This window comes from Rhizobium sp. Root1212 (assembly GCF_001424985.1).
Lineage (GTDB): Bacteria > Pseudomonadota > Alphaproteobacteria > Rhizobiales > Rhizobiaceae > Pararhizobium.
Genome location: NZ_LMDA01000001.1, coordinates 56615 through 112547, shown reverse-complemented (window position 1 = coordinate 112547; position 55933 = coordinate 56615). Strand labels below are relative to the sequence as shown.

General features: G+C 62.0%; 54 protein-coding genes and 1 tRNA gene (1 of these 55 only partly in view). 29 read left to right on the top strand and 26 right to left on the bottom strand.

Annotation, left to right across the window (positions count from 1 at the left end; translation table 11 throughout):
- Window positions 1-286: 286 nt before the first annotated feature.
- Entirely contained in the window at window positions 287-2074 is a 1788-nt protein-coding gene (gene aspS / locus ASC86_RS00560; RefSeq protein ID WP_056314831.1) for an aspartate--tRNA ligase, read from the top strand.
- 410 nt (window positions 2075-2484) lie between these two features.
- Here aspS and ASC86_RS00555 read toward each other — a convergent pair whose 3' ends face one another.
- Window positions 2485-3678: a hypothetical protein gene (locus ASC86_RS00555; protein ID WP_056314829.1), complete on the bottom strand. Its 1194-nt coding sequence runs from the start codon at window positions 3676-3678 to the stop codon at window positions 2485-2487.
- Between the two features lie 216 nt (window positions 3679-3894).
- On the opposite strand from ASC86_RS00555, the gene parC reads away from it, so the two are divergent.
- Window positions 3895-6147, top strand: coding sequence for a DNA topoisomerase IV subunit A (gene parC, locus ASC86_RS00550; protein ID WP_056314827.1), 2253 nt, complete (start codon window positions 3895-3897; stop codon window positions 6145-6147).
- A gap of 126 nt (window positions 6148-6273) precedes the next feature.
- Here parC and ASC86_RS00545 read toward each other — a convergent pair whose 3' ends face one another.
- The 5 genes from ASC86_RS00545 to hemB all read right to left on the bottom strand — a co-directional run bounded on the left by ASC86_RS00545 (window position 6274) and on the right by hemB (window position 10657).
- Window positions 6274-7170, bottom strand: coding sequence for a DMT family transporter (locus tag ASC86_RS00545; RefSeq protein WP_056314825.1), 897 nt, complete (start codon window positions 7168-7170; stop codon window positions 6274-6276).
- A 4-nt stretch (window positions 7171-7174) separates the two neighbouring features.
- On the bottom strand, window positions 7175-7954 hold the full coding sequence (locus ASC86_RS00540) for an arginyltransferase (RefSeq protein ID WP_056314822.1): 780 nt from the start codon (window positions 7952-7954) through the stop codon (window positions 7175-7177).
- 145 nt (window positions 7955-8099) lie between these two features.
- Window positions 8100-8579 (bottom strand): RDD family protein, encoded by a 480-nt coding sequence (locus tag ASC86_RS00535; RefSeq protein ID WP_056314820.1) that lies wholly within the window; start codon window positions 8577-8579, stop codon window positions 8100-8102.
- A 70-nt stretch (window positions 8580-8649) separates the two neighbouring features.
- Window positions 8650-9246 carry a class I SAM-dependent methyltransferase gene (locus ASC86_RS00530; RefSeq protein ID WP_056314817.1) on the bottom strand — a complete coding sequence of 199 codons (597 nt, stop codon included), beginning with the start codon at window positions 9244-9246 and terminating at the stop codon, window positions 8650-8652.
- A 397-nt stretch (window positions 9247-9643) separates the two neighbouring features.
- Window positions 9644-10657, bottom strand: a complete 1014-nt coding sequence (gene hemB / locus ASC86_RS00525) for a porphobilinogen synthase (protein ID WP_056314815.1) — start codon at window positions 10655-10657, stop codon at window positions 9644-9646.
- 223 nt (window positions 10658-10880) lie between these two features.
- Here hemB and ASC86_RS00520 point away from each other — a divergent pair, with 223 nt between their 5' ends.
- The 7 genes from ASC86_RS00520 to ASC86_RS00490 all read left to right on the top strand — a co-directional run bounded on the left by ASC86_RS00520 (window position 10881) and on the right by ASC86_RS00490 (window position 17576).
- Entirely contained in the window at window positions 10881-11318 is a 438-nt protein-coding gene (locus ASC86_RS00520; protein WP_056318044.1) for a DUF6163 family protein, read from the top strand.
- 130 nt (window positions 11319-11448) lie between these two features.
- Entirely contained in the window at window positions 11449-11961 is a 513-nt protein-coding gene (locus ASC86_RS00515; RefSeq protein WP_056314814.1) for a MarR family winged helix-turn-helix transcriptional regulator, read from the top strand.
- A gap of 318 nt (window positions 11962-12279) precedes the next feature.
- Window positions 12280-13590, top strand: a complete 1311-nt coding sequence (locus tag ASC86_RS00510; RefSeq protein WP_056314812.1) for a L,D-transpeptidase family protein — start codon at window positions 12280-12282, stop codon at window positions 13588-13590.
- Window positions 13591-13802: 212 nt separating this feature from the next.
- Window positions 13803-15101, top strand: coding sequence for a serine hydroxymethyltransferase (glyA, locus tag ASC86_RS00505; protein ID WP_056314810.1), 1299 nt, complete (start codon window positions 13803-13805; stop codon window positions 15099-15101).
- A gap of 15 nt (window positions 15102-15116) precedes the next feature.
- On the top strand, window positions 15117-15590 hold the full coding sequence (gene nrdR, locus ASC86_RS00500) for a transcriptional regulator NrdR (protein ID WP_056314808.1): 474 nt from the start codon (window positions 15117-15119) through the stop codon (window positions 15588-15590).
- A 244-nt stretch (window positions 15591-15834) separates the two neighbouring features.
- Window positions 15835-16950, top strand: a complete 1116-nt coding sequence (gene ribD, locus ASC86_RS00495; RefSeq protein ID WP_056314806.1) for a bifunctional diaminohydroxyphosphoribosylaminopyrimidine deaminase/5-amino-6-(5-phosphoribosylamino)uracil reductase RibD — start codon at window positions 15835-15837, stop codon at window positions 16948-16950.
- A complete protein-coding gene (locus tag ASC86_RS00490; RefSeq protein ID WP_056314804.1) occupies window positions 16950-17576 on the top strand; it encodes a riboflavin synthase in 627 nt (208 codons plus the stop codon). The genes ribD and ASC86_RS00490 overlap by 1 nt, the downstream gene beginning before the upstream one ends.
- Before the next feature lie 40 nt (window positions 17577-17616).
- Here ASC86_RS00490 and ASC86_RS00485 read toward each other — a convergent pair whose 3' ends face one another.
- Together ASC86_RS00485 and ASC86_RS00480 are read right to left on the bottom strand one after the other, a co-directional pair.
- Window positions 17617-18135: a GNAT family N-acetyltransferase gene (locus tag ASC86_RS00485; protein ID WP_056314802.1), complete on the bottom strand. Its 519-nt coding sequence runs from the start codon at window positions 18133-18135 to the stop codon at window positions 17617-17619.
- 2 nt (window positions 18136-18137) lie between these two features.
- A complete protein-coding gene (locus ASC86_RS00480) occupies window positions 18138-18659 on the bottom strand; it encodes a cupin domain-containing protein (protein ID WP_056314800.1) in 522 nt (173 codons plus the stop codon).
- Between the two features lie 177 nt (window positions 18660-18836).
- On the opposite strand from ASC86_RS00480, the gene ribH reads away from it, so the two are divergent.
- The 4 genes from ribH (at window position 18837) to ASC86_RS00460 (ending at window position 23423) form a co-directional block, all read left to right on the top strand.
- Window positions 18837-19301: a 6,7-dimethyl-8-ribityllumazine synthase gene (gene ribH, locus ASC86_RS00475; protein WP_056314798.1), complete on the top strand. Its 465-nt coding sequence runs from the start codon at window positions 18837-18839 to the stop codon at window positions 19299-19301.
- The gene (gene nusB / locus ASC86_RS00470; protein ID WP_056314794.1) at window positions 19294-19779 is read left to right on the top strand and encodes a transcription antitermination factor NusB; all 486 of its coding nucleotides are present in this window, start codon (window positions 19294-19296) and stop codon (window positions 19777-19779) included. Before ribH ends, nusB begins: the two co-directional genes overlap by 8 nt.
- Window position 19780: 1 nt before the next feature.
- A complete protein-coding gene (locus tag ASC86_RS00465; protein ID WP_056314792.1) occupies window positions 19781-21016 on the top strand; it encodes an MFS transporter in 1236 nt (411 codons plus the stop codon).
- 271 nt (window positions 21017-21287) lie between these two features.
- Window positions 21288-23423 carry a sodium-translocating pyrophosphatase gene (locus ASC86_RS00460; protein WP_056314791.1) on the top strand — a complete coding sequence of 712 codons (2136 nt, stop codon included), beginning with the start codon at window positions 21288-21290 and terminating at the stop codon, window positions 23421-23423.
- Window positions 23424-23624: 201 nt separating this feature from the next.
- On the opposite strand, the gene ASC86_RS00455 is transcribed toward ASC86_RS00460, so the two are convergent.
- Window positions 23625-24155, bottom strand: a complete 531-nt coding sequence (locus tag ASC86_RS00455) for an outer membrane protein assembly factor BamE (protein ID WP_056314789.1) — start codon at window positions 24153-24155, stop codon at window positions 23625-23627.
- Window positions 24156-24286: 131 nt separating this feature from the next.
- Between ASC86_RS00455 and ASC86_RS00450 the strand changes: the two genes are divergently transcribed.
- The 8 genes from ASC86_RS00450 to ASC86_RS25465 all read left to right on the top strand — a co-directional run bounded on the left by ASC86_RS00450 (window position 24287) and on the right by ASC86_RS25465 (window position 29816).
- Window positions 24287-24826 (top strand): ubiquinol-cytochrome C chaperone family protein, encoded by a 540-nt coding sequence (locus ASC86_RS00450; RefSeq protein ID WP_056318041.1) that lies wholly within the window; start codon window positions 24287-24289, stop codon window positions 24824-24826.
- 45 nt (window positions 24827-24871) lie between these two features.
- Window positions 24872-25423: a DUF177 domain-containing protein gene (locus tag ASC86_RS00445; RefSeq protein WP_056314786.1), complete on the top strand. Its 552-nt coding sequence runs from the start codon at window positions 24872-24874 to the stop codon at window positions 25421-25423.
- 197 nt (window positions 25424-25620) lie between these two features.
- The gene (plsX, locus tag ASC86_RS00440; RefSeq protein ID WP_056314784.1) at window positions 25621-26682 is read left to right on the top strand and encodes a phosphate acyltransferase PlsX; all 1062 of its coding nucleotides are present in this window, start codon (window positions 25621-25623) and stop codon (window positions 26680-26682) included.
- Window positions 26683-26686: 4 nt separating this feature from the next.
- The gene (locus ASC86_RS00435; protein ID WP_056314781.1) at window positions 26687-27658 is read left to right on the top strand and encodes a beta-ketoacyl-ACP synthase III; all 972 of its coding nucleotides are present in this window, start codon (window positions 26687-26689) and stop codon (window positions 27656-27658) included.
- A 95-nt stretch (window positions 27659-27753) separates the two neighbouring features.
- A complete protein-coding gene (locus ASC86_RS00430; protein ID WP_056318038.1) occupies window positions 27754-28092 on the top strand; it encodes an integration host factor subunit alpha in 339 nt (112 codons plus the stop codon).
- Window positions 28093-28275: 183 nt separating this feature from the next.
- Complete coding sequence (locus ASC86_RS00425) at window positions 28276-28809, top strand: MerR family transcriptional regulator (protein ID WP_056314779.1); 534 nt, start codon at window positions 28276-28278, stop codon at window positions 28807-28809.
- 93 nt (window positions 28810-28902) lie between these two features.
- Window positions 28903-28979 (top strand) — tRNA-Pro (locus ASC86_RS00420).
- Window positions 28980-29123: 144 nt separating this feature from the next.
- Window positions 29124-29816 (top strand): hypothetical protein, encoded by a 693-nt coding sequence (locus tag ASC86_RS25465; RefSeq protein ID WP_156386851.1) that lies wholly within the window; start codon window positions 29124-29126, stop codon window positions 29814-29816.
- A gap of 4 nt (window positions 29817-29820) precedes the next feature.
- On the opposite strand, the gene ASC86_RS00415 is transcribed toward ASC86_RS25465, so the two are convergent.
- Genes ASC86_RS00415 through ASC86_RS00395 form a run of 5 tightly spaced genes read right to left on the bottom strand, consistent with a single transcriptional unit; the run spans window position 29821 to window position 35663 of the window.
- Window positions 29821-31056 (bottom strand): glycosyltransferase, encoded by a 1236-nt coding sequence (locus ASC86_RS00415; protein ID WP_156386850.1) that lies wholly within the window; start codon window positions 31054-31056, stop codon window positions 29821-29823.
- Complete coding sequence (locus ASC86_RS00410; protein WP_056318033.1) at window positions 31053-32255, bottom strand: O-antigen ligase family protein; 1203 nt, start codon at window positions 32253-32255, stop codon at window positions 31053-31055. Before ASC86_RS00410 ends, ASC86_RS00415 begins: the two co-directional genes overlap by 4 nt.
- A gap of 53 nt (window positions 32256-32308) precedes the next feature.
- Window positions 32309-33871 (bottom strand): undecaprenyl-phosphate glucose phosphotransferase, encoded by a 1563-nt coding sequence (locus ASC86_RS00405; protein WP_056314777.1) that lies wholly within the window; start codon window positions 33869-33871, stop codon window positions 32309-32311.
- 48 nt (window positions 33872-33919) lie between these two features.
- Window positions 33920-35110, bottom strand: a complete 1191-nt coding sequence (locus ASC86_RS00400) for a glycosyltransferase family 4 protein (RefSeq protein WP_056314775.1) — start codon at window positions 35108-35110, stop codon at window positions 33920-33922.
- 7 nt (window positions 35111-35117) lie between these two features.
- Window positions 35118-35663, bottom strand: a complete 546-nt coding sequence (locus ASC86_RS00395; protein WP_244477496.1) for a polysaccharide biosynthesis/export family protein — start codon at window positions 35661-35663, stop codon at window positions 35118-35120.
- Between the two features lie 227 nt (window positions 35664-35890).
- Here ASC86_RS00395 and ASC86_RS00390 point away from each other — a divergent pair, with 227 nt between their 5' ends.
- Window positions 35891-38017 carry an exopolysaccharide transport family protein gene (locus tag ASC86_RS00390; RefSeq protein ID WP_056314770.1) on the top strand — a complete coding sequence of 709 codons (2127 nt, stop codon included), beginning with the start codon at window positions 35891-35893 and terminating at the stop codon, window positions 38015-38017.
- Here the strand turns inward: ASC86_RS00390 and ASC86_RS00385 are convergent.
- Window positions 38014-39291: a GNAT family N-acetyltransferase gene (locus ASC86_RS00385; RefSeq protein ID WP_156386849.1), complete on the bottom strand. Its 1278-nt coding sequence runs from the start codon at window positions 39289-39291 to the stop codon at window positions 38014-38016. The genes ASC86_RS00390 and ASC86_RS00385 overlap by 4 nt on opposite strands.
- A 129-nt stretch (window positions 39292-39420) precedes the next feature.
- A complete protein-coding gene (locus tag ASC86_RS00380) occupies window positions 39421-39633 on the bottom strand; it encodes a DUF2842 domain-containing protein (RefSeq protein WP_056314768.1) in 213 nt (70 codons plus the stop codon).
- Window positions 39634-39935: 302 nt separating this feature from the next.
- Between ASC86_RS00380 and ASC86_RS00375 the strand changes: the two genes are divergently transcribed.
- Complete coding sequence (locus tag ASC86_RS00375) at window positions 39936-41042, top strand: COX15/CtaA family protein (protein ID WP_056314765.1); 1107 nt, start codon at window positions 39936-39938, stop codon at window positions 41040-41042.
- On the opposite strand, the gene ASC86_RS00370 is transcribed toward ASC86_RS00375, so the two are convergent.
- The 4 genes from ASC86_RS00370 to ASC86_RS00355 form a co-directional block, all read right to left on the bottom strand.
- Window positions 41043-41918: an aminoglycoside phosphotransferase family protein gene (locus tag ASC86_RS00370; protein ID WP_056314763.1), complete on the bottom strand. Its 876-nt coding sequence runs from the start codon at window positions 41916-41918 to the stop codon at window positions 41043-41045.
- Window positions 41915-42847, bottom strand: coding sequence for an N-acetyl-gamma-glutamyl-phosphate reductase (argC, locus tag ASC86_RS00365; protein ID WP_056314761.1), 933 nt, complete (start codon window positions 42845-42847; stop codon window positions 41915-41917). The genes ASC86_RS00370 and argC overlap by 4 nt, the downstream gene beginning before the upstream one ends.
- 158 nt (window positions 42848-43005) lie before the next feature.
- A complete protein-coding gene (gene speB, locus ASC86_RS00360) occupies window positions 43006-43968 on the bottom strand; it encodes an agmatinase (RefSeq protein ID WP_056314759.1) in 963 nt (320 codons plus the stop codon).
- A gap of 92 nt (window positions 43969-44060) precedes the next feature.
- A complete protein-coding gene (locus ASC86_RS00355; protein ID WP_056314757.1) occupies window positions 44061-44852 on the bottom strand; it encodes a phenylalanine 4-monooxygenase in 792 nt (263 codons plus the stop codon).
- 125 nt (window positions 44853-44977) lie between these two features.
- On the opposite strand from ASC86_RS00355, the gene ASC86_RS00350 reads away from it, so the two are divergent.
- Both ASC86_RS00350 and ASC86_RS24885 read left to right on the top strand, forming a co-directional pair.
- A complete protein-coding gene (locus ASC86_RS00350; RefSeq protein ID WP_056314755.1) occupies window positions 44978-45439 on the top strand; it encodes an Lrp/AsnC family transcriptional regulator in 462 nt (153 codons plus the stop codon).
- Between the two features lie 183 nt (window positions 45440-45622).
- Window positions 45623-47605: an acyltransferase family protein gene (locus ASC86_RS24885; protein ID WP_082509821.1), complete on the top strand. Its 1983-nt coding sequence runs from the start codon at window positions 45623-45625 to the stop codon at window positions 47603-47605.
- Window positions 47606-47821: 216 nt separating this feature from the next.
- Here the strand turns inward: ASC86_RS24885 and rpsI are convergent, their stop codons facing one another.
- The 3 genes from rpsI to ASC86_RS00330 form a co-directional block, all read right to left on the bottom strand.
- Window positions 47822-48289, bottom strand: coding sequence for a 30S ribosomal protein S9 (rpsI, locus tag ASC86_RS00340; protein ID WP_056314754.1), 468 nt, complete (start codon window positions 48287-48289; stop codon window positions 47822-47824).
- A 2-nt stretch (window positions 48290-48291) separates the two neighbouring features.
- Window positions 48292-48756 carry a 50S ribosomal protein L13 gene (gene rplM, locus ASC86_RS00335; RefSeq protein WP_056314751.1) on the bottom strand — a complete coding sequence of 155 codons (465 nt, stop codon included), beginning with the start codon at window positions 48754-48756 and terminating at the stop codon, window positions 48292-48294.
- A 227-nt stretch (window positions 48757-48983) separates the two neighbouring features.
- Window positions 48984-49409, bottom strand: coding sequence for a PaaI family thioesterase (locus ASC86_RS00330; protein ID WP_056314748.1), 426 nt, complete (start codon window positions 49407-49409; stop codon window positions 48984-48986).
- 152 nt (window positions 49410-49561) lie between these two features.
- Here ASC86_RS00330 and ASC86_RS00325 point away from each other — a divergent pair, with 152 nt between their 5' ends.
- Window positions 49562-50377, top strand: a complete 816-nt coding sequence (locus ASC86_RS00325; RefSeq protein WP_056318027.1) for an enoyl-CoA hydratase — start codon at window positions 49562-49564, stop codon at window positions 50375-50377.
- 10 nt (window positions 50378-50387) lie between these two features.
- Here the strand turns inward: ASC86_RS00325 and ASC86_RS00320 are convergent, their stop codons facing one another.
- Window positions 50388-51224 carry an EamA family transporter gene (locus tag ASC86_RS00320; RefSeq protein WP_056318024.1) on the bottom strand — a complete coding sequence of 279 codons (837 nt, stop codon included), beginning with the start codon at window positions 51222-51224 and terminating at the stop codon, window positions 50388-50390.
- 202 nt (window positions 51225-51426) lie between these two features.
- Here ASC86_RS00320 and ASC86_RS00315 point away from each other — a divergent pair, with 202 nt between their 5' ends.
- From ASC86_RS00315 to ASC86_RS00305, 3 genes are all read left to right on the top strand, one after another.
- Window positions 51427-51855 (top strand): CoA-binding protein, encoded by a 429-nt coding sequence (locus tag ASC86_RS00315; protein WP_056314745.1) that lies wholly within the window; start codon window positions 51427-51429, stop codon window positions 51853-51855.
- 108 nt (window positions 51856-51963) lie between these two features.
- Window positions 51964-53244 carry an O-acetylhomoserine aminocarboxypropyltransferase gene (locus ASC86_RS00310; RefSeq protein WP_056314743.1) on the top strand — a complete coding sequence of 427 codons (1281 nt, stop codon included), beginning with the start codon at window positions 51964-51966 and terminating at the stop codon, window positions 53242-53244.
- A gap of 56 nt (window positions 53245-53300) precedes the next feature.
- Window positions 53301-53645: a cupin domain-containing protein gene (locus tag ASC86_RS00305; protein WP_056318021.1), complete on the top strand. Its 345-nt coding sequence runs from the start codon at window positions 53301-53303 to the stop codon at window positions 53643-53645.
- A gap of 632 nt (window positions 53646-54277) precedes the next feature.
- Here the strand turns inward: ASC86_RS00305 and ASC86_RS24880 are convergent.
- Both ASC86_RS24880 and ASC86_RS00295 read right to left on the bottom strand, forming a co-directional pair.
- On the bottom strand, window positions 54278-55351 hold the full coding sequence (locus tag ASC86_RS24880; protein WP_082509897.1) for a DMT family transporter: 1074 nt from the start codon (window positions 55349-55351) through the stop codon (window positions 54278-54280).
- A gap of 69 nt (window positions 55352-55420) precedes the next feature.
- A protein-coding gene (locus ASC86_RS00295) for a cytochrome P450 (RefSeq protein ID WP_056314740.1) crosses the window boundary here: on the bottom strand, window positions 55421-55933 show its final stretch. Its footprint extends 726 nt past the window's final position; only the last 513 of its 1239 coding nucleotides appear in the window; its start codon lies off the right edge, out of view — the gene reads right to left on this strand; it ends in the stop codon at window positions 55421-55423.

Below are 55933 nucleotides of genomic sequence, written 5' to 3'. Positions count from 1 at the left end.
CCTGTCCCTTCTCCTCGCCTGCGGGGAGAAGGTGCCCGACAGGGCGGATGAGGGGCCAAGCCACGCCATCTCGGGGGATGAAAGATCGCCCCTCACCCTAACCCTCTCCCCGCAGGCGGGGAGAGGGGACAACCGAGAGCGTGGCCTCCACCCCACCCGCAAAAGACCCCAAGCCTTGACAAATCGGGCCGGTCATGCGCTTGTCCGCCCGATTTTCGATATTGCCGCCCGGCCCAAGTCTCAGGCTTAACTCCGGCGCGGCCCATCAGCGTTTCAGGATATCACGATGCACCGTTACCGCAGCCACACCTGCGCCGCCCTCCGCAAGTCCGATGTCGGCTCGACCGTTCGCCTGTCCGGCTGGGTCCACCGCGTCCGCGACCATGGCGGCGTGCTCTTCATCGACCTGCGCGACCATTACGGCCTCACCCAGGTCGTGGCCGATCCCGATAGCCCGGCCTTCAAGACGGCGGAAGCCGTGCGCGGCGAATGGGTGATCCGCATCGACGGCCTCGTCAAGGCCCGCACCGAAGACACCGTCAACAAGGGCATGCCGACCGGCGAGATCGAGCTGTACGCGCAGGAAATCGAAGTCCTGTCATCCGCCAAGGAACTGCCGCTGCCGGTCTTCGGCGAGCCGGAATATCCGGAAGACGTGCGCCTGAAATACCGCTTCATCGACCTGCGCCGCGAGACGCTGCACAAGAACATCGTCAAGCGCACCCAGATCATTTCCTCGATGCGCAAGGGCATGGGTGAAGCCGGCTTTGCCGAATACACCACCCCGATCCTGACCGCGTCGTCGCCGGAAGGCGCCCGCGACTTCCTCGTCCCGAGCCGCATCCACGAAGGCAAGTTCTTCGCCCTGCCGCAGGCCCCGCAGCAGTACAAGCAGCTCTTGATGGTCGCCGGCTTCGACCGCTACTTCCAGATCGCTCCCTGCTTCCGCGACGAAGACCCGCGCGCCGACCGCCTGCCGGGCGAGTTCTACCAGCTCGACGTCGAAATGAGCTTCGTCACCCAGGAAGACGTCTGGGAAACGATGGAGCCGATGATGACGGCCGTCTTCGAGGAATTCGCCGAAGGCAAGCCGGTCACCAAGCAGTGGCCGCGCATTCCCTATGACGAAGCGATCCGCAAATATGGTTCCGATAAGCCGGACCTGCGCAACCCGATCGTCATGCAGGACGTGACCGAGCACTTCGCCGGCTCCGGCTTCAAGGTCTTCGCCAACATGATCGCGTCGAACCCGAAGGTTCAGGTCTGGGCGATCCCGGCCAGGACCGGCGGCTCCAGAGCCTTCTGCGACCGCATGAACGCCTGGGCGCAGTCCACCGGCCAGCCCGGCCTCGGCTATATTTTCTGGCGCAAGGAAGCCGACAAGCTCGAAGGCGCAGGCCCGCTTGCCAAGAACATCGGCGAAGAGCGCACGGAAGCCGTCCGCAATCAGCTCGGCCTCGACGACGGCGACGCCTGCTTCTTCGTCGCCGGCGACCCGGCCAAGTTCTACAAGTTTGCCGGCGAAGCCCGCACCCGCGCCGGCGAGGAACTGAACCTCGTCGATCGCGACCGCTTCGAAATGTGCTGGATCGTCGACTTCCCGTTCTACGAATACAACGAGGAAGAAAAGAAGATCGACTTCGCCCACAACCCGTTCTCGATGCCGCAGGGCGGCCTCGAAGCCTTCGACAGCAAGGACCCGCTGGAGCTGAAGGCCTACCAGTACGACGCGGTCTGCAACGGTTTCGAAATCGCCTCGGGCTCGATCCGTAACCAGTCGCCGGAACTGATGGTCAAGGCCTTCGAGAAGGTTGGTCTGAGCCAGGCGGACGTGGAGGAGCGCTTCGGCGGTCTCTACCGTGCGTTCCAGTACGGTGCCCCGCCGCACGGCGGCTGCGCCTTCGGCATCGACCGCGTGGTCATGCTGCTGGTCGGCGCCAAGAACCTGCGCGAGATTTCGCTGTTCCCGATGAACCAGCAGGCGCAGGACCTCCTGATGAACGCCCCGTCGCCGGCAACGCCGCAGCAGCTGCGCGAACTGGCCCTGCGCGTGGTTCCGTCCAAGAAGGACTGATCGGCTCGACAGCTTTGGAATGTTCGAAATGGCGGCTCTCGGGCCGCCATTTCCGTTTTCCCCGCCGCCTCGGCTCGGTGCACAATGGGCACGGGGGGCGGAACCGATCTCCGGTTGTTTGACATTGCAACAGGCTGCAAATTTGAAATTCGCCGCCTTACCCCCCTCTGCCCTGTCGGGCATCTCCCCCCTCAAGCGGGGAGATTGGCAGGAGGCCGCCTCTCGCTCCCGATCTCCCCCCTTGAGGGGGAGATGTCAGCAAAGCTGACAGAGGGTGGTGGTGCCGCAACCTCAACACTTGCGGATGGTCGCATCTGTACGGTTATCCATCTCCGGAATAAACAAAAACGCCCGGCTAAAAAAGCCGAGCGTCTCCTCGTAGACCCGCTGATTAAGAGTCAGCTGCTCTGTCAATCGTTCGCCGTCACCTTCACGCCCAGCACGGACGGAACCGTGTTCGGCGCACCCATGGCCGCACCCATGATCATCGGGAACGGAACCGGCTTCTCCGGCTTGGCGCTGATGGTCAGGCTCTTCGGCTGGTCGAGATAGGCGTTGGCGGCAGCCGAGACCTGGTTCTGCAGTTCCGGCACGTTGAGCTGCGCCATCATGATCGGCACGAGGCCCTTCAGCGACTGGGCGAACTGGTCGCCGGTCGTGCCCTGTTCCTTGGCGATATAGTCGAGCACGCGCTTGGTGATCGAGGCATCGTCGAAGCGGATCGAGGCGCCGTTGAAAGTCAGCTGCTGCATCAGGCCCATCATGGAAAGACCCAGCGCCTGGTTTGCCTCTTCCTTGTTCGGATTGGCTTCCTGCGCCTTCATCGCTTCCTGGATGGCCTTGATGAATTCAAGGGTATAGCCGGAGATGTTGAAGGTCAGGTTCAGGCGGCCGACATTGGCGAAATCGAGCGCGTATTCGTCGAGTGCAATTTTGCCGCTGGCGATCTCCCAGCTGCCCTTCATGGTCATTTCGCCGGCAAGCGTCGTGAGCCCGAGCTTCTGGATCGCATCCTTGGTCTTGGCGTCTTCCACGTCGGAGAGATCGGCCTTCACGCCCTTCAGGGCAGCGTCGAAATCGAAGCCGGTGTCGTCGTCCTGGCGGTTGAGGTTGGCGTCGATCGATTCGAGCGCGAAAACCTGCTTGCCCTTGGCGGTGACGGTGACCGCACCGGTGCTGGCGCTTTCATAGAGCAGCATGTCGTCGATCGTGCCGCCGTTCGGGTTCGCCGGGATCGTCAGGCCGCCGACGGCGATGTCCTTGACGCTCAGGCTGCCTTCGGCCTCGGAAAGGTCGACATCCGGCAGGCTGACGGTTTCGACATAGTAGCCGCCGTCGTCGTATTCCTCGACGCCTTCCAGCGTGACTTCGCCGATCTTCAGGTCCTTGTCGGAGCCGACGGTCTTCAGCGCGACGTTGGAGAGCGTCACGCTGTCGCCGTCGACGTCTGCGCCGTCATAGGTGATGGTGGTGCCGTTCACCGCCGAGGCGGCGTTGAACTTGGCGACCAGATCTGCTCCATCGAGCGCGAAGGCCGGTGCTGCGGCAAGTCCGACAAACGCAGCGCTTGCCAGCATCATCGGGAGGGTGCGCATGGGCATCATCTGTATGTTCCTCGTCTAAAGGTTTAATTTTGCAACGCGTTTCTAATACGAACCGGGAGGTGAATATATTCGAAATGAAATGCGACGGAAGCGCGTCCCCGCATGTTTATTTTTGCGGGCCGGGCAGGGGCGGAAAGGTCTTGAAAATCGGGTTCTCCACAGCGCAATACCCTGCAAATCCTTGCTGTTCACGGTTTGTTGGGGTAGCAAGGAAGGATGGGACAGAGCCTTTTGCCGCCGTCGGGCGGAGACGATAACATTCAGCCGGTCGATCTGAAGGCGGCGCTGGAAGAGCGCTATCTCGCCTATGCGCTATCGACCATCATGCACCGCGCTTTGCCGGACGTGCGCGACGGGTTGAAGCCCGTGCATCGCCGCATCGTCTATGCGATGAGCGAGATGGGGCTGCGCTCCAACACCGCCTTCCGCAAATGCGCGAAAATCGTCGGCGAAGTCATGGGTAATTTCCATCCCCATGGCGACCAGTCGATCTATGATGCGCTGGTGCGTCTCGCCCAGGATTTCTCCGTCCGTTATCCTCTTGTCGACGGCCAGGGCAACTTCGGCAACATCGACGGCGATAGCCCGGCGGCGATGCGCTACACCGAATCGAAGATGACGCCGGTGGCCGAGCTTTTGCTCGAAGGCATCGATCAGGACGCGGTCGATTTCCGCGATACCTACGACGAGAGCAATTCCGAGCCCGTCGTCCTGCCGGGCGCCTTCCCGAACCTCCTGGCAAACGGCTCCTCCGGCATCGCCGTCGGCATGGCGACCTCGATCCCGCCGCACAACGCCCACGAACTCTGCGATGCCGCGCTGCTCTTGATCAAGAAGCCTGACGCGACCATCGAGGAACTGGTCGATCTCGTTCCCGGCCCGGATTTCCCGACCGGCGGCATCATCATCGACGGCCGTGAAAGCATCATCGAAGCCTACAAGACCGGCCGCGGCGGTTTCCGCGTCCGCGCCAAGTGGGAAGTGGAAGATCTCGGACGCGGCTCCTGGCAGATCGTCGTCACCGAAATTCCCTATCAGGTGCAGAAGTCACGCCTGATCGAAAAGATCGCCGAACTGCTGATCGCCCGCAAGCTGCCGCTTCTTGAAGACATCCGCGACGAATCGGCCGAAGACGTCCGCGTCGTGCTGGTGCCGAAGAGCCGCTCCGTCGATCCGACGATCATGATGGAATCGATGTTCCGCCTGACGGAGCTGGAAAGCCGCTTCCCGCTCAACATGAACGTCTTGTCGATGGGCCGGGTGCCGAAGGTCATGTCGATCGGCGACGTGCTAACGGAATGGCTGCACCATCGCCGCGAAGTGCTGCAGCGCCGCTCGCGCTTCCGTCTCGCCGCCATCGAGCGCCGCCTGGAAATCCTCGGCGGCTACCTGATCGCCTACCTCAACCTTGACGAGGTGATCCGCATCATCCGCGAGGAGGACGAGCCGAAGCAGGTGATGATGGAGCGTTTCTCGCTCACCGACCTGCAGGCCGAATCGATCCTCAACATGCGCCTGCGCTCGCTGCGCAAGCTCGAGGAATTCGAAATCCGCACGGAATTCGAAGGGCTGACCAAGGAGAAGGCCGATATCGAGTCGCTGCTGGCTTCGGAAGAAAAGCAGTGGCAGACGGTTGCCTATGAAATCGGTGATGTGAAGAAGCGCTTTGCCAAGGCAACCGAACTCGGCCGCCGCCGCACGCAATTCGCCGATGCGCCGCAGGCCGATGACGATGCGGTCCAGCAGGCGATGATCGAGAAGGAACCGATCACCGTCGTCATCTCCGAAAAGGGCTGGATACGCGCGCTGAAGGGCCACATCTCCGACACCGCCTCGCTGCAGTTCAAGGAAGGCGACGCGCTGAAGGTTGCTTTCCCGGCCTCGACGACCGACCGTATCCTGATCTTCACGACCGGCGGCAAGGCCTACACGCTGGGCGGCGACAAGCTGCCGGGCGGACGAGGCCACGGCGAACCGCTGCGCATCATGGTCGACATGGAAAACGATCAGGACGTACTGACCGCCTTCGTCCACGACCCGGCGCGCAAACTGCTGCTGTCGTCAGCGGCAGGCAACGGTTTCGTCATTCCGGAAGCGGATGTGGTCGCCAATACCCGCAAGGGCAAGCAGATCATGAACGTTTCGATGCCGGACGAGACGAAGCTGATCATCCCGGTCAAGGGTGATCACGTCGCCGTGGTCGGCGAGAACCGTAAGCTGCTCGTCTTCCCGCTGGTTCAGATCCCGGAAATGGGCCGCGGCAAGGGCGTGCGCCTGCAGCGCTACAAGGACGGCGGTATCTCCGACCTGCGCTGCTTCGCCATCGCCGATGGCCTCACCTGGAGCGACAGCGCCGGCCGCAGCTTCCTCAAGACCAAGGACGAGTTGCTGGAATGGATGGGCGACCGCGCCAGCGCTGGCCGCACCGTGCCGAAGGGCTTTCCGCGGAGCGGGAAGTTTAGCGGGTAATGCTTTCCCGTCGGGCGATTGAAATTCGCCCGACGCCTAATGCTGTCGGGTGTTTTCCGTGGTTGTCCCCGGCGTGAGCTGTGCTGCTACAATCAGCCCATGAATTCAGAGCAATTTGCCCATCAATCAATTCACCGCAGCCGCAACCGCCTTCACCGACCTGCGCCGCATCTGCCAGAGCGAGTGGCCGATCAGGGCGAGGATGAGGATGGTGCCGCCGAGGAGGGCCTGGGAGGTCGGGACTTCGGCGAAGACCATCCAGACCCAGATCGGCGCCAGGATCGTTTCCAGAAGATAGAACATGCCGACCTCGGGGGCGGAGAGGTAGCGGGGGCCTGTCGCGAGACAGAAGAAGGCGATCGGGAGCATGATCAGGCCGTCGAACATGATCCACTCTGGATGGGCGACCGAAAAGCCTGCCGGGGGAAGAAGGGCAAGGGCGGCGATGGCGGGGAAGATCGCGGTGGCGAGCGGAACGAGGCTCATGTCCTTGCCGCTGGCGCGACCGATGGTGATCGCGCCGCCGAGCAGGAAGGCGGTGCTGGCGGCCATGGCGTCGCCGAAGAAATTGCCGCTTTCCAGCCCGTCATGAACGATGAGGCCGACGCCGACGATCATGATGGCCATGGTGACCAGCGTGGCGTTCGACGGGCGCTCCTTCAGGAAGATCCACGACATCAGCGCTGCGAACATCGAGGTGAAGGCGAGGATGAAGGCAACATTGGCCGTCGAGGTGTTGAAAACGGCGAGCAGGAAGGTGAAGGAGTTGATGCCGTAGAGCAGGCCGGCGACGAGCCCGGCCTTGCCGGGGATCAACGCGATCTTCTTGCCCATCAGCAGGTTGAGCACCACCCAGGCGACGAGGGCCACGGCGAAGGTGCAGAGGCTGCGCAGCGCCAGCACCGACCAGACTTCGCCATCGCCGGAGCGCAGGAGCGGAATATCGAAGGAGAGGGCGAGGCCGCCGAGGCCGGTGATGGCAAGGCCGCGACGATGATGCGCGGCGTCTATGGCATGGCTCAAGATGTCAGTCCGATTCGTTCAGGGGCGTAATGTCCGGCCCGGTATAGCGCTCCCAGCCGCGCGCCATAAGGTGCTCCTGCGGCAGAAACTTTGTTTTATAGTCCATCTTGCGCGATCCCTTGACCCAATAGCCCAAATAGACGTGGGGCAGGCCGCGCTCGTTGGCTTTGCGGATGTGGTCGAGGATCATGTAGGTGCCGAGCGAGCGGTCCTGCTGCGCGGGGTCGAAATAGGAATAGACCATCGACAGCCCGTCGCCCATCTTGTCGGTGAGGGCGGCGGCGATCAGCGGACCCTTGCGGTCGCCGGAAATGCCTTCGCCTTCGACGCGCACGCGGTATTCGATGATCTTGGTGTTGACGTGGGTGTCCTCGACCATCATCGCGTAGTCGAGCACCGACATATCGGACATGCCGCCATGCTGGTGGCGGTGGTCGAGATAGCGGCGGAACAGGCTGTATTGCTCGCTCGATGGCTCGGCCGGATATTCGGTGGAGACGATGTCGCGGTTGGCGGCAAGCACGCGGCGCATGGAGCGGGTGGGTTTGAACTCGCCGGCGAGGATACGCACGGAAATGCAGGCGCGGCAGCTTTCGCAGGCCGGTCGGTAGGCGATGTTCTGCGAGCGGCGGAAGCCGCCCTGGGTCAGGAGATCGTTGAGTTCCGGCGCCCGTTCGCCGACCATGTGGGTGAACACCTTGCGCTCCATCTCCTGCGGCAGGTAGGGACAGACTGCCGGCGCGGTCAGATAAAACTGCGGAGACGGTGCGGTTTGCGTGTTCATGTGGGGCGGAAATAGCTCTCGGTGCCGCGATTTGCTGGTATCGCCTACAGCATGGCGCAAGTTTTCAAAAGGTCAACAGCAGGAAAAGCCCGCCTTTATTGGCGGGCTCCCTAATCCTGACTATAAAGTTCTATTTTGGCGGCTTTCAGGCCGGCGCCGTCCAGTAGCTTTCGGCGCGGACCATGACGGTGCCGAGCAGCAGGTCCTGCAACAGGCGACCGCGATCGGTGAACAGGCCGATCAGCACGATGAAGGGCGTCAGCAGCGCATTGCCCACCCAGAACAGCACGAGGTGGACGATCGCCGTCAGGAAATCCAGCGGACGGCCATCGGTGCGCGCCAGCGCAAGGCCCATCATGCTCATGCCGGGCGAGGCCTGCCGGCTGCCGCCGACGGTCAAGCCGAAATAGAGCATGGCGACCACGACGAAAAGGATCGGATAGAGGAACCAGCCGAGGCCGAGGGTCAAAAGGCCGAGGAAGAAGACGATGACGGCGGCCGGAATCCAGAGCAGCGCTACGATCGCATAGTCGATCAGGAACGCAAAGACGCGCCGGCTCAGCACGCCCTGATAGGCACGCCAGTCATTGCTGGGCAGTCGAAGGTTCTCGTTGCGAAAGCTCATTCAGGTGTCTCCGTTTTGTTCGGAGATGGATATGGGGAGCGGCGAGGGGGAATGCAATGGAGGGGTTGGGTTAGCCCGTTTTTACCACCGTCACGCCAAGCCAAAGGGTTTCCTCCCCATCATAGCCGCCGCCCTCACGCTGCTCGATTGCGGGAGAGGGCCAGCCGGATTCTTCGTATTGCAGCCGCAACCAGTCGGCGGTGGGGTAGTTGAAATAGCGGCCAAAACGGTCGCGGCCTTCGCTGTCTCCGGCCTTGAAGCTGGCATAAAAGATACCCGCCGGCTTCAAGGCGCGATGGATGCGGGAGAGGGCGGCGCTGAGTTCAGTTCTTGGGACATGCAGCAGGCAGGCATTGGCCCAGATACCGTCAAAGCATTCGACATCGTCGAGCTGATCGAACGGCAGCACTGCTACGGGGCGGTCGAGCAAGTGTTCGGCGGCTGCGGTCATTTCGGGCGAGCCATCTGTCGGAATGACGTCAAACCCACGTTCCAGCATGGCGAGGCTATCCTGACCGCCACCGCACCCGAGTTCGAGGATTTTGGCACTCGTTGGCAGTCGGGAGAGGAAGCCGTCGAGCCCGCGGGCAACAGCGCGTGGACGACTGGCATAGACCTGCGCTTCCGACGCATAGAAATTGAGGGTCTTTTCGTCGGAAGAGGTCATGGGGCAATGTCTCGCTAGGATATTCGTCAAGTCCAGCTACGGGTGTTTCTTGTTAACGGTTTCATCCGACCGGTTCGCTGGAGAAAGTATAACGCGTACACCCTTCCAGACTTCCCGGAGGAAAAATGCCAGGAAAAGAACTGCGATCACATAGGGAAACGCTGATAACGAGAACTGCAGAAAATCCCAAAGTTGCGAGTTCCGTGTGACGCAGGCTGCGTAATCGGCCTGAGCTACCCGTCACATTGAGAGAAAGCGAAATCAATGTTGCTTTCGGCCATGCGAATCCAGTGACCTTCTCAATTGCATCGGATTGACTATCGCACGCGAAAAACGCCGCAGCTATGGCAACGGCGGAAAAGCATCATCAGTTGCACTGGCCAAGTATGCAGCGTCCTCACCGCCTCGCCAATATCCTCGCCACCTCAACCGCAAAATAGCTCAATATCCCGTCACATCCCGCGCGCTTGAAGGCCAGCAGGGTTTCGAGCATGACGCGTTCGCCGTCGATCCAGCCGTTGGCGGCGGCGGCCTTGATCATCGTGTATTCGCCGGAGACCTGATAGGCGAAGACGGGGAGGCCGAAGCTTTCCTTCATGCGCCAGCAGATATCGAGATAGGGGAGGCCGGGTTTCACCATCAGCATGTCGGCGCCTTCCTCGACATCGAGGGCGGCGTCGCGCATGGCTTCGGTGCCGTTGGCGGGGTCGATGTAATAGGTCTTCTTGTCGCCTTTCAACAGGCCGCCGGTGCCGATGGCTTCGCGGTAGGGGCCATAGAAGGCGGAAGCGAATTTGGTGGCGTAGGACATGATGCCGACATTCTGGTGGCCCGCCGCGTCGAGTGCGCGGCGGATGGCGCCGATGCGGCCGTCCATCATATCGGAGGGGGCGATGATATCGGCGCCGGCATCGGCCTGGGCGACGGCGGCGCGGGCGATCTGGGCGACGGTTTCGTCGTTGACGATCTCGCCATCGCGCAGGATGCCGTCATGGCCGTGGCTGGTGAAGGGATCGAGCGCGACATCGGTGATGATGCCGATGTTCGGCACTGCCTTCTTGATGGCGCGGGTGGTCTGGTTGATCAGATTGTCGGCGGCGAGGCTGTTGGAGCCGGTCTCGTCGCGCAGGGACATTTCGATATTGGGGAAGGTGGCAAGGGCGGGGATGCCGAGATCGGCGGCTTCGCGGGCGGCTTCCACTGCCTTGTCGATGCTCATGCGGTTGACGCCGGGCATGGCGTCGATCGGCTCGACGATGCCGGAGCCGGGTACGATGAAGATCGGCCAGATGAGATCGTCTGTTGTCAGCTGGTTTTCGCGCACCATGCGGCGGGTCCAGTCGGCCTTGCGGTTGCGGCGCATGCGGCGGTGGCCGGTGATGATATCGACAGGGTTGGTCTTGTCCGCCATGGGGCACGCCTTTCTCTCAAACGTCTTTCCGGCGCGGTTTATCATGGGGCGGGCGAAAGCAAAACCGGACTTCATGCGGCAAAGTGATGCCGCCTTCCGCAAAGTGTCTGGCGGAGGGGAGGGCTGATTTCCGGGGCGCGTTGCGCTTCAGGTTTTTGCTTTGCGCATGTCGTTATCGCAAAACCGCTGCACACTTTTGCGCGACATGCACTATCTTGCGCGCATGACTCTTGATTCTGTCCAGGTGCCGCGTCTCTCGCTTGCCGAAATCCTGTTTGGCATCTTCCTGCGGCTCGTTGCCGTCAGTTGCTTCTGGTTCGGCCTCAGCTACTGGGCGCTGTTGATCGGCTATTCCTATGACGGTTCCGGCCGCTTCGATCTGTTGCCTGTCGCCTGGCGGGTGGCGGCCACGACGCTGGCCGTCGTTTATCCTGTGGCGGCGCTCGGGCTGTGGTTGACTGTGTCGTGGGGGCCGGTGATCTGGCTGGTGGCGGCGGCGACCGAGATCGCCATGTTCGGCTTCTATCCGCAGACATTCGGAGCCAAGCCGCTGCTGCTGGCGCTGCACGCCGCTGTCGCCGTCGTCTTCGTTCTTTTCCGGGTGGTGATCCTCTTTCAGCGCGCCCGGCAGAACAAGGCGGCAAGAAATGATTCACCCTGACACAACAGTCCCAAATCGTAAGGCGCTGTTAAGCCTACGGTTTAAGTCGAATTTTATACGTATTCGATAGTGTCTCACTCAAGGCGGGGATAACCAATCACACCGCCAAACAAAACAGTGAGGCAGTAACATGAACACCAAGATCAAGCCGCAGGCAGTTGTCGCAAAAGATCCCCATGAAGATGCGATCCGTTCGCTTTACATGGAATCCCTCCACCTCGTCGAGCGTCTGCACCGTCGCCTGCTCGACGTCATCAAGGACGAGTTCGATCGTGAAGGCCGCAGCGACGTCAACGCCGTTCAGGCGCTCCTGCTCTTCAACATCGGCAACTCCGAACTGACCGCCGGCGAACTCCGCTCCCGCGGTTACTATCTCGGCTCCAACGTTTCCTACAACGTCAAGAAGCTGGTCGATCTCGGCTTCATCAACCACCAGCGCTCGCGCATCGACCGTCGCTCGGTCCGCATCAGCCTGACGGAAGACGGCCAGGAAATCGCCGAGACCGTTGCCAAGCTCTATGAGCGCCACATCGGCTCGATCCAGAAGGTCGGCGGCATCGGCACCGACGAATTCGGCCAGATGAACAAGCTGCTGCAGCGTCTGGACCGCTTCTGGAACGACTCGATCATGTATCGCCTCTGATCCGAGGGATAAACCGATCATCAGCAACGCCCGGTCGCAGCGCGATCGGGCGTGCTCGCGTTTCAGGGTGTTGCAGGAATGCCGATGCGGAAGGCTTCGCGCCTGCCGGAAGGGCCGGGGCTCTGGCCCGTGACACGAATTGGCCATATTGCTGTGACAGCCACGGATGCAAGAAACGCGCCTTTTGGGCTGCCGGAAAACTCCTCGCTTTTGATGTGATTTTCAACGCGAAACGTGAGGTCCGGGCGCCATTTTTGGCTTTGGTTAACCTTGTTCGTGGTAGCGTTGGGTGCGCCGCAGCATTGGGATGGTAGGGATATGTCGAAGAAAAACGGAATTGATGCTTTCTCGCGCCGGTCTTTCCTGCGCTCGGCCGCCGCTGTCGGCGCCGCTGCATGGGCAGGTGGCGCCAGCGCACAGGATGCGCTGATGGAAATCATCAATGCGCCGCGTCGCGGCGCCTGGGACGACCAGTTCGACGCCAAGGCTTCGCGCTCGGCCGCGACGGTCGCTTCCAACACCCCGATCTTCAGCATGGAGACGATCGCCAACACCCAGCAGGCGATTGCCGACTACCAGCAGATCGTTTCTGCCGGCGGCTGGCCGACCGTCAATACCGGCCTGAAGCTTGAGATGGGCGTGTCCGATCCGAGCGTGCAGACGCTGCGCCAGCGCCTGATGGTGACCGGCGATCTCGCGCAGTCGGCCGGCATGTCCAATGCGTTCGATTCCTATGTCGATGGCGCGGTCAAGCGCTTCCAGGCCCGTCACGGCCTGCCGGCGGATGGCGTGCTTGGCGAATTCTCGATGAAGGCGCTGAACGTTGCCGCCGATGTCCGCCTCAACCAGCTGAACACCAACCTCGTTCGCCTGCAGTCGATGTCAGGCGATCTCGGCCGCCGTTACATTGTCGTCAACATTCCCGGTGCGCAGATCGAAGTCGTCGAAAACGGCCGCGTCGTGCAGCGCCATACGGCGATCGTCGGCCGGCTGTCGCGCCCGACCCACATCATCAATTCCAAGATCTACGAGGTCATCCTCAACCCGTACTGGACCGCACCACGCTCGATCGTCGAGAAGGACATCGTGCCGCTGATGCGCAAGAACCCCAGCTACCTCAAGGACAATGCCATCCGCCTGCTCGACGGCAGCGGCAACGAGGTTTCGCCGGAAACGATCGACTGGAACGCCGAAAAGGCCCCGAACCTGACGTTCCGCCAGGACCCCGGCAAGATCAACGCCATGGCGTCCACCAAGATCAACTTCCACAACCCGAATAACGAATACATGCACGACACGCCCTCGCAGGGCCTGTTCAACAAGCTCGCCCGCTTCGAATCCTCGGGCTGCGTGCGCGTGCAGAACGTTCGCGACCTGACGGTTTGGCTCCTGAAGGAAACCCCCGGCTGGAGCCGCAGCCAGATCGAGGCGACCATCCGCGCCGGCCAGAACAACCCGATCAAGCTTGCCGAGGAAGTGCCGGTGTATTTTAAGTACATTTCGGCCTGGTCGACGATCCCGCACATCGTGCAGTTCCGCGACGACATCTACGAGATGGACGGCGCGCAGGAGCTGGCGCTTCAGACCACGACCGGCATCGAGCCGGTAGTCGCCGGCAGCGTCGAGTAAAGTATTTTCCTGCCCGCGAAAGGCAGTTTTGCAATTGCGCAGCCGCGCTCTTTTTTAAGAGTGCGGCTTTTGCATATCCGGCACCTTGCCGGGAAAAAGCGTCGCGACCGGGCGTGGTCGGTGGGGGAAATGGCGCAAATCGCATAGCCCGTATTGCCCTTGCCATGCGAGGACGGTAAACACCGTGCCACATCCTCACAGGAGCCCTGAGAATGAGCGTTTCTTCCACAACCGACGTTTTCTTCACCCGCTCGCTTGCCGATACCGATCCGGATATTTTCGGCGCGATCGAAAAGGAGCTTGGCCGCCAGCGCCATGAGATCGAACTGATCGCCTCCGAAAACATCGTCTCGCGCGCCGTTCTGGAAGCGCAGGGCTCGATCATGACCAACAAGTACGCCGAGGGCTATCCGGGCAAGCGCTATTACGGCGGCTGCCAGTTCGTCGACATCGCGGAAGAACTCGCCATCGAGCGCGCCAAGAAGCTGTTCGGCGTCAACTTCGCCAACGTTCAGCCGAATTCCGGTTCGCAGATGAACCAGGCCGTGTTCCTGGCGCTCCTGCAGCCGGGCGATACCTTCATGGGTCTCGACCTCAACTCGGGCGGTCACCTGACGCATGGTTCGCCGGTCAACATGTCCGGCAAGTGGTTCAACGTCGTTTCCTACGGCGTGCGCGAAGGCGACAACCTGCTCGACATGGATGCCGTTGCCGAAAAGGCCCGTACCCACAAACCGAAGCTGATCATCGCCGGTGGCACCGCCTATTCCCGTATCTGGGACTGGAAGCGTTTCCGCGAGATTGCCGATGAAGTCGGCGCTTACCTGATGGTCGACATGGCCCACATTGCCGGTCTCGTTGCCGGTGGCCAGCATCCGTCGCCGTTCCCGCATTGCCATGTCGCCACGACCACGACCCACAAGTCGCTGCGCGGCCCGCGCGGTGGTGTGATCCTGACCAACGACGAGGATCTGGCGAAGAAGTTCAACTCGGCCGTGTTCCCCGGCCTGCAGGGCGGTCCGCTGATGCACATCATTGCCGCCAAGGCCGTCGCCTTCGGCGAGGCGCTGCAGCCCGAGTTCAAGGATTACGCAGCCCAGATCGTCAAGAACGCCAAGGCGCTTTCGGAAACGCTGGTTGCCGGCGGCCTCGACATCGTTTCGGGCGGTACCGACAACCACCTGATGCTGGTTGATCTGCGCAAGAAGAACGCCACCGGCAAGCGCGCGGAAGCCGCTCTCGGCCGTGGCTACATCACCTGCAACAAGAACGGCATTCCCTTCGACCCGGAAAAGCCCTTCGTCACATCCGGCATCCGTCTCGGCACGCCGGCCGGCACGACGCGCGGTTTCAAGGAAGCCGAGTTCAAGGAAATCGGTAACCTCATCGTCGAGGTTCTCGACGGCCTGAAGGTTGCCAATTCCGATGAAGGCAATGCGGCGGTCGAAGCCGGCGTTCGTGAAAAGGTCGTCAAGCTGACTGACCGTTTCCCGATGTACCCGTATATGTAAGATCAGAGAAGCTGGATGCGCTGCCCCTATTGTGGATCGGAAGATAGCCAGGTCAAGGATTCCCGTCCTGCCGAGGACGGAGCCGCGATCCGGCGGCGGCGCATCTGCCCGGACTGCGGCGGCCGGTTCACCACTTTCGAGCGCGTGCAACTGCGCGAGCTGATGGTGTTGAAGAAGACCGGCCGCAAGGCGCCCTTCGACCGGGACAAGCTGATGCGGTCGTTCGAGATCGCGCTGCGCAAGCGGCCGGTCGATCGCGACCGCATCGAGCGAGCGGTGTCCGGCATCGTACGGCGGCTCGAAAGCTCTGGTGAGACGGAAATCTCCTCCGAAGAAATCGGCCTGCAGGTTCTGGAGGCCTTGAAGAGCCTCGATGACGTGGCTTTCGTGCGCTACGCCTCGGTCTATCGCGATTTCTCCCATGCGGAGGATTTCGAGAAGGTGATCAGCGAGATCAGCGCGAAGATCGCGCGCGATCCGGGGGCGTGATAGAGGGCTGCGGAGTTTGCCGCATCACCCCCCTCTGTCAGCTACGCTGACATCTCCCCCTCAAGGGGGGAGATCGGGAGCGAGAGGCTAACCCCGGCGAATCTCCCCCCTTGAGGGGGAGATGCCCGCAGGGCAGAGGGGGGTAGTAGGGCGGCTGGCTCGGACTATCTTGAAATTGAGGCATGAAAGCCTCACATGACTGCTCCCACCCCGTTCCCCCGATCCGTAGCGGAGCTTTGCAGAAATGACCGAATGGAGCCGCAACGACGAGCGTTTCATGGGCGAAGCCCTGGCTCTCGGCCATCGGCATCTGGGTCAGACTGCCACCAATCCTTCCGTTGGCTGCGTGATCGTTCGCGATGACGGCGATGGACCGCGCATCGTCGGCCGAGGCGTGACCGCTATCGGCGGGCGGCCGCATGCGGAGACGCAGGCGCTGGCGGATGCCGGCGGGCTGGCGCGCGGCGCGACCGCCTATGTGACGCTCGAACCCTGTTCGCATCACGGCAAGACGCCGCCCTGCGCCAACGCGCTCATTGCGGCTGGCGTGGCCCGCGTCGTCATCGCCGTTACCGATCCCGACGAGCGGGTGAGCGGTCATGGCATCGACATGCTGCGCGAGGCCGGCATTGCCGTCGAAACCGGGCTGATGGAACCCGAGGGCGAGCGGGAGCTGGAAGCCTATCTGATGACCCGGCGTGAGGGGCGGCCCTTCGTCACGCTGAAGCTAGCCGTTTCCGCCGATGGCATGATCGGTGCGACCGGCAAAGGGCAGCTTGCGATCACCGGTCCGGAAGCCCGCGCGGAAGTGCACCGCCTTCGCTCGGTGACCGACGCCATTCTCGTCGGCATCGGCACGGCTGTCGCCGACGATCCTGAACTGACGACGCGGCTGCCGGGGCTGGAGCATCGCTCGCCGATCCGTATCGTGCTCGACCGGCGGCTGGAACTGCCCGTTACGTCCAAACTCGTACAAAGCGCCCGCAAGGTGCCGGTGATCGTCGTCAGCGACGGCGATGCCTGCTCCGTCAGCGAACAGGCCCGGCGCGATGAGCTGGAGGCGGCCGGCGTTGAAATCCTCATTTGCCGGCAGGACGATCTTATCGATCTGCTCGGGGCGCTGGCGACGCGCGGCATTTCTTCGCTTCTGGTCGAAGGCGGGGCGAAGACGGCGCAGCTTTTCCTCAATGAAGGTCTGGTCGATCGCATTCTGCTGTTTACCGGTGCGGTTACGGTCGGGGAGGGTGGCGTTGCGTCGCCCATCGACCGCAAGCTCGTGCCGGTCGGTTTCCTGCATCGTGCCAGCCATTCCTTCGGCAACGACATCCTCGATGAATACGAATATGAAAGAAACTCCTGATGTTTACCGGCATTGTCACTGATATCGGCACCGTCCAGTCCGTCACTCCGCTCGACGAGGGCGTGAAACTGCGGATCGGCACCGTTTATGACCCCAAGGGCATCGATATCGGTGCCTCGATTGCCTGCTCCGGCGTCTGCCTGACGGTGACGACGCTGCCGGAGGATGGCTCGAACGAGCGCTGGTTCGAAGTCGAGGCCTGGGAAGAGGCCTTGCGGCTGACGACCATTGCCGACTGGCAGGCGGAGCGGAAGATCAATCTGGAGCGCTCGCTGAAGATCGGCGACGAACTGGGTGGGCATCTGGTCTCCGGCCATGTCGACGGCAAAGCGGAAATCCTCTCCGTCGAGGCGGAGGGTGAGGCGACCCGCTTTCGCCTGAAGGCGCCGGAGCATCTGGCGCGGTTCGTGGCGCCGAAGGGTTCGGTCGCGCTCGATGGCACGTCGCTGACGGTCAATGCCGTCGATGGCGCGGTCTTCGATGTGCTGCTGATCCGCCATTCGCTGGAAGTGACGACCTGGGGTGAGCGACAGGCGGGCGATCTCGTCAATTTCGAGGTCGATACCATGGCGCGTTATGCTGCCCGGCTTGCGGAGTTTCCGGCACCGAAGGCTGCCGATGCCTGATTGATCTGCGCGAAGCGCCACGGCGCTTCGCGCAGCTATCTTATCTCTCGAAGAGGATCACGTTGGCGCCGTGATAGGTCGTGCGGCGCACTTCATGGAAACGAAGCTTGGTCGCGACCCGGATCGAGGCAACGTTTTCGATGTCGATGATGCAGGCCTTCTTCAGGGCCGGGTGGTACTGGTCTCCCCAGCGCAGCATGGCGCTGACCGCCTCCGTTGCGTACCCCTTGCCATGGGCGGCGGGGGAAAGCGCCCATCCGGTTTCCATCTTGCCTTCGAGCGAAGGCGTGATCACCCGGTGCAGGTCGTGGAAGCCGGCCTCGCCGATGAGCTGGCCCGTTTCCTTGTCCTGCAGTGCCAGAAACCCGAAGCCGAAATAATGCCACATGCCGACCTGTCGCAGGAACCGCGTCCAGGACTGTTCGCGAGAGAACGGCACGCCGCCGATGAAACGGGTCACCTGTGGATCGGCAAACAAGGCCGCGTAGTGGTCAAAATCCGTGCGGCGATAGGGGCGCAGGCGAAGGCGGTCGGTTTCGATGGTTGGGACTTGCTGCATGATTATTCCGTTTTTGCCGTTTCGATCCCCGGTTCGCCATCCCAATAATCCACGGGCGAGGGCTGGCGGCCGATGAAACTGAAGACCGCCTTTCTGTCCGTCGCGACCGACTTGGCGAGGAACTTGCCGGAATCGGGATATTCGACGATTTCAGCCTTGGCTTTCGTGGAGATGGAGAGATATTTCAGCGGCACCGTGCCGGTGTTGATGATCTGGTGGGCGGTGTCCTGTCCGCCGGCCGGGGCACCGAGCACGTCGCCCGCTTTCATCGGGCGCCGCTCCGGGCCGAAGCGGTATTCGCCTTCGCCCTCGAGGATCACGAACAGTTCGTCTTCGATATGGTGGTTGTGGAAGGGACAGCCGGATTTTCCGGGCGGCACCTCGCTATAACCGATGCCGAGTTCCTTGAGGCCGAGAAGCGCGCCGAAGGCGGTATCGGTGGATTCGAAGAAGTCGCCTTCGCGCCAGTGTTCGAGCTTCAGCTCCGAGAGGGTCACGACGGGGAAATTCGTCGTTGTGCTCATTGTGTTCTCCTTTGTTTGTGGCACCATTGCAGAGGTGAGGGCGGTTTGCAAAGCGGGTCGGCCATGACGGGCGGGCGCGTTTCATGGAAAAACACTTGCCATTGCGGGCCTGCCGTGATTTGACCGGCCACCCTGGCCGATAAGGATCGGCCGCGTTTTTTTCTGACAGGTGAGACAATGTCCGATACCTCGAACCCACATATCCTGATTGTGGAAGCGCGCTTCTATGACGACATGGCCGATGCGCTGCTCGACGGCGCGACGTCTGCGCTGAAGGAAGCCGGCGCGACCTATGATCTCGTCACCGTTCCCGGTGCGCTCGAAATCCCCGCCGCCATCGCCATGGCGCTCGACGGCGCCGACAACGGCGGCACCGATTACGACGGCTTCGTCGCGCTCGGCATGGTCATCCGCGGCGAAACCTATCACTTCGATATCGTCGCCAACGAATCCTCCCGCGCGCTGATGGACCTCTCCGTCAGCGAGAGCCTTGCGATCGGCAACGGCATCCTGACCGTCGAGAACGACGACCAGGCCTGGGCCCGCGCCCGCAAGACCGAAGGCGACAAGGGCGGTTTTGCAGCCCGCGCGGCCCTCACCATGATCGAACTCAAGAAGAAGCTGGGCGGCTACAGTGACTGACACTCCCTCCGAACCGCGCGTTCCCAAGCAGGCCAACCAGCGCGGCGCTGCGCGCCTTGCGGCCGTTCAGGCGCTTTACCAGATGGATGTCGGCGGCACCGGCGTTCTGGAGATCGTCGCCGAATACGAGGCGCATCGTCTCGGCCAGGAGATCGACGGCGATACCTATCTGAAGGCCGACGCCTCGTGGTTCCGCTCGATCGTCTCCGGCGTCGTGCGCGACCAGCGCAAGCTCGATCCGTTGATCGGCGCGGCGTTGCAGGACGACTGGGCGCTGTCGCGGCTCGACAGCACCGTGCGCGCCATTCTACGCGCCGGCACTTTCGAACTGGTGGAGCGCAAGGACGTGCCGGTGGCGGTCATCGTCACCGAATATGTCGAGATCGCGCGCGCCTTCTTCGAGGACGACGAGCCGAAGCTCGTCAACGCCGTGCTCGACCGGATTGCACGCCAGATTCGCACCGACGTCAGGACCTGACATGGTGGCGGTGAGCGGAGACATAAAGGGCGGCGAGATCGCCCTCATATCCGCGCGCCGCAACGTCTATCTTCTGACGGCCGCCCAGGCCGTTCTCGGCACGATGGGGCCGATCGTCTTTTCTGTCGGCGGCGTGGCGGGCTATCAGCTACTCGGCGCCGACAAGTCGCTGGCGACGGCGCCGCTGACCGGTTTCAATATCGGTGTCGCCATGGGCGCGATTTTCGTGGCGGTGCTGTCTCGGCTGCTCGGCCGGCAGGCGGCGTTCATCGTCGGAGCGCTTTTGGGCGCTGCCGGCGGTATCATGGCGGCTTACGCGCTTTATCTCGCCGATTTCTGGCTCTTCGCTTTCAGTCTCCTCGTGACCGGGCTTTCGGGCGGCTTTACGCAAAAGCTGCGGTTTGCGGCGGCCGATGCATCGCCCACTTTCTACAAGCCGCGGGCGATCTCGTGGATCTTGGCGGGCGGCATGGTTTCGGCCGTGCTCGGGCCGCAGCTGGTGATCCAGACGCGGGACATGCTGGCGCCGGTGTTCTTTGCCGGAGCTTTTCTGGCGGTCGTGCCGGTCTGCCTCGTGGCGATTATCTTTCTCGCTTTGCTCAGGCTGCCGGACCAGCGGCCGGCGGTGCATGCGGCAGCGAGCCTTCCGGTGCGGCCGCTGGGTGAGATCGTGCTGACGCAACGTTTCTTGACCGGCATGGTCTGTGGCATCTCCACCTATGCGCTGATGACCTTCATGATGACCGGTGCACCGATCGCCATGGTCGTCGGCTGCGGTTTTCCGCAGGATATGGCAACACTCGGCATCCAGTGGCATGTGCTGGCGATGTTCGTGCCGAGCTTCTTTACCGGCATGCTCATCAGCCGCTTCGGAGCGGAGCGGGTGGTGGCCTGTGGGCTGCTGATCCTCATGGCCTGCGCGCTGGTTGCCCATGCGGGCATTGCGCTGTGGAATTTCTGGGGCGCGCTGATCCTGCTCGGGCTCGGCTGGAATTTCGGCTTCATCGGCTCGACGGCGATCGTTGCGGCGAGCTACCGGCCCCACGAGGCCGACAAGGTGCAGGGCTTTCACGACATCATCCTGTTTACCGCCGTGGCGCTTGCCTCCTTCGGCTCGGGCAAGGTGCTGAGTGCCTATGGCTGGGACATGCTGAATGCTGCGGTCTGGCCGCTGACGATCCTGTGCCTCTCGCTGCTTTTGGCGCTGTTTATCCGCGAAAACCGCCGTTCGACGTAAGTTTTCCTTCCAAAGAGGCGGTTCAGGGCATGTAAGCAACCGCCAACATACCGAAAAACGTAGGTTTTTGCCGTTCGCGCCGCTTGACGATACCGATTCGTCCCCGCACTCTGGCCGCGCATCTCCCTCGACGCTTGAGGAGGCAAGGGGAGGCTGCGATTGCCGTAGTATCCCGCTTTCCGGTGGTGACACGCGAAGGCCACGGATGCTCCGGAGGAAGAGGCCTGCGGACCGGAGTGAGCCCGCAGGTTCGCAACGGAGGAAAGAGCGAATGAGCATACTTCTGGGCGTAATCGCATGCGGGTTGCTTTCGGTGGTCTATGCCATCTGGGCGATCCGGTCGGTGCTTGCCGCCGACCAGGGCAATGCCCGCATGCAGGAGATCGCGGGTTTCATCCGCGAGGGGGCGCAGGCCTATCTTACACGGCAATACAAGACCATCGCCATTGTCGGCGTCGTCGTTTTCATCGGCGCCTGGGTTCTTCTTTCGGCGACGGCCGCGATCGGCTTCCTGATCGGCGCCGTACTTTCGGGCGCTGCCGGCTTCATCGGCATGCACGTCTCGGTCCGCGCCAATGTGCGCACCGCCCAGGCCGCATCCGTCAGCCTGTCTTCCGGTCTCGATATCGCCTTCAAATCCGGCGCCATCACCGGCATGCTGGTGGCCGGCCTCGCGCTGCTCGGCGTCTCCATCTACTATCTGGTGCTGACGGCCGGCATGGGGCATGAGCCCGGATCGCGCGAAGTGATCGACGCGCTCGTCTCGCTTGGCTTCGGCGCTTCGCTCATCTCGATCTTCGCCCGTCTCGGCGGCGGCATCTTCACCAAGGGCGCCGACGTCGGCGGCGACCTCGTCGGCAAGGTAGAAGCCGGCATTCCCGAAGACGATCCGCGCAACCCCGCCACCATCGCCGACAACGTCGGCGACAACGTCGGCGATTGCGCCGGCATGGCGGCCGACCTGTTCGAGACCTATGCCGTCTCGATCGTCGCGACCATGGTTCTGGCGGCGATCTTCTTTGCCGGCACGGCGACCCTTGCCACCGCCATGGTCTATCCGCTGGCGATTTGCGGCACCTGCATCATCACCTCGATCGTTGGCGCTTTCTTCGTCAAGCTCGGTGCCAACGGCTCGATCATGGGCGCGCTCTACAAGGGCCTGATCGTCACCGGCCTGTTGTCGATCGTCGGGCTGTGGGCGGCAACCTCGCTCACCGTCGGCTGGGGCTCCATCGGCACGGTCGACGGCAAGGACATCACCGGCGTCAACCTGTTCGCCTGCGGCATTCTCGGCCTGATCGTCACGGCGCTGATCGTCGTCATCACCGAATACTACACCGGCACTAACAAGCGTCCGGTCAACTCGATCGCCCAGGCCTCGGTCAGCGGCCACGGCACCAACGTCATCCAGGGTCTCGCCGTTTCACTGGAATCGACGGCGCTGCCGGCCATCGTCATCGTCGGCGGCATCATCGCCACCTACCAGCTCGGCGGTCTGTTCGGCACCGGCATCGCGGTCACCGCCATGCTCGGCATCGCCGGGATGATCGTGGCGCTCGACGCCTTCGGTCCGGTCACCGACAATGCCGGCGGCATCGCCGAAATGGCGCACCTGCCGCCGGACGTGCGCAAATCGACCGACGCGCTCGATGCGGTCGGCAACACCACCAAGGCCGTAACCAAAGGTTATGCCATCGGTTCGGCTGGCCTCGGCGCGCTGGTGCTCTTCGCCGCCTATTCGAACGATCTGCGCTACTTCGCCGCCAATGGCGACAAGTATCCGTATTTTGCCGATATCGGCACGATCTCGTTCGATCTTTCCAACCCCTATGTGGTCGCGGGCCTGATCTTCGGCGGTCTCATTCCCTACCTCTTCGGCGGCATCGCCATGACCGCAGTCGGCCGCGCTGCAAGCTCGGTCGTCGAGGAAGTGCGCCGCCAATTCCGCGAGAAACCGGGCATCATGGCCGGCACCGATCGTCCAGACTACGGGCGTGCGGTGGACATGCTGACCAAGGCTGCGATCCGCGAAATGATCATCCCCTCGCTCCTGCCGGTGCTGGCGCCGATCGTCGTCTATTTCGGCGTGTTGGCGATCTCCGGCTCGAAGGCCTCTGCCTTCGCGGCGCTCGGCGCTTCGCTGCTCGGCGTGATCGTCAACGGCCTGTTCGTGGCGATCTCGATGACCTCGGGCGGCGGTGCCTGGGACAATGCCAAGAAGAGCTTTGAAGACGGCTTCGTCGACAAGGACGGCCAGCGGCATATGAAGGGCTCCGAGGCCCATAAGGCTTCGGTGACCGGCGATACCGTCGGCGATCCCTACAAGGATACGGCCGGCCCGGCCGTAAACCCGGCGATCAAGATCACCAACATCGTGGCGCTGCTGCTGCTTGCGGTTCTGGCATAGGGCCGCATTAGACCACTTCCGTCATGCTCGGGCCTGTCCCGAGCATCTTCCAGCCTCTCCGCATATGAGGGCAGGCTGGAAGATGCTCGGCACAAGGCCGAGGATGACGCAGAAAGGAGGCAGGGCTCAGTGAACACCTCTCAGACAAACAAAAACCCGCGGAGCGATCCGCGGGTTTTTTCATGCGCGCCTTTCGGCGGATTATTTGCCGTAGTCGGAACCGTCCGAGAGGATCGAGCGGGCCATGCTCTTGCCGATGCCGTTGCCGCTGAGCAGCTGGCCGAGGAAGGTCATTTCCTTGCCGCCGGTGGGCGTCGTGCGGGAGATCATGTCGAAGACCTTTCCGTCCTTCAGCGTGTAGTGCGCCAGCTGCGAAACCACGCCGTCCTTGTCGAAATAGACTGCAAGCACGCTCTGCTCGACGAGCTTCGGCTTCATGAAGGCAACGGGACGGGTGCGCTTCTGGGAGATGTAATAAAAGACTTCGTTGTCGAAGGTGGCGGTCGTAGACGGCGTGCCGAGCGAGAGCAACACCTGCTCGCGGCTGGAGCCGACCGGCGCCAATGCCAGTGTCTCTTCGTCGACGACATATCCCTGATGCAGCACCTGGCCGGTTCCGAGAACCTCGGTGGTCTTGCAGCCGGTGAGTACGGTGGCGCTAAGAGCGAGTGAAAGAACGACTTTGCCTGCGAATTTCATATCCGACCTGAAGTACCGTTTCGTCAACGACATATCCCTCAATAGAACGCCGGCGGATGCGCCATTGCTTTTCGTGCCTGCTTCGGTAAACCAGCTTCGATGATCATGCAACAACCGCAGACGCGGGCTGGCGCATTTTGAAGCAGGCAAACTTGGGCTTTATGATGATTTTCCGACTGTTCGGCAGAAAAAACAGCAATGCGGCCATCGTCGAGCGCCAATATGCGGCGTTGACCGCTGCCGCCCGCCAGCCGTTTCTCTATACCGATCTCGATGTGCCGGACACGGTGATGGGCCGTTTCGAAATGCTGTCGGCCTCCCTCATCCTCTATTTCCGCCGGACGCGCAGCTCGGCCCGCGCCGGCCAGGAAATCGCCCAGGAGATCATCGACGCCTTCTTCGAGGATGTCGACCATTCGATCCGTGAACTCGGTGTCGGCGATGTGTCGGTGCCCAAGCGCATGAAGAAGCTCGCCGCGATGTTCTACGGCCGGCTGGAAAGCTATGCGGCGGCGCTGGAAAAGCAGGACGCCGCCGAACTTGCGGCGGCACTGAAGCGCAACTTCCATCCGAAGAGCGAGGACGCCGCCCTTACAATGCAGGGGCTTGCTTCCTATCTGCTGCTGGCCGAAGCCGACCTTGCAGCGCAAGGGGAAGATATCGTAGAAACCGGCACCTTGAAATTGCCTGATCCGCAGGCCTGAACAGCCCGCGACAGGGGCACTGCCCCCCGGTGGGAGGAATCCAGCATGAGACACGAAGAAAAGCCGCCATTCTCCTTCCCGGTCAAGGTAGGCCACATTTCAGCCAATGCCGTTGCCATTCATCTCGAGGCGAATGCGACCGAGCGCGCCGGACTGGCGAAGATGTGGAACGTCCTCGAGGTCGCGTCGCTCGAGGCGGAGCTGCAGGTCGCGCGCTGGAAGAAGGACGGGGTGAAGATCAAGGGCGAAGTGCGGGCGAAGATCGTCCAGGCCTGCGTCGTGACGCTCGAACCGGTCGAATCGCTGATCGCCGAGCCCGTCGAGACGATCCTTGTGCCCGAAGGCTCCCGTCTTGCCCGCATCGCCGCCAATGACAGCGGCGAAATGGTGCTCGACCCCGATGGGCCGGATATCCCCGATGTCTTCACCGGCGACACGATCGATGCGGGCGAGGTGGTAAGCGAACAGGTGGCGCTGGCCATCGATCCCTATCCGCGCAAACCGGATGCGAGCTTTGGCGAGCGGATCGAAAGCACCGACAAGGACGACAAGCGTCCTAACCCCTTCGCTGTTCTGAAAGATTGGAAAAAGGACTGAAAAGCAGATGCGCCGCCGCAGAAAATCGGTTGTCACCAGAGGGAAAAACGGTATTTTGACCGAAATTCCGCCCGCTGGGTCGACCGCTGCGACACGACGCGAAGCATCTCCAACGTCGTGAAAAATTGTGTGTTTCCATCGCCACGCATCGCGCCGGAACGAAACAGGCTGTGGCAGGAAAAAAGGAAAAGACACGCGTGGTCAGAATTTCTCTTGATGTGATGGGCGGGGATTTCGGTCCCCAGGTCGTCATTCCGGGTGCGGCTCGGGCGCTGGAGCGCCATCCCGATATAAAATTCGTTCTCTTCGGCGATGAGGCTCAGTGCGGGCCACTGCTGGAAAAATATCCGAAGCTCAAGGCCGCCAGCACCTTCCACGCAACGGAAGTCGCCATCGCCATGGACGAGAAGCCGAGCCAGGCCCTGCGCCGAGGCCGCGGCAAGTCCTCGATGTGGCTGGCGATCGACGCGATCAACAGCGGCGAGGCCGATGTCGTCGTTTCCGCCGGCAATACCGGCGCGCTGATGGCGATGTCCGTCTTCTGTCTGCGCACCATGACCGGCATCCAGCGGCCGGCGATCGCCGGCATCTGGCCGACCCTCAAAGGGGAGAGCATCGTGCTCGACGTCGGCGCGACGATCGGCGCCGATGCGCAGCAGCTGATGGATTTCGCGCTGATGGGCGGCGCCATGGCACGCGCCCTGTTCGAGATCGAGCGGCCGACGCTTGGCCTCCTGAATGTCGGCGTCGAAGAGGTGAAGGGTCAGGAAGAGGTGAAGGAAGCCGGCCGCCTGATCCGCGAGGCCAACCTCGAAAGCATCGATTATTACGGTTTCGTCGAAGGCGACGATATCGGCCGCGGCACGGTGGACGTGGTGGTGACGGAAGGCTTTTCCGGAAACATCGCCCTGAAGACCGCCGAGGGCACGGCCCGCCAGATCGCGGAATATCTGAAGGCGGCGATGTCGCGCACGCTGATGGCCAAGATCGGCTATATCTTCGCCAAGGGCGCCTTCGATCGCCTGCGCGAGAAGATGGACCCGCGCAAGGTCAATGGCGGGGTTTTCCTCGGGCTGAACGGCATTGTCATCAAGAGCCATGGCGGCACGGATGCCGAAGGGTTCGCGGCGGCCATCGATGTGGGCTATGATATGGTCCGCAACGGCCTGAAGGCCAAGATCGAAAACGATTTGCAGAGATATCATGCCATGCCGCAGGCGAACGCTGCCGCTGCCAATGGCACGGCAGGTGAGGTTTGATACGATGATCCGTTCAGTGGTACGCGGCTTCGGAGCTTCGCTCCCGAAGCGTGTCATGACCAACAGCGAGATGGAAAAGAAGGTCGACACGTCCGACGAATGGATCGTGCAGCGGACCGGCATTCGCCAGCGCTATCTCGCCGGCGAAGGCGAAACCACGGCGTCGCTCGGTGAGGCGGCGGCACGCGCGGCGCTTGAGCGGGCGAAGCTGACCCCGGCCGATATCGACCTGATCATCCTTGCGACCTCGACACCGGACAACACCTTTCCGGCAACGGCGGTCAACATCCAAAACCGCCTCGGCATGCACCATGGCGCCGCCTTCGACGTGCAGGCGGTCTGTTCCGGCTTCATCTTTGCGGTGACGACGGCGGACGCCTATATTCGCGGCGGCATCGCCAAGCGTGTATTGGTTATCGGCGCGGAGACCTTTTCCCGCATTCTCGACTGGAACGACCGCACGACCTGCGTGCTGTTCGGCGATGGCGCCGGCGCGATCGTGCTGGAAGCTCAGGAAGGCGAGGGCACCACGGCGGATCGCGGCGTATTGACGACCCAGCTGCGCTCCGACGGCGCCCACAAGGAAAAGCTCTATGTCGATGGTGGTCCTTCGTCTACCGGCACGGTGGGGCATCTGAGGATGGAAGGCCGCGAGGTCTTCAAGCATGCCGTCGGCATGATCACCGACGTCATCGAAGCCGCCTTCGAAGCGACCGGGACGACGGCCGACGATATCGACTGGCTGGTGCCGCACCAGGCAAATCGCCGCATCATCGACGGCTCGGCCAAGAAGCTTGGCATCCCACCCGAGAAGGTTGTCGTGACCGTGGACATCCACGGCAACACGTCCGCGGCTTCGATTCCGCTGGCGCTGAATGCGGCAGCGTCCGATGGCCGCATCAAGCAGGGCGACCTCGTTCTTCTCGAAGCCATGGGCGGTGGTTTCACTTGGGGTTCGGTCCTGCTTCGCTGGTAAAGAAAATCACGATATAGCGCAAACGCTTGACCGGAATGAGCAAGGGCAATAGTCTTTCCTCGCTGATCGCTATTCAAGAAAAATCGGTGGGGAAGATGAGCGGCAAAACGGTAACTCGTGCGGATTTGGCTGAATCGGTTTTTCGCAAGGTCGGCCTCTCCCGGACCGAATCGGCGGAACTGGTCGAGACCGTCATCGATGAGATCTGCAACGCAATCGTGCGTGGCGAGAGCGTCAAGCTTTCTTCCTTCGCCACCTTCCAGGTGCGCGACAAGAACGAGCGCATCGGTCGCAACCCGAAAACCGGCGAGGAAGTGCCGATTTCGCCGCGCCGGGTGATGACCTTCAAGGCCTCCAACGTCTTGAAACAGCGGGTGTTGAAGGCCCATCTGTCGCGCAAGGCCAAGCAGAAGCCGCAGTCGCCGGCTTCCTGAAACCGGGCGCATTTTCATAAAAGTGGTTGAAAGCGGCTTGATAAGCCGTTGAATTGCACAGGATTCGTGCGATCATGACGACCGGCGCCCAAAAGTGCCGGCGAGTCTCGCTGTGCTTTCCCTTCTGGAAGCCGGTGCGGCAGGCAAGCCCGTCGTGTTCACTATACGAGTTCGGAAAAACACATGGACAAGAGCCCAGACGCATTTCGCACGATCAGCGAGGTCGCCGATGACCTCGACCTGCCGCAGCATGTGCTTCGTTTCTGGGAGACGCGATTCCCGCAGATCAAGCCGATGAAGCGCGGCGGCGGACGGCGGTACTATCGCCCCGAGGACGTCGATCTCCTGAAGGGCATCCGCCATCTGCTCTACGACCACGGCTATACGATCAAGGGCGTGCAGAAGCTGTTGAAGACCAACGGCAACAAGTTCGTGGCGGCGATCGCCAGCGGCGATCTTGCGACCGTGGAGGCGCTTGCTGCCGCAAGTGTGGAGGAGCCGGCGCAGCCGAAGCTTGCCAATCCCGATGAAGACCAGATCGTCGGCCGCGCCAAGGCGCCGGCAAGCCGCCGCTTCTTCTCCTTCGTCGGTGGTGGCGAGGATACGCCTGAAGTGTCGATCGGCAAGACCTCGGTCGGCAAGGAAGACCGGGCGCTGCTGCAGGAGGCCCTTTACGATCTTCTGGAATGCAAGCGGCTGCTTGATCAGGTCAGGTGATCCGCAAGCGAGCTTGTTTCCCGGTCTTTATACCGAATTTCCGAAAATAGGACTTGCCAGTAACCGGTCGAGACTATAGGGCTTTCCTCGGTTCGGAGCGTAGCGCAGCCCGGTAGCGCACTTGACTGGGGGTCAAGGGGTCGTGGGTTCGAATCCCGCCGCTCCGACCATTTTTCCCCAAGGCTTTGGCCTCTCTTTCTCTTCATCGTCGCTACCGTTTTCCACCTTGCAGGGTGTGGACAGTCGTTGTCCGCGAAAACCTTTCGGCAATACCTGCCACCGATAATGGCCCCGGAAAACCGGGGTAGAATCGTATGGCTAAGACGGCGCGCAAGACAGGCAAGGGCACGAAGCGGCGGAGGGCTTCGCCCCAGGGCATCATGTGGCCCTGGTATGTCGCGGGGCTGCTGATCGTCGGCGGCGTTGGCGCCTATGACAATCTGCCGAGTGTGCGCGGCTGGTTTCGCGCGCAGAATCATCTTGTTGCATCGAGCGAGCCGGTTTCGAAGCCCGTCAGGCAGCGGGAGAGCGAGGCGCATACGGCGGCAATCCCGCAACCGGGGTTGCGTCCTGTGGAAAAGGCCGTGCTGAAGAGGGACGAGCAGGCGCTGCCGAGGCTGGCGCCGCCGCAGGATATTCCGGCGGTCGAGACCGTGGCGTTGCGGACCGGGCCGGCGGGGCCGTTTTATTTCTGCACCGATCAGAAGACGAATTGCGTGATCGATGGCGGCAGCTTCTGGTTCAATGGCCGGAAGGTGGGGCTGGCCGATGTTTCGATGCCGCGGATGAAGATGGCGAAATGCGATGCCGAGCGGGAGCTTGGCTCGCGGGCCAAGCGGCGGCTGCGGGAAATCCTGAATGCCGGCGAGTTCAAGCTTCTGGCGGCCAATGGAAAGTCTGGCGGGCAGATGCACGTCGTCCTGAGTGATGGCACCTTGATCAGCGATCGGCTAATCGCCGAGGGGCTGGCCCATAGTCTCAAGGATGCCGGCAAGCCCTGGTGCTGATGGATCAGGCCGGCGTCTGCGGCAGCGGCGCGAAGGACTTCGCGATGGGGGCCAGCGTTCCGTCGTGAGCGACGCGCGGGGCGCGGCCGGCGAGGCGGAAGTAGAAGCTTTCCGTCAGGTCGAGCATCGCTTCCAGCGAGAAACGGGATGACAGGCGTTCGGCTTCGGCCGCGAGAAGCGCATGGCGCTCAGGCGTTGCGCAATCCAGCATGGCATCGGCCAGTTTTGCGATATCGCCGTCATTGGCGATAATGCGGCCGTTGCGGCCGTCTTCGATCACGGTCGTTGCGCCGCCGAAGGCGGTGCAGAGGATCGGCTTGCCGGCGGCGGCCCCTTCCAGCATCACATAGGACATTGCCTCGTAGAGGCTCGGCATGACCAGCAGATCGAAGGCGGTGACGGCTTCGGGGCCGGTGAAATCCTTGGTGAGGTGCATGCGGTGGGAAAGGTCGCTCTGGGCGATGGCCGCTTTTACATCGTCTTCCAGCTCGCCGCTGCCGATCATCAGCAGATGGGCGTCGGGACGCTTTGCGGCGAGCAGGCGGAAGGCCTCGACAAGGCGAAGCGGGGCCTTCTGGGCCGAAAGGCGGCCGATGAAGCCGAAGACGAAGGCATCGTCCGGGATGCCGAAGCGGGCGCGCACGATGCCGGCCATGCCAGCCGGAGGAGGGGCGGCGCCGTTGACGACGACGGAGAGTTTTTCGGCGGGCATGCCGAGCGCGAGCGCGTGACGGTGTTCGTCTTCTGAAACACAGATCAGCCGATCGGTGAAGGTGCGGGCGAGCAGGGTTTCGATGCCGCCGTAGATCAGGTGGCCAAGCTTGCCGAGGCCGGGGTCCATGGTGCGGAAGGCATGCGGGGTGTAGACGCGCGGGATATGGCGGCCGGGCAGGCGCAGACGGGTGAGCGCGCCCGCCTTTGAGCTGTGGCCGTGGATGATGTCGAAGCGGTCGCGGCCGATGATTCGGGTGAGCGCTCGGTGGGCGGGGATATCCGAAAGGCCGGGAGAACGGGCCATGTCGACCGAATGCACGGCGGCGAGGCCGAGGCTCGTCAATTCGCGCACGAAACCTTCCTCGGCGCGCAGGGGTGAATAGACGGCCTCGACGTGGTGGCCACGGGCAATCATGCCGCGGCAGAGATCGAGCATGTGGCGGCCGGAGCCGCCGCCGCTGGGTTCCAGCACTTCGAGGAGGCGCAGCGGCGTCGTTTGGGTGGTGTCGGGAGCGTGAGCGTTCATAGGGTTTGTCCTTTTCGCCCGGTGACGGTCCAGCCGTGTTCGGCGCGGTAGCGCATTTCCAGCGCGCCGCAGCCCCAGACGATACCGAGCAGCAGGTAGAAGTGGCGCCAGTGGTCGGTATCGATGACGTTGCCGATGGCGGCGTGGCCGATGAGCACGATCCAGGCGATCATCAGGGCGGGCTGCCATGGTCGGTCGAGCAGCAGGAAGCGGAAGCCGATGGAGACGGTCCAGCAGATCAGCGTGATGTAGCAGACGAAGCCGAGCCAGCCGTAGGAGGTGAGGCACTTCAGCCAGATATTGTGCTCGTCTTCCGGGAAGATCTTGCTGAACACCATCGGGCCGATGCCGAGCGGTTTTTCCATCGACATCAGGAAGCCGATGCGGTGGCGCTCGAAACGGCCGAGATGGCCGCCGTCGTAATCCTGCACCAGCTGGGTGCGGCTGGAAAAGAGATTGGCGACCTGCGGGATTTGCAGGGCGATGACGAGGGCGGCGATCATCAGGACCGCGCCGCCGAGCGTGAGCGTCAGGATTTTCAACCGGAAGGCGCCGGTGCGCTCTTTCAGCAGCATGATCAGCACGAGGGCGCAGGCGCAGAAGAGGTAAAGCGCCCAGGCCGCACGGGAGAAGGAGAGGAACAGGCCGAAGGCCATGATCAGGATGCCGAGCACCTTCAGCGGCGCACGCGAGAGCCGGTCGGTCAGCAGGCCGTGGATCAGGTAGAGCGACGGCGCGACGAGGAAGGGGCCGAAGACGTTCGGGTCCTGGAAGGCGCCCTTGGCGCGATCGTAGAGCGTGAACTTTTCGCCGCCGGGAATGGCGCCGAAATAGCCGAGGATGCCGAGCAGGGCGGTGATGACACCGGCGGCGACCCAGGCGTTGAAGATCAGCTTCAGCCGGTCGTGGCGGGCCTCGATGATCGCGGCGAAGAATACCGCCGACAGAGCGAGGAAGCCGGAGACGGCCATGTACATCGGGCCGGTGTCGAGGTCGTCCATGACCGTCAGCGACAGGATACCGCCGGTCATGAACAGGATCAGCAGCGTCAGAAGCGGGGCGATGTAGCGCGAGATTTTCAGGCCGATCAGCGCCCAGAGGCCGATCAGCGCGACGAGGAAGACCTCATACGGCGCGGGTTCGGAGATGACGAAGCCCGATAGGAAGACGGCGAATGTGACCATGGCCGAGCCGGCCATGGTGATCGCGGCCAACTGCGGCCGAAACCCCGAAGGGCTATCGGCGAGCGCGCTCAATAGGCGTTTTCCGTGTTGAGAAGCCGGATCGGCGTCAGGAACAGGATCTTGAGATCGAACCAGAGCGACCAGTTCTCGATGTAATAGAGATCGAAGGCAGTGCGGAACTTGATCTTGTCGTCGCTGTCGATCTCGCCGCGCCAGCCGTTGATCTGCGCCCAGCCGGTGACGCCGGGCTTGACGCGGTGGCGGGCGAAATAGCCTTCGACCACGTCGGAATAGATGCGGTCCGCCGTCTGGGCCGCGGCCGCATGGGGGCGCGGGCCGACGAGGGAAAGCTGGCCCTTCAGCACGTTGAAGAACTGCGGCAGCTCGTCGATGGAGGATTTGCGCAGGAAGCGGCCGACGGGGGTGACGCGCGGATCGCCCTTGGTGACGGCGTTGCGCGCCGTCGGGTCGCCCATGTTGGTATACATGGAGCGGAACTTGTAGACCTCGATGATCTCGTTGTTGAAGCCGTGGCGCTTCTGCTTGAAGATGATCGGGCCTGGGGAGGTGAGCTTCACGGCGAGCGCCGCGCCGATGAAGACCGGCCAGAGCAAGGCGAGCGCCACCAGGCTGAAGAAGATATCGAAGCAGCGTTTTGCGACCGAATCCCAGTCGGCGATCGGCTTGTCGAAGACATCGAGCATCGCCACCTTGCCGATGTGCGAATAGCTGCGCGGGCGGAAACGCAGGTTGCTGGCGTGGGCGGCGACGCGGATATCGGCCGGCAGTACCCAAAGCTTCTTCAGGAGTTCGAGGATGCGCTTTTCCGCCGTTAGCGGCAAAGCGATGATCAGGATGTCGACGCGGGTGATGCGGGCGAATTCCACCAGTTCGGCGATGGTGCCGAGCTTGGGATAGCCGGCGATGATATGCGGCGAGCGGCGCTCGTCGCGATCGTCGAAGATGCCGCAGATGCGGATATCGTTGTCGCTCTGCTGCTCGAGCGAGCGGATCAGATCCTTGGCCGGCTGGCCGCCACCGACGATGACGGCGCGGCGTTCCATCGTGCCGTTGCGAGCCCAGCGGCGGATCGAAAAGGCGATGAAGAAACGCTCCAGCACCAGGAGGACGGCGCCGGCCGCAAACCATGTCTCGGCCCAGGGTTGATGCAGGCTGCCCTGATGGTCGAAGACGAGATAGGCGAAGGCCAGAACCGCGAAGGCGAAGGCCCAGGCGACCAGAAGGCGCGGAAGCGCCCGCACGGCCGAACGCAGCATCGGCACCTGATAGCCGTCCGCCGCCTGGAAGAAGGCGACGGCAAGGCCGCTGCCGGCAACGAGCAGGGAACCATAGCCCAGCCATTGCGACAGGGTGGGGGCAACGAGGAATGTGGCGACCGCATGGCCGATGGCAAACAGCGCCGCGAATTCGAACAGCCGCATCAGGCCGATGATCATGGCCGGAGAATAGGTTTCCACGCCGAACTGGGCGGCGATGCGGCGCGCCAACGGATTGAGCGTGGCCGGCTTTTCGACCGTCTGCTCCTCGCCCGGTGCGCGCGTGCGGATTTCGGAGATTTTGCGGCGCAGCGCTTCCGTATCGAAGGCTTCCGGTCTGTCGATCTGGTTCATGATGTTCGTCCGGCCATTTTTATAACGTCCGGGAATATCACGAAGAGTCTAAAAAACGCTTACGGCACGCTTGTTTCGCTCTGCGACAGGTGGCTTGCCGCTGAGTAGCTGGCGATAGAGCCGCATCAGCGAACCGGCCATGGCGGAAGACGAGAAACTGGCCTTGAAACCGCGAGGTTCCGGCATCGCGGATGCGGCCCAGCCGGGCTCGGAAACGGCTGACGTCATGATTGTGGCGAGCGCCTGCGCATCGCCGGGCGGGGCGAGCACATGGGCGTTTTCGCCCAGCACTTCCGGAATGCCGCCGACGCGGCTGGCGATGACGGGCTTTTCGGCGGCGAGCGCCTCCAGCACGATATAGGGCATGGATTCGGCGCGCGAGGGCACGACGACGGTGCGGCTGAAGGAAAACGCATCGAGCGCCTTCATCGCCGGCACCATCTCGATGCGCCGGCCAAGCCCGCGTTCCAGCATCATCTGCTCGTATTCGGCCTTTTGCGGCCCTTCGCCGACCATGATCGCCGACAGCGGCCGTCCGACGATGCGCTCGGTGCGGGCGAAGGCGTCGATGAAGATATCCGGTCCCTTCAGGTCGCGCAGCATGCCGATATAGAGGAAATCGGCGGCATCGGGGCGGGCATGGACCTTGTGGAAATCGCGGTCATTGATGCCGTTGTGGATGCGCTCCGCATGGGTGCGGGGACGGCCGACCTTCTCTTCATAGACGTCGCGCTCGAAATCGCAGACGAAGACGATCGAGTCGGTCAGGTATTCCTGCATGCGCTCGAGGAAGAACACGGTTTTGCCGAGAAACGTTCCCTTGTCGTAATGCAGGCTGCCGCCATGCGGCGAATAGAGGCGGGCAACGCAATACCTGTTCACCCGCAAGGCTGAGCCGATGATGCGGGCCACAGCGCCACCTTTGGCGCCGTGGCCGTGGATCACATCCGGCCGCAAGCTTCTGATTTGTTTGTAGCTGCCCCAGAGGGCGGCGATATCCGAAGGGCCGATCGAACGGCGGATCGGCAGGCGTACGAGGCCGAGCGACAGAAACGGCCTGATCTCGTCGAACAGCTTGTCCTCGTAGGAGCCGCCCGTCGTGCTGTCGCAGAGGATGCCGACCTCGTGCCCTGCCTTCGCATGTGCTTCCGCCAGATCCCGCACATGGCGGAAGATGCCGCCAAGGGGGGACCGGAAACAATGGATGATGCGCAGGGGACGCTCGACGGGGTCGGACATGAGGGCGTCAGAACAGCCGCTCGCGCACGTAGATCGTGTCGCCGGCCATGATCGGATCGGAGATCGACACCCGGCCGGTGATGACGCGGCCGTTGATCTTGCGGGTGATATCGACATTGCGCTGGTTGGCGCGCGGCGAATAGCCGCCGGCGACTGCGATGGCCGTCTGCGCCGTCATGCCCGGCACATAGGAATACTGGCCGGCCTGGCCGACTTCGCCCATGATGAAGACGGAGCGATAGCGGTCGACCTCGATCGTCACGTCCGGGTCGCGCAGATATCCCTGGCGCAGCTTGTCGGCGATCATCTTTTCCATTTCGGGGAGCGTGTGGCCACGCGAGGGCACCGCGCCGATCAACGGGAAGGCGACATAGCCGGCCTGATCGACCGTATAGGTGCCGGTGAGCCCTGCCTGTTCGAACACGTTGACACGCAGACGGTCGCCGCTGTCGAGCCGATAGGGCTGGATGGTGGCTTCGGCCATGGCTTTCGGGGCTGGCTGATAGGTGTTGCAGCTGGAAAGCGCGGCGCACAACAATGTGGCCACAACCATTGCCAGTGCCGGTTTTCTTCCTGCGACAATCATTTCGATCTCGTGCTGCTCGATGCTGCTTCTTCCTGCCGTTATCGATCCGTTAGGGTTAATAGGCGGTAAAAGCCGGCGGTATATTTCAGGGGGAGGTTGAAAGAAGAGCCGGCGGCGGGGCAGGGGCCATTAACAGTTGCGTTACCATGTTTGTTTACGGTGCCCGCAATTGTTCCCTTGTTTGGAGTACAGCGATGTCGAATGTCGGCGGCGCTCATCAGGATGTTGACATCGATCTCGGTGGGCTGGTGCGCGCGATCTGGAAGCGGCGCATGCGTGTGCTCATGGCAACGGCGCTGTGCACTGGTGCTGCCTTTGCCGGGGCCAACCTGCTTTCGCCGCAATATCGCGCCGAAACCCGGCTGCTGATCGAATCGCGCGAGCCCGAATTCAGCGGCTCCAACCAGGTGCAGATGCCTGCCGACCGGGAATTCGACGAATCGGCGATCGCAAGCCAGGTGCAGCTTCTGCGCTCCGCTGATTTGATGAAGCAGGTTGCCCGCAACATGAAGCTTCATGAGATCAAGGAGTTCGATCCGAGCGCCGATCCGTCGCTGCTCTCGAATATCCTCGTCACATTCGGGCTGGCGAAGAACCCGCTCGATCTGCCGCCGGAAGAGCGGGTGCTGAAGGCCTTCGACGAGAAGCTGCAGGTCTATCAGGTCGAGAAGTCGCGCGTCGTCGGGGTCACGTTCAATTCCAAGGACCCGCGGCTGGCGGCCGCCGTCCCCAACGAGATGGCCAAGGTCTATCTGTCGCTGCAGAGCGGGGCAAAGCTCGATTCCAACTCCGAGGCCAGCCGCTGGCTGGAGCCGGAGATTGCCAATCTGCGCGAGAAGGTGCGTGAGGCCGAGGCCAAGGTCGCCGATTACCGGTCGAATTCAGACCTGCTGCTCAGCAGCGACAATAGCAATTTCGCCACCAAACAGCTGAACGATCTTTCCACCGAGCTGGCGCGGGTGCGCAGCGACCGGGCAAGTGCGGAGGCACGGGCCGAGGGCGTGCGCACCACGCTGGCGAGCGGCCGCGATGCCGATACGCTGAACGACGTCGTGGGATCGCAGATGATCCAGCGGCTGAAGGAAAACGAATCCACCATCCAGGGGCAGATCGCCGATCTTTCGACGACGCTGCTCGACGGGCATCCGCGGCTGAAGGGCCTGAAATCGCAGCTTCAGGGCATTCGCGCGCAGATCCGCAGCGAAACGCAAAAAATTCTGGCGAGCCTCGACAACGAGGCGGGCGTGGCGCGGCTGCGCGAACGGCAGCTGATGCAGCAGTTGAATACGCTGAAGGCGGCCTCCGCCAAGGCCGGGGAAGACGAGGTGGGTCTGCGGGCGCTGGAGCGCGAGGCGGCGGCGCAGCGGCAGCTGCTGGAAACCTATCTGGCTCGTTACCGCGAGGCGACCTCCCGCGTTGGCAGCAATGCGACGCCGGCCGATGCCCGCGTTATCTCGCAGGCAGTCGAGCCGACCGAGGCTTATTTCCCGAAGGTGCTGCCAATCACCATCGTCGCGGCGCTGGCGAGCTTCCTCGTCAGCTGCGTCGTGATCATGCTCGGCGAGCTTTTCAGCGGCCGTGCTTTGCGACCTGTGGGTGGAGCGCAGCCTGAAGTGCGGCCGCGACCGGTCGAGGCAAGCGAGCCGGTCGTTCGCAAGGTCGTCGCCCCGGTCGTCGTTCCGCCGGTTGCTGTTGCGGCCGTACCGGTGGCGGAGGAAACAGAGGACGATTCGTTCGATGATTTTTCGATTGCCGCTGTTGTCGCACATCTGCTCGAGAGCGATGCGCGTGTCGTGGTTTCCGTTTCTCCGGCCGGCGACCAGGGGTCGACCGATGCGGTGGTGCTGGCGCGGCTGATGGCGGAGGAGGGGCGAAGGGTCGTGTTCGTCGATCTGACCGGCTCTTCCTGCCCGAGCAGGCTCATGGTTCCGTCGATGAGCCTTCCCGGCATCACCAACCTGCTTGCCGGCGAAGTCGCCTTTGCCGATACCATCCATGCGGACCGGCTGTCCGAGGTTCACATCGTTCCGGCCGGCGATGCCGATCCGGCGGTGGCGATGCGCGGCATCGAGCGGCTGCCGATGATCGTCGAGGCGCTGTCCAATGCCTATGACATGGTGATCGTCGAATGCGGAGCGGCGGCGACGGCGGCCGTGCGCCGCGTCGCTCGTTCGGTCGACGCGAGCATCGTTATTTCCGTGCAGGGCGCGGGTCATGGCGAGGTCGTATCGCTGATCGAGGAACTGGGGGAGGCCAGCTACAGCGATATCGTGCTGATGACCAGCGGTGAGCCGGGGTCGCCGGACAGGCGCGCAGCTTAGTCTGCGTCTTCCGGGGCCGCCGTGGACGTCGTCTGGCGTTGCCGACGGATGTTCTGGATGAAGCTGTAGGCGCGGCGGTTTTTCTTGATCTCGGTCTTCAGGCGCACCATCGTCCGATGCACGAATGCAGCAAGACGGCCGCGGGCCGTCAGCGGCAGCGCGATGTCGTATTGCGGCGTTTCGACCGTGCACCAGGAGCGCTTGTAGGGCTGGTCGCCGATGCCGAAATCAAACAGGGCGGCACCCTCGGCGCAGCATTTCTCGATGATCAGATGAAACAGGAATTCGCCGGGGCTGCAGTCTGCGGCCAGCGTCTCGTCGATCGAGCCGAACTGGCAGATGACGTGATCGCCCTTGCGCGACAGGCCGGCGACGGCGGCGATGCGGCCGGCATTCTCACCCTTCAGGCGGATGGCGTGCAGTTCCAGCGGGCGCGATTCCGGTTGATGCGGACAGGCAGCCAGCGTCTTGAAGAAAGTCTGGGTCTCCGCATCCTGAAAGACGTTCGGCAGGCCCATGGCGCGGAAGCGCTCGGCCTTCTGCTGGAAGAAGGTCGAAAGCAGGGCGCAACGGTCTTCAGTGGATGTGGCTACGATGTGTTCGTATCCGCCCATAGCGTTCAGGCGTCGTTCCGACACGCGGAATTTCTTGCGTCGGCGCTTGGCGTTGATCTGGGCGAGGGTCTGTTCGAAGCTCTCGAAAAGCGGCAGCTGGTAGGAGGCGTTCTGGTTGCGAACGGCCGGCAGCGAGGCGAGCGGATGCTGCATGCCACGCCACTGGAACGGGATATTTTCCAAGGTGACGATATCGGCGAGGCGCGACAGTTTTTCCGAAAGTTCGGCGATCAGAGCATCCGCCAGCGCGCGGTTTGCCGTCGGGTTGAAATCGGCAGCGAAGATGCCGGTGTTGATGTTGGAATGATCGGCGCCGATGAAGCGGACGGTCTGGAAGAAGCGCCCTCGCACCAGTTCCAGCGGTAGGATGAAGGCCGTCTTGTCGCCAAGGCGGCCACGCACGAGCAGCAACTGGTTCGAATGGGCTTTCGCCCAGGTAGCGCACCAGTCGAAACTCTGGTGGAAGGAAACGTGATTGCCGGCTTCGAGCGCGCGCCATTCGTCTTCCAGCCGCGCGAGGCTGACGTGAACGGAGAGGCGCAGCGCATCCTCCTTCGCCGCGCCTTCGCTGACGAGTTCCGGCGGGGCCGCGCGACGCGCCGGCAAGACGCGGCGCGGTGTCTCGTTCATGGGCAGGATATGGGCGCATGCATCGGCCATGACACTCACGGTTCTGGAGTTTCCATGCCGGTGTTCTAGCGCGCAAAATGCGCCGTTTCATTTAAATTGGCGCGACCTGCCGTTGTGACCCCGCAAAATTGCGGAATTCGGTTACCGAATAGATAAGTCTCACCGCGGCTTGGCCGGCTTTTCCATCCACTTGATGATCAGCATCGCCGGCAGCACCCAGAGCATGCCGGTGAAGAAGAAATAGAGCATATGCACCCACCAGGGCGAAGCGCCAAGCAGCAGCGAGGCGAAGGTGGTGGCGGCCAGCGCATAGACCACCACGAGGATGATGATCAGGATGGTGCCGATGAGTTTTCTGAGGCGTACAGGCATGGATGGCTTTCAAGTCGGTGGCTGTGCGGACGTAGGATTATCGGCATTCAGCCTGGGCCGTGCCGAAAATGGTGATTCTCCGAGACCCGGAGCGCAGCGTACTTTGGTACGTGAGCACCGGAAGCGCGGGGAAGCGCCATTTGCAGGCCGGCCTGGGCTGAATGCCGATGATCCTAAGGCCGCGACGGCATGCCGCAAAGGGTCAAGTCTTGTTTTGCATCGTGCTCTGGTGCAAATCAACGGCTTTGATGCTTCAGCCTTGAGACAATTCGTCTCCTGCTTTTGGAAATCGGAACGACCCCATGACCAATGCCAGCGCCATCGCAACGGAACGACAGCTTCGCGGCCAGATCGACAGTGTCAGCCGCAATCGCGCGCAAATCCGCACCTGGCTCTGGATCGTCGTCTTCACGTTGTTTGCGCTGGTGCTTGTCGGCGGCGCGACCCGGCTGACGGAATCGGGGCTTTCGATCACCCAGTGGAAGCCGATCCATGGCGTGATCCCGCCGCTCAACGATGCCGAATGGCAGGAGGAGTTCGATCTCTACAAGCAGATTCCGCAATATGCTGAGCTGAACAGCGGCATGACGGTCGAAGGCTTCAAGTCGATCTTCTGGTGGGAATGGGCGCATCGGCTGCTGGCCCGATCGATCGGCATCGTCTTTGCTGTGCCGCTCGCCTGGTTCTGGTGGCGGGGGCAGATCGAGAGCAGGCTGAAGCTGCCTCTGATCGGGATTCTGGCGCTCGGCGGCTTTCAGGGTTTCATTGGCTGGTGGATGGTGTCTTCGGGGCTGGCGGATCGTACCGAGGTCAGCCAGTACCGGCTCGCCACGCATCTCATCATTGCCTGCCTGATTTTCTCGTCCTGTCTGTGGATCGCCCGCGGACTTTCGCCCCATTCCGACGATGCGCCGCCGGCAAGCTGTTCGAAGACGATGGCGGGCGTGATCGCCGTCATGGCGCTGTTCCAGATCTATCTCGGGGCGCTCGTCGCCGGGCTCGATGCCGGCCTGAGCTATAACACCTGGCCTCTGATGGATGGTTCGCTGGTGCCGGGCGATCTGCTGATCCAGCAGCCAGCCTGGCTCAATTTCTTCGAAAACCCGAAGACGGTGCAGTTCGCGCATCGCTGCGGCGCCTATGTGCTGTTTGCGCTGGTGTTCGTGCACATGCTCTATTCGCTGGCGCGGGGGGCAGGAACGACCCATGCACGGCGCTCCGTGCTGCTTTTCGTGCTGGTAACGATCCAGGCGACGATCGGCATCGTGACACTGCTGATGCAGGTGCCGGTTGGCTGGGGTGTTGCCCATCAGGGTGGGGCGTTGATCGTGCTCGGTTTTGCGCTCGCCCACTGGCGCGGCTTCATCGGCGAATATCCGCGTGAAACCGAGATCGTCGAACTCAACTGATCAGGCGTCGAAGCGTCCGTCTTCGAGCATGATCTTGAGGAGGCCCAGCAGATCGCGGGCTTCCTCTGCGAAGACGCGGCCGCTTTCGCAGGTTTCGTCCTCCATGTACCAGCACATGGAAAGGGCTGTGTGGGCGGTTGCATACTCGGCGATCTTGCGCTGCGGGCATGCGAGCAGATCGGAAAACACGCGGGCGAAGAAGGCAATGCGGTCAGGATCGAGAATATCCGCGCGGGCGCCGAGCGGATTGCCGAAGACATTGGCGACCTCATAGGCTGGATCACCGATCACGCCGTGCGGATCGATCGCCAGCCAGCCACGGGCACCGCCGGAGACGATGTTTCCATGATGAAGATCGCCATGCAGCGGGCGTATGCGAGTTTGCGTAGCGAGAAGCTTTGCTGCGAATGTCGATGACCACCGGAGGAGATCACCAAGCTGCGAGTCGCTCTCCTGTTCCGCTCGTTCGAACAGGGACTTGAAGCGGCGCTCCAGCGGGATCAAGTCGGGCGGCGACGGCTGGTCACTGGAAAGATGCAGTTGCGAGATCACCTCGCAGAAGACGGTTGCGCAGGCCCGGTCTCCGGCGAGAGTGCGATGATCCTCAAGCGTGATCGAGCCGGCGTCTTCCAGAAGGCAGGCATGTCCGCGCTGGTCGATCAGCCGTGTCGCGCCGGAACCGCCGCGCCAGCGGAGGAGGGCGATGCCGGGGAGTTCTTCCATGCCTTCCGGCTTCAGCACCTTGGCGATCGCGCTGGCAAAGCCGCGGCGCGTCACCCGGTAGACAAGGCTGGAGCGGGTATCGGCGATCAGTTCTGCCGTCTCGACCGACCACGCCTGCCGCAACTCCGGTGACAGGCCCGGCGTGACCATCATGCCGAGAGCATCAGGTCCATGTTCTGGACGGCGGCACCCGAGGCGCCCTTGCCGAGGTTGTCGAGCAGGGCGACGAGATTGACCTGTTCGCCACCCGGCGTGCCGAAGACGAAAAGCTTCATCGTGTCCTTGCCGGCGAGCTCGACGGCATCGACGCGGGCGAGCTTGGCGCTTTCCGCAAGCGGCACGACCGTTACGATGTCCTGGCCGGCGTAGTGCGCCGTCAGCGCCGCATGGATGCTTTCAAGCGTCGCACCCTCGTTCAGCCGATCGAGGAACAGCGGCACCTGCACGATCATGCCCTGCGGGAAGCGGCCGACGGAGGGCGAGAAAAGCGGCGAACGGGCCAGCAGCCCGTGGATGCACATTTCCGGCACGTGCTTGTGCTTGAGCGGCATGCCGTAGAGGAAATGCGGGGCGGTGATCGGGTCCGGATTTTTAGGGTCTTCCATCTGGGCGATCATCTGCTTGCCGCCGCCGGTATAGCCGGAGACAGCATTGACACTGACGGGATAATCCGCCGGCAGGATGCCGGCCTGGCGCAGCGGCCGGATGAGGCCGATGGCGCCGGTCGGATAGCAGCCGGGATTGGCGACGAGGCGCGCATCGCGGATTTTCTTCGCCTGTTCCTTGTCCATTTCGGCAAAGCCGTAGGCCCAGTCCGGCGCGACGCGGTAGGCGGTCGAGGTATCGATGATGCGCACACTGTTATTGCCCGCAAGCATGGTGACGGCCTGTTTCGACGCGTCGTCCGGCAGGCAGAGAATGGCGATATCGGCGCTGTTCAAGAGGTCTTCGCGCATCGCGGCATTGCGGCGCTCGATTTCGGGGATCGACAGGAGGTCGACATCGGCGCGGCCGGCCATGCGGCTGCGGATCTGCAGGCCGGTGGTTCCGTGTTCGCCATCGATGAAAATTTTCGGTTTCATGGGAAATCCTGTCTTTTCAAATGCCTGCGGAGATAACCCGAATCAGATCGGCAGCCGCTTGATTCAATCTCTCAAGATCGGGCTCGGCTGGCGACGATCCTATATACATTGTGCGACGGCCTTACAACGCAAAGGCCGTTTGCCTTAGAATTTGCGTCTCAGGCAACCGGTTCGCGTTCCGCCAGTTCTTCCGCATGCAAGCCCAGCATGTACATGGCGACGGTCGCGCCGGCGATGGCGGTGATATCGGCATGGTCGTAGGCCGGCGCCACTTCGACCACATCCGCACCCTTGAAACGCAGCGGGCCGAGCTTGCGGATCACCGACAGGATTTTTGCGCTCGACGGGCCGCCGGAGACCGGCGTGCCCGTGCCGGGCGCATAGGCCGGGTCGAGGCAGTCGATATCGAAAGTGAGATAGGCCGCCTTGTCGCCGACCTGTTCGATGATCGCATCGGCGATCGCCTGCGTGCTCATCTCCTCGACATCGTAGCCGTAGAGGATGCGGATGTCGTAATCCTCGGGCGCATGGGTGCGGATGCCGATCTGGATCGAGGCGTCCGTGTCGATCAGGCCCTCGCGCACGGCACGGCCGAAGAACGAGCCGTGGTCGATGCGGCCTTTCTCATCCGGCCAGGTGTCCTGATGCGCATCGAAATGCACCAGTGCAAGCGGGCCGTGAACGGCGGCATGGGCCCGGAGCAGCGGCAGCGTGACGAAATGGTCACCACCGAGGGTGAGCAGGAAGGCGCCGCTCTTGAGGATTTTCGCGGCTTCCCGCTCGATCGTCGCCGGTGTCTTCGAATGGTTGCCGTAGTCGAGCAGGCAATCGCCGTAATCTATCGTCGCCATATGGGCGAAGAGATCGCGCTCGAAGGGATATTGCGGATCGTTGTCGAAGATCGCCGAGGCGCGGCGGATCGCCTGCGGCCCGAAGCGGGCGCCGGGTCGGTTCGAGGTCGCGGCATCGAAGGGAATGCCCCAGACGACAGCATCGACGCCGGTGAGCTTCTTCGTATACCGGCGGCGCATGAAAGAGAGGATGCCGGCGTGGGTGGGATCGGACGCGGCCGATGTCAGGGAGGTTGCCGTGATGGCGTGGTCGATCGTCTTGTTGGCCATGATCCGTCTCGTCGGTTCGATGACGAGACGTTGGACAATCGACCACGGGAAGGCAAGGCCCCGTTCGGGACGTCCGCCAGATAATTCGCCGCCTATGAGGCCTTGGCCTCGTAGGTCGGGGCAAAATCGCCGAGCGATTTCGCCTTTTCGATCATGCCGCCGATATCGTTGATGGTGATGGCTTCGAGATCGGCGAAGCTGTCGATGACGTAGTAGATCGGCTGGACGATATCGATGCGATAGGGGGTCCTGAGCACCGTCATCAGATCGAACGGTCGGAATTCGCAGGCCGTGCCTTCCATGGCGGCCTTGGCTTCGCTCGGCGACGAGACGATGCCGGCGCCGAAGCAGCGGCGTCCCTCCGGCGTGTTGATCAGGCCGAACTCGACCGTGAACCAGAAGATGCGGAACAGGTGCCAGGAATAGCCCTTGCCGAGTTTCACGGCCGTTTCGCCGAAATGGCGGACGAAATTGGCATAGCTCTGGTTGGTGAGCAGCGGGCAATGGCCGAAGACCTCGTGGAACAGGTCCGGCTCCTCGATATAGTCGATATGCTCGCGGCGGCGCAGGAAGGTCGCAAGCGGGAATTTGCCCTGGGACAGGAGTTCGTAGAAGCGCGAAGGCGGGATGAGCGCTGGCACGCCTTCGACGCCGAACCCGGTGGTCTCGTGCAGGCGACGATCGACATCGCGCAATTGCGGAACCTTGTCCGGCGTCAACCCCAGCGTCTTGACGCCATCCAGGTATTCCCTGCAGGCCATATTGGCCAGAAGCTTCATCTGGCGTGCATAAAGTTCGCCCCAGATCGCGTCTTCCTCGGCGGTGTAGGGGTAAATCCCGTCTGGGCCGGGCAGTTTGGCGCTGTAGCTGCTTTCCTTGGTCATTGATCCGATCCTCCCGGATGCTGCGCTTCATCCGGTAATTATGCTGCCGATCGAAAGGTTTTTCCTTTCTTTCCCGCCGCGCGCGTCCATAATCTTGGCAGATTTTCCCGGAGATTGAGCCTATCATGAAAGAAAATGGGAATTTTCATCGTAAGCTGCTGCAACTTGTCCAGGCTGATGGAAGCCTCTCCTTGTCCGAACTGGCTGAAAAGGCCGGCATGTCCCAGAGTTCGGCATGGCGGAAGATGCAGGAGCTGGAGGCGGATGGCGTCATCCGCAAGCGCGTCACGCTGCTCGACCCCGGCAAACTCGATCTCAAGCTCTGTGTCATCGCCCATGTGACGCTGGAGGATCACCACGAGGAAGCGGTCGCCTCTTTTGCCTCCGTGGTGCTGGAGCGGCCGGAGATCATGGAATGTTATGCGCTCTCGGGCGCTTTCGACTATATGCTGAAGATCCGGGCGAGCGATGTCGAAAGCTACGAGGCCTTCATGACCCGCTATCTGATGCGCAATCCACATGTGCGGACCGTCGTGTCGAGCTTCGTGCTGCGAGAACTCAAATTCTCGACGGAACTGCCGATCTAAAACCGGGGATATGCGGTAAACGCGAAGGTTGTGGAGTGAGACAATTCGATGCTGGCGGATGCGGCTTGCCGTCTATAAGCAGCAGCTTGCTTGGAATAGCCACAATCAGCCGCTTAATGCGCGCAAGACAGCCCTGCGCCCGCTGCCCTTGGATTGCGCCTGTGAGATACTTATAATTTGCCGATGAACCACTATAGACAAGAAATCGACGGTCTTCGCGCGCTCGCGGTGACCTCCGTCATCCTTTATCATGCCGGTCTGGCGCAATTGCCGGGCGGATTTATCGGCGTCGACGTGTTTTTCGTCATCAGCGGCTATCTCATCACGTCGCTGATCGTGAAGGGATTGAACGAGGGCAGCTTTTCGCTCGTCGATTTCTACAAGCGCCGCGCCCGCAGGATTTTGCCGGCGCTGTTTCTGGTGCTTGCCTGCACGGTTCCCTTCGCGTGGATATGGATGCTGCCGGAAGATTTTCGGAACTATGCGCAAAGCATGACGGCCAGCGTCTTTTCATACTCCAACATCCATTTCTGGCTGGAGAAGGATTATTTCGCCCAGGATGCAAATCTGGTGCCGCTCCTGCACACCTGGAGCCTTGCGGTCGAAGAGCAATACTATCTGATCTTTCCGCTGCTGATGCTGATCGCTTGGCCGCGCCTATCGAAGCGGGCGGTTGTGGGCATGCTTGCGGGCATTGCCGCCGCCAGCCTCGCCACGTCCCTGTGGTGGGCGGCGAGCCATCCGACAGCCAGTTTCTTCCTGCTGCCGAGCCGGGCGTGGGAACTGATGGCGGGCGCGCTCGCCAGCTTCGTTCCGGCCTCCCGCGATCAAGCGAGAAACAATGCACTGTCACTAGGCGCCGCCACGATCCTTGTTGCATCGTTTTTCCTACTCGATGACCAAGACGGATGGTCTCCGCTTGCCGCCGTTATTCCAGTGGTTGCGACCGCTGGCATTCTCGTTTTCGGCGTTCGCGGCACGCTGCTGGCGCGCATCCTTTCGGTTCAGCCATTCTTGCTGATTGGCAAAATCAGCTACAGCGCCTATCTCTGGCATCAGCCGATCATGGTGTTCGCACGCATCCGCAGCCCGGAGGAGCCGGCGCTTTCGACGATGCTGGCGCTCGGTGCCCTGTCATTCCTGCTCGCTTATTTTTCATGGCGCTATGTCGAGGAGCCGCTGCGGCGCTCCCACGGTCAGCGTGTCGTCGGCTGGCGTCCGCTGGTGTCCGGGTTGGGGCTGACGGTCGTGTTGCTGGCGTCGCTTGGTTTGACCGGACAGATAACGCACGGCCTTCCGTCGCGGTTGCCGGAGGCTGTCGTCGCAATGGAAAGACAGAGCGACTGGAGTCGAAACTGCATGTTTACCCAGGAAGGTGGCATGCCGGCTTTTCCCATCACGCGATGTCTCTTCAACGAGAAGCATCCGACGCGCTATGCGATCTGGGGCGATTCCATAGCCTCGTCCATCAGCCCGGCTTTGGCAGATGCGCTGGATCGCAAAGGAATTGCCTTGCAGCAGTTGACGCACGGATTTTGTGCGCCGCTGCTCAACGTGTATCGGGACGATCTTCCAGGCGCTGTAAGTTGTGATGCCTTTAACGATCAGGCGATGGAGCAGTTACTCACATCTGGCGTGAATACCGTAATTCTTGCTGCCTCATGGCAAAAATTTCTTGATGACGACGGCTATGTGCTGGACGGAAAGGAAAAGCGCATTGCCAACCGCGATCGCGGATTCCTCGTCACGCAATTGTCCGATACGATCCAGAAGCTGGAAAAGGCTGGTATTCGTGTTGTTCTAGTTTTCGGTCATCCGACGACCAAGATGGACGTCACGGACAGCATCGCCCAGCTCATGTTGAAGGGTATTCCACGACCGTCGTTCACAATTACCTATGAGGAGTTTGTGGCCGCATCGATGAACAGCCGCGGCATTTTGGAGAAAGCGGCGAGTCCCACGACGCTGAAGGTCCAGACTGAAGACGGCTTTTGCAATGAGCGCAAAGATGGCCTCTGTACCTTGGCTTCGAACGGCGTTGCATTCCTCTCCGACGGATTGCATTTCACCAAAGCAGGAGCACGGATCGTCGTGGACCAGATAATGAGGAAGCTCTATCCGTCCCAGGTACAGCATCTGCAGGGGGCATCCGGCCTGGGCAGCTGAATTCCAGGCGGATGTTGCGATTTGGTAGCTTGGCTCGCTTATTACTCTTTTGCCTGGATGGGCCGGTGTGGCCTCCGGGATTTCGCTTAATCACTGAATGCAAGCTGCGCTGAGTTTACAGCACAGGAAAGCTGCCGCCTGTTTGCAGGCCGCAACAAGGTAAAGAAAAAGGCGGCTCGGAGGCCGCCTTTTCCATGAGTGCAATCCGAAAAGCGATTAGCGCTTCGAGAACTGGAACGAACGGCGGGCCTTGGCCTTACCGTACTTCTTACGTTCAACAACGCGGCTGTCGCGGGTCAGGAAGCCACCCTTCTTCAGGACCGAGCGCAGGCCCGGCTCGAAGTAGGTCAGAGCCTTGGAGATACCGTGACGAACCGCACCGGCCTGGCCGGAGAGTCCGCCGCCGGCAACGGTCGCAACGATGTCGAACTGGCCATCACGGGCAGCAGCGACGATCGGCTGGCGCAGGATCATCTGCAGAACCGGACGGGCGAAGTAGTGAGCGAATTCCTTGCCGTTGATGACGATCTTGCCGGAGCCCGGCTTGACCCATACGCGGGCAACGGCGTTCTTGCGCTTGCCGGTCGCGTAGGAGCGACCCTGGGCGTCGACCTTCTTGACATGAACCGGAGCCGAAGCTTCCGTGGCCGTGCCGAGGTCTTTCAGAGAAGAGAGGTCAGCCACGATCAGGCGCTCCTTGTGTTCTTGCTGTTCAGCGAGGCGACGTCGAGGACGGTCGGCTGCTGTGCTTCATGCGGATGGTTGGAACCGGCGTAAACGCGCAGGTTCTTCATCTGGCGACGGCCGAGCGGGCCGCGCGGAACCATGCGCTCGACGGCCTTCTCGAGAACGCGCTCCGGGAAGCGGCCTTCGATGATCTGGCGCGCGGTGCGCTCCTTGATGCCGCCCGGATAACCGGTGTGCCAGTAGTACTTCTTGTCGGAGTACTTCTTGCCGGTCAGGACAGCCTTCTCGGCGTTGATAACGATGACGTTGTCGCCATCATCAACGTGAGGGGTGTAGGTTGCCTTGTGCTTGCCGCGCAGGATGTTGGCGATGATGGAAGCGACGCGACCGACAACGAGGCCTTCGGCATCGATGAGGACCCACTTCTTCTCCACCTCTGCAGGCTTCTGAACGAAGGTTGACATAGTGAAACTCTTTCGTTTGGACCCGATGCGTTGCCGCCGGGCGTTTCTTGTTGCTTGGCTTTGGCCGGCTTGAAACCATGCCAAAAGGAAAGCGGCCCCGAAGGACCGCGATCTGCCGCAGCTTATACGCAAGGTCGAAAATGCGGTCAAGCACAGCAGATTTGTTAGTTTGAAAAATTGATAAGCAAAATCAATGGCATGCTTGTGTGGTTTTATAATACCACATTTTATTTCGGCGGAATCGAATAGGTCGCGGTGGCGTGGGCGACGATATCGGTGTCTCCGGCGGCTGATATTTCGGCGTCGAGGACGGCGAGGCGCTTGCCGAGCTTGAGGATTCGGCAGCGGCATTCCAGCGGTTTCGGCTCCGGCTTGCGCAGGAAGTTGATGTTGAGATTGGTCGTGACCGCAAGGGCGACCGGGCCGATATGGGAGACCAGCGTCACATAGGCGGTGACATCGGCCAGCGCGAAGAGGGCGGGGCCGGAAACGGTGGCACCGGGGCGCAGGTGCCGGGGCAGCGGATCGAAGCGCATGACGGCGGTGCCGGGGCCGACGCTGACCACCTCGAACACGCGCCCGTCGGTGTGGACTTCGGGAAAGTCCGTATCCAGGAAGCGGTTCAGGTCTTCGACCGTCATGACGGGGTTCATGCTGTTTTCCTTCGTCGTTTGCCGGATGTTAGAACCGGTCGGCGGCATCCGGGCAAGCCGGCATAAAGTCGAAGAGCCGTGGCGGGTTGAAAGCGGTGCGGCCGGGGCGTACCAACGCGTTTTCGATCCATACCGAATTCAAGGAGCCGCCGATGGCCGATATCGTTTCCCTGCACCCGGAAGAACAGCGCGGCCTTGTGCTGAAGGAGCGGGCGGATGCGATTCTCCGGCTGACGCTGAACAACCCGCCGACCAATGCCCTTTCGATCGCGATGATGGAAAGGTTGATCGCCGAACTCGATGCGGTGGCGGAGATGCCGGATATCCGCGTCGTCGTGCTGGCGGCGGTGGGCCAGGTGTTTTCCGCCGGTCATGACTTGAAGGAAATCACCAGCCATCGCGGCGATGGCGATCAGGGGCGGGCTTTCTTCGATAAGACCGTGCGTCTGGCCACCGAACTGATGCTGAGGATCACCAGGCTGCCGCAGCCTGTCATCGCCGAGATCGACGGCCTTGCGACGGCGGCAGGCTGCCAGCTGGTGGCGAGCGCCGATCTGGCTGTTTGCACCGATACGGCGACCTTCTGCACGCCCGGCGTCAATATCGGCCTTTTCTGCTCAACGCCGATGGTAGCGGTGTCCCGCGCCGCCCACCGCAAGCAGGCCATGGAAATGCTGCTCACCGGCGAGACGATCGATGCCTCGACCGCGAAGGATTTCGGCCTCGTCAACCGCATCGTGCCGAAGCAGTATCTGCGGCAGGTGGTGGATAAATATGCCGCCGTGATCGCCTCCAAGTCGCCCGAAGCCGTGAAGATCGGCAAGCAGGCCTTCTACCGGCAGGCGGCGATGGGGCTGGAGGAGGCCTATGCCTTTGCGACTGAGGTGATGGTCGAGAATCTGCTGATGGAGGATGCGCTGGAAGGGATCGGCGCGTTTCTCGGCAAGCGGATGCCGGAGTGGAAGTAGGCCGCACCGTTCAAGCCAGCTTCAAGAGCAGCGCCCCAAGCGCGATCAGCCCCGCGGCCGCGATGCGGAAGGGGCTGACGCGTTCCTTCAGGAAGACGATCGAGATGATCACGGCAAAGAGGATCGAGGTTTCGCGCAGTGCCGCGACAGTCGCGACCGGGGCCTTGGTCATTGCCCAGAGTGCCAGGCCGTAAGCCGCAAGCGAGCCGCCGCCGCCGATCAGGCCGCGCCACCATTGATGGCGCACGTGGAAGACCACCGGGGCCACGCCGCGCTTGTGAAAAGCCCAGGCAAAAAGCAGGACCGGCGGCAGCAGCGCCATCCAGAGCGTGTAGGAAATCGGGTTTTGCGCAAGGCGTGCGCCGATGCCGTCGACATAGGTGTAGCTGGCGATAACGCAGGCATTGGCGAGCGCCAAGAGGATCGCGTGTTTTCCACCCTTGCGGGCTTCGAAGGCGAGCGTCAGGACGCCGGTGCATATCGTCAGGATGCCGGCGAGCGTGCCGGTCGAGAGCTGTTCCTTGAGGATGAAGCCGCTGGTGAAGGCGACGATCAGCGGCGCGACGCCGCGCATCAGCGGATAGACGAGGCCGATATCGCCAGCGCGGTAAGCCGCTGCCACCAGCTGGAAATAGGCGAACTGGAAAAAGGCCGAGACGATGAGGAACGGCCAGGAGGGGGAGGCCGGAAAGGGTACGAAGGGCAGAAAGGGGACGGCGACGACGGCAGCACCCAGTGCGATCATTGCGGCATCGAGCGACTTTTCCGTGCCGGCCTTGACCAACGCATTCCAGGTGGCATGCAGGACGGCTCCGAGAAGGACAAGCGCGATAACGTCGGGAGCCACGATGACCTCTGGGAAGAAGCGGGGGAAGGAAGTGTTCATCCGCTTCTGAAACGCCGCCCGGCGATTTGCAACCGCAATCCTTGCGGGAAGAGGCAAAACGGCCAGATTTGGCGGCTTCGGCGCAAACGGCCAGGGAAGGGAGCGGTTGACACCGTCGATTGCCGTTCCAACTATCCCTTGACGACAAGGAGCGGCCAGAATCATGAACCACGACAGCTATCCTGATTATTTCATCAGGGACATCCTCACCGAAACGAAGACGATCGCGCTCGTCGGTGCTTCGCCGAATGCGGAGCGACCGAGCTACCGGGTCATGGCCTTCCTTCTGCGCAAGGGCTACACGGTCTATCCCGTCAATCCGGGGCAGGCGGGCAAGGAAATCCAGGGACAGAAGGTCTATGCCCGGCTGGCCGATGTGCCGCAGCCTGTCGACATGGTCGATGTTTTTCGCGCGGCAGATCAGTTGCCGGCGCTTGTGGATGAGATTCTGGCCTTACCGCAGCGTCCAAAGGTGATCTGGGGACAGCTTTCGGTGCGCGACGATCAGGCCGCGGCGAAGGCGGAAGCCGGAGGCATCAAGGTGGTGATGGATCGCTGCCCGGCGATCGAATATCCGCGGCTGGTCATTTGAGCCCGAAAGCGAAAGTGCTCGAATTATCAGTATTTTGGAAAAACAATCTTTGACGGCGGGGGATCGGCTCTGGAATAGTGCCGCGACTTTTCGAGGGAGGATATTTTCATGAGCACGAAACCCGGTTTCAATACGCTTGCCATCCATGCCGGCGCGCAGCCTGACCCGACCACCGGCGCGCGCGCGACGCCGATCTACCAGACGACCAGCTTCGTCTTCAACGACGCCGACCATGCGGCCTCGCTGTTCGGCCTGCAGGCCTTCGGCAACATCTACACCCGCATCATGAACCCGACGCAGGCGGTGCTGGAAGAGCGCGTGGCCGCGCTCGAAGGCGGCACGGCGGCGCTGGCCGTGGCCTCCGGCCATGCGGCGCAGCTGCTGGTGTTCCACACGATCATGAGCCCCGGCGACAATTTCGTTGCCGGCAGGCAGCTCTACGGTGGTTCGGTCAATCAGTTCGGCAACTCGTTCAAGTCCTTCGACTGGCATGTGCGCTGGGCGGATTCGCGCGACGCATCGAGCTTCGAAAGCCAGATCGACGACCGCACCAAGGCGATCTTCATCGAGAGCCTCGCCAATCCGGGCGGCACCTTCGTCGATATCGCCGCGATTGCCGAAGTGGCGCGCCGTCACGGCCTGCCGCTGATCGTCGACAACACCATGGCGACCCCCTATCTCATCAGGCCGATCGAGCACGGTGCCGATATCGTCGTGCATTCGCTGACCAAGTTCATGGGAGGCCACGGCAATTCCATGGGTGGCGTCATCGTCGATGGCGGCACCTTCGACTGGTCGAAATCCGGTAAATATCCGCTGCTGTCCGAGCCGCGCCCGGAATATGCGGGTATCGTGCTGCATGCGACCTTCGGCAATTTCGCCTTTGCGATTGCCTGCCGTGTCCTGGGTCTGCGCGATTTCGGCCCGGCGATCTCGCCGTTCAACGCCTTCATGATCCTGACGGGCATCGAGACGCTGCCGCTTCGCATGCAGCGCCATTGCGACAACGCACTGGCTGTCGCGACTTGGCTTTCGAAGCATGAGAAGGTCGAATACGTGAACTATGCCGGCCTCGAAGGCGATGGAAACCATGGTTTGCAGCAGCGCTATTCGCCGAAGGGCGCGGGTGCGGTCTTCACCTTCGGGCTGAAGGGCGGTTATGAGGCGGGCAAGCGCTTCGTCGAGGGGCTGGAGATGTTCTCGCACCTCGCCAATATCGGCGACACTCGCTCGCTGGTCATTCATCCGGCCTCCACGACGCACCGCCAGCTTTCGGCCGAGCAGCAGACGGCGGCCGGCGCCGGGCCGGAGGTCGTGCGCCTCTCGGTCGGCATCGAGGATGTCGCCGATATCATCGCCGATCTGGAACAGTCGCTCGCCAAGGCATGATGCCATTTTCGCCCCGCGGCGGTCAGCGCCGCGGGGCTTTCGATTTCGGAGACAGCATGAGCAAGGCCCTTCTCTTCGACCTTTCGACGATCGAGCCGGAAATCGGCGCGCCGGCGGCAGACCGGCTGATGTCCGGGGCGCCGGAGTTTCGCACCTGGAACCTGGAAGAGGTCGATGGCGGCCTCTATGCCGGCGTCTGGGAAGCGACGCCGGGCAAATGGCGGATCGTCTATGACGAGTGGGAATATTTCAACGTTCTCTCCGGCTATTCGATCGTGACCGAAGAGGGTGGCGAGGCGGTGCACCTGAGAGCCGGCGACCGGATGGTCGTGAGACCCGGCTTCAAGGGAACCTGGGAAGTCGTTGAAACGACTCGCAAGGATTATGTGATCCGGCTGTGAGCTGTTTGTTGCTGTTGAGGTAGAGGTGCCATTTTACCCTGCCTCTTCGCACTCTGCGACAATGCGACCCAGATCCTCTTTTCAACGATACGGCTCTATCCACGCGCGGAAAACCGCCGTGGCTATTCGTTGGTTCGGGTCTCGGCCGGGGCGCTTCTGGGTGCCGCGAACAAGATTTAAGTAGAATGACGCCCGGAAGCGCCCCGTTTTGCAGTTTTTGCCGGCAACTCCGCTCCCTCTGCTTCCCTTTATTACAAAAGGGCGTTGTGTGCCGCACAGGCACGCCTGCGGCGAGACTCCGGAAATCCGGGCGTCCGCAGAAGGGGAGCATTTTCTGCCGACCCCGAAGAAGAAAGATCGCGTCCCGCTTTCAGCTCCGGTGCCAGCCCCGCCTCGCCGCGACGCCTCGCGGTGTAGCCGATAACGGGACAAGGCGATGATGGCATAGGGGCGCGGAGCGGGGGGTTCGGGGATGGAGAATTTCGTGGTTTCCGCCCCTCTGTCAGGCGTAAGAACAGCTGTCGCAATGGTATTCGATGACAAGTTTAATAGGACAATTTCCGCCACGGCATTGGTAAACCGGGACATTGATACATACCTCGCAGCCCTGCCACCCTCATCAGATGTGCGTGTCACTCAGCAGCATTTTCATGGCTGTGTCGGTGATGCAAATCCGGATAGTGCGGATGCTTGTGACGCAGGGGCTCATGGCGATGATGATGCGAATGGGGCTCATCGCTTGGCCCGTCATGAGTATGCTGGTGATGATCGTCGTGGGTGTGAGCGTGATCGTGTTCAAGCGCCTCATGAACGTGCCAATGGTCATGGCGTTCCGAAAGGTGCAACCAAAGCCCAAAGCCCATCAACAGCCCGGCCGCGAGAAGCTGTAAAGAGGGATTCTCTCGAAACAGCAGCAGAGCAAGGACTGCGCCGATGAATGGGGCCAAGGAAAAGTACGCTCCTGTCCGTGCTGCGCCGAGATGGCGGAGCGCGAGCATAAACATCACGAGGCTGATCCCGACACCAAGGAAGCCGGTAATAGCTCCCGCCGCGACAATTGTCGCGCTCGGTAACCCTGCGCCAAGCCCCAACGCGATTGCAAGGTTAGTCGACCCCGCCAGCAAGCCCTTGAGCATGGCAATTTGCACCGGATCGGCTGAGGAGAGCTTCCGGGTCAGGTTGTTATCTATGCCCCAACATAAGCACGCAGCCGCTATGAAGAGGGCACCGATATCAAGGTTAAGCGCCTGGCCGTTCCATGAGAGAAGAACGGCTCCGGCCACAATGGCCGCTGCTCCGAGCAGCAGACGTCTGTCGACATTCTCTCGGAATACCACCCACGCGATTGCCATCGTGGCCAGGCTTTCCAAATTGAGCAACAGCGAGCCCGATGCGGCTGATGTCCGAGACAGTCCGAACATGAGAAAAATTGGCCCGAGCATCCCACCGAAAACGATGACAGCGGCAAGCCATGGCATATCGGGGCCTCGAAGCGGAGCCTCGATATTGGATAATCCGAGCAGCGGCCGGCCCCAGTGTATCGCGGCCAAACCCAACCCGGCTCCGAGGTACAGAATTCCCGCAAGTAGCCATGGGTCAACTGAACCAATCAGTAATTTCGAAAGTGGCGCGGACGCGCCAAACAAAGCGGCTGCCCCGAGAGCGAGCGGTACTCCAGGCCATAGGTGGGAATGGTTTTCAGACATGCGGAAATGCATACCACTTTTTTGTACGGCCCCACCACCCTCACCGAGGGTGGTGGGGGGAAAGAAAAACTACCCCCACACCAAATCCAGCCGCTCCAGCCCATGAAAATGATAACTGTCCTTTACCTTCGGCTCTTCTTTCAGCCGCAGGTCCGGCAGGCGTTCGAACAGGATCGGCAGGGACTGGCGTAGCTCCAGACGGGCGAGCGGCGCACCGATGCAGAAATGCAGGCCGGCGCCGAAGGAGAGATGGGCGCCTTCGTTGCGATCCGGCCGGAAGGCGAGGGGATCGCTGAATTTCTGCGGATCGACATTGGCGGCGGCGAGAAGCAGGCCGATCTTGTCGCCCTTCTTCAGGCTGATGCCGTCTTCCAGCTCGATATCGGACAGCGCATAGCGCTGGAAGACGTGGAGCGGCGCGGCGAAGCGCATTGTCTCCTCGATGGTCCTTTCCGTCGTCGCGTCGTCGGCGAACACGGTCGCCGGGTCAGATCCGGTCTGCAGAAGCGTGCTGACGCCGTTACCGACCTGATGCACGGTCGCCTCATGGCCGGCGTTCAAGAGCAGGACGGCTGTGGAGAT

Coding starts and splice junctions, on each gene's coding strand:
- parC (WP_056314827.1), top strand. CDS start 3,895: ATGGGACAGAGCCTTTTGCCGCCGTCGGGCGGAGACGATAACATTCAG.
- ASC86_RS00445 (WP_056314786.1), top strand. CDS start 24,872: ATGAGACACGAAGAAAAGCCGCCATTCTCCTTCCCGGTCAAGGTAGGC.
- speB (WP_056314759.1), bottom strand. CDS start 43,968: ATGGCCAACAAGACGATCGACCACGCCATCACGGCAACCTCCCTGACA.
- ASC86_RS00375 (WP_056314765.1), top strand. CDS start 39,936: ATGACCAATGCCAGCGCCATCGCAACGGAACGACAGCTTCGCGGCCAG.
- ASC86_RS00520 (WP_056318044.1), top strand. CDS start 10,881: ATGACTCTTGATTCTGTCCAGGTGCCGCGTCTCTCGCTTGCCGAAATC.
- ASC86_RS00530 (WP_056314817.1), bottom strand. CDS start 9,246: ATGACCTCTTCCGACGAAAAGACCCTCAATTTCTATGCGTCGGAAGCG.
- ASC86_RS00515 (WP_056314814.1), top strand. CDS start 11,449: ATGAACACCAAGATCAAGCCGCAGGCAGTTGTCGCAAAAGATCCCCAT.
- rplM (WP_056314751.1), bottom strand. CDS start 48,756: ATGTCAACCTTCGTTCAGAAGCCTGCAGAGGTGGAGAAGAAGTGGGTC.
- nrdR (WP_056314808.1), top strand. CDS start 15,117: ATGCGCTGCCCCTATTGTGGATCGGAAGATAGCCAGGTCAAGGATTCC.
- ASC86_RS00510 (WP_056314812.1), top strand. CDS start 12,280: ATGTCGAAGAAAAACGGAATTGATGCTTTCTCGCGCCGGTCTTTCCTG.
- ASC86_RS24885 (WP_082509821.1), top strand. CDS start 45,623: ATGAACCACTATAGACAAGAAATCGACGGTCTTCGCGCGCTCGCGGTG.
- ASC86_RS00355 (WP_056314757.1), bottom strand. CDS start 44,852: ATGACCAAGGAAAGCAGCTACAGCGCCAAACTGCCCGGCCCAGACGGG.
- ASC86_RS24880 (WP_082509897.1), bottom strand. CDS start 55,351: ATGTCTGAAAACCATTCCCACCTATGGCCTGGAGTACCGCTCGCTCTC.
- ASC86_RS00330 (WP_056314748.1), bottom strand. CDS start 49,409: ATGAACCCCGTCATGACGGTCGAAGACCTGAACCGCTTCCTGGATACG.
- ASC86_RS00490 (WP_056314804.1), top strand. CDS start 16,950: ATGTTTACCGGCATTGTCACTGATATCGGCACCGTCCAGTCCGTCACT.
- ASC86_RS00460 (WP_056314791.1), top strand. CDS start 21,288: ATGAGCATACTTCTGGGCGTAATCGCATGCGGGTTGCTTTCGGTGGTC.
- ASC86_RS00405 (WP_056314777.1), bottom strand. CDS start 33,871: ATGAACCAGATCGACAGACCGGAAGCCTTCGATACGGAAGCGCTGCGC.
- ASC86_RS00480 (WP_056314800.1), bottom strand. CDS start 18,659: ATGAGCACAACGACGAATTTCCCCGTCGTGACCCTCTCGGAGCTGAAG.
- ASC86_RS00370 (WP_056314763.1), bottom strand. CDS start 41,918: ATGATGGTCACGCCGGGCCTGTCACCGGAGTTGCGGCAGGCGTGGTCG.
- ASC86_RS00305 (WP_056318021.1), top strand. CDS start 53,301: ATGAGCAAGGCCCTTCTCTTCGACCTTTCGACGATCGAGCCGGAAATC.
- hemB (WP_056314815.1), bottom strand. CDS start 10,657: ATGGCGGACAAGACCAACCCTGTCGATATCATCACCGGCCACCGCCGC.
- ribH (WP_056314798.1), top strand. CDS start 18,837: ATGTCCGATACCTCGAACCCACATATCCTGATTGTGGAAGCGCGCTTC.
- ASC86_RS00425 (WP_056314779.1), top strand. CDS start 28,276: ATGGACAAGAGCCCAGACGCATTTCGCACGATCAGCGAGGTCGCCGAT.
- ASC86_RS00350 (WP_056314755.1), top strand. CDS start 44,978: ATGAAAGAAAATGGGAATTTTCATCGTAAGCTGCTGCAACTTGTCCAG.
- ASC86_RS00450 (WP_056318041.1), top strand. CDS start 24,287: ATGATTTTCCGACTGTTCGGCAGAAAAAACAGCAATGCGGCCATCGTC.
- ASC86_RS00415 (WP_156386850.1), bottom strand. CDS start 31,056: ATGAACGCTCACGCTCCCGACACCACCCAAACGACGCCGCTGCGCCTC.
- ASC86_RS00465 (WP_056314792.1), top strand. CDS start 19,781: ATGGTGGCGGTGAGCGGAGACATAAAGGGCGGCGAGATCGCCCTCATA.
- ASC86_RS00395 (WP_244477496.1), bottom strand. CDS start 35,663: ATGGTTGTGGCCACATTGTTGTGCGCCGCGCTTTCCAGCTGCAACACC.
- ASC86_RS00400 (WP_056314775.1), bottom strand. CDS start 35,110: ATGTCCGACCCCGTCGAGCGTCCCCTGCGCATCATCCATTGTTTCCGG.
- aspS (WP_056314831.1), top strand. CDS start 287: ATGCACCGTTACCGCAGCCACACCTGCGCCGCCCTCCGCAAGTCCGAT.
- ASC86_RS00410 (WP_056318033.1), bottom strand. CDS start 32,255: ATGGCCGGCTCGGCCATGGTCACATTCGCCGTCTTCCTATCGGGCTTC.
- ASC86_RS00485 (WP_056314802.1), bottom strand. CDS start 18,135: ATGCAGCAAGTCCCAACCATCGAAACCGACCGCCTTCGCCTGCGCCCC.
- ASC86_RS00380 (WP_056314768.1), bottom strand. CDS start 39,633: ATGCCTGTACGCCTCAGAAAACTCATCGGCACCATCCTGATCATCATC.
- ASC86_RS00310 (WP_056314743.1), top strand. CDS start 51,964: ATGAGCACGAAACCCGGTTTCAATACGCTTGCCATCCATGCCGGCGCG.
- ASC86_RS00555 (WP_056314829.1), bottom strand. CDS start 3,678: ATGATGCCCATGCGCACCCTCCCGATGATGCTGGCAAGCGCTGCGTTT.
- ASC86_RS00430 (WP_056318038.1), top strand. CDS start 27,754: ATGAGCGGCAAAACGGTAACTCGTGCGGATTTGGCTGAATCGGTTTTT.
- ribD (WP_056314806.1), top strand. CDS start 15,835: ATGACCGAATGGAGCCGCAACGACGAGCGTTTCATGGGCGAAGCCCTG.
- ASC86_RS00390 (WP_056314770.1), top strand. CDS start 35,891: ATGTCGAATGTCGGCGGCGCTCATCAGGATGTTGACATCGATCTCGGT.
- ASC86_RS00535 (WP_056314820.1), bottom strand. CDS start 8,579: ATGAGCTTTCGCAACGAGAACCTTCGACTGCCCAGCAATGACTGGCGT.
- glyA (WP_056314810.1), top strand. CDS start 13,803: ATGAGCGTTTCTTCCACAACCGACGTTTTCTTCACCCGCTCGCTTGCC.
- ASC86_RS00435 (WP_056314781.1), top strand. CDS start 26,687: ATGATCCGTTCAGTGGTACGCGGCTTCGGAGCTTCGCTCCCGAAGCGT.
- ASC86_RS25465 (WP_156386851.1), top strand. CDS start 29,124: ATGGCTAAGACGGCGCGCAAGACAGGCAAGGGCACGAAGCGGCGGAGG.
- ASC86_RS00315 (WP_056314745.1), top strand. CDS start 51,427: ATGAACCACGACAGCTATCCTGATTATTTCATCAGGGACATCCTCACC.
- argC (WP_056314761.1), bottom strand. CDS start 42,847: ATGAAACCGAAAATTTTCATCGATGGCGAACACGGAACCACCGGCCTG.
- ASC86_RS00455 (WP_056314789.1), bottom strand. CDS start 24,155: ATGTCGTTGACGAAACGGTACTTCAGGTCGGATATGAAATTCGCAGGC.
- ASC86_RS00385 (WP_156386849.1), bottom strand. CDS start 39,291: ATGGCCGATGCATGCGCCCATATCCTGCCCATGAACGAGACACCGCGC.
- ASC86_RS00325 (WP_056318027.1), top strand. CDS start 49,562: ATGGCCGATATCGTTTCCCTGCACCCGGAAGAACAGCGCGGCCTTGTG.
- ASC86_RS00540 (WP_056314822.1), bottom strand. CDS start 7,954: ATGAACACGCAAACCGCACCGTCTCCGCAGTTTTATCTGACCGCGCCG.